General features: G+C 63.4%; 54 protein-coding genes and 1 other RNA gene (2 of these 55 only partly in view). 18 read left to right on the top strand and 37 right to left on the bottom strand.

What is annotated here, in order from left to right:
* The 16 genes from ftsZ to mraZ form a co-directional block, all read right to left on the bottom strand.
* On the bottom strand, positions 1-1202 hold the 5' portion of the coding sequence (gene ftsZ / locus ASD99_RS04680; RefSeq protein ID WP_056582921.1) for a cell division protein FtsZ. It extends 481 nt beyond the left edge of the window; only the first 1202 of its 1683 coding nucleotides appear in the window; it begins with the start codon at positions 1200-1202; the stop codon falls past the left edge of the window.
* Between the two features lie 67 nt (positions 1203-1269).
* A complete protein-coding gene (ftsA, locus tag ASD99_RS04675) occupies positions 1270-2577 on the bottom strand; it encodes a cell division protein FtsA (RefSeq protein ID WP_056582919.1) in 1308 nt (435 codons plus the stop codon).
* The gene (locus ASD99_RS04670) at positions 2574-3515 is read right to left on the bottom strand and encodes a cell division protein FtsQ/DivIB (RefSeq protein WP_056582917.1); all 942 of its coding nucleotides are present in this window, start codon (positions 3513-3515) and stop codon (positions 2574-2576) included. Before ASD99_RS04670 ends, ftsA begins: the two co-directional genes overlap by 4 nt.
* Positions 3503-4429 carry a D-alanine--D-alanine ligase gene (locus ASD99_RS04665; RefSeq protein WP_057142888.1) on the bottom strand — a complete coding sequence of 309 codons (927 nt, stop codon included), beginning with the start codon at positions 4427-4429 and terminating at the stop codon, positions 3503-3505. Before ASD99_RS04665 ends, ASD99_RS04670 begins: the two co-directional genes overlap by 13 nt.
* A gap of 301 nt (positions 4430-4730) precedes the next feature.
* Positions 4731-5696, bottom strand: coding sequence for a UDP-N-acetylmuramate dehydrogenase (gene murB, locus ASD99_RS04660; RefSeq protein ID WP_057142887.1), 966 nt, complete (start codon positions 5694-5696; stop codon positions 4731-4733).
* On the bottom strand, positions 5693-7099 hold the full coding sequence (murC, locus tag ASD99_RS04655; RefSeq protein WP_057142886.1) for a UDP-N-acetylmuramate--L-alanine ligase: 1407 nt from the start codon (positions 7097-7099) through the stop codon (positions 5693-5695). Before murC ends, murB begins: the two co-directional genes overlap by 4 nt.
* On the bottom strand, positions 7096-8223 hold the full coding sequence (gene murG / locus ASD99_RS04650; RefSeq protein WP_057142885.1) for an undecaprenyldiphospho-muramoylpentapeptide beta-N-acetylglucosaminyltransferase: 1128 nt from the start codon (positions 8221-8223) through the stop codon (positions 7096-7098). The genes murC and murG overlap by 4 nt, the downstream gene beginning before the upstream one ends.
* A gap of 1 nt (position 8224) precedes the next feature.
* Positions 8225-9376: a putative lipid II flippase FtsW gene (gene ftsW, locus ASD99_RS04645; RefSeq protein WP_027034940.1), complete on the bottom strand. Its 1152-nt coding sequence runs from the start codon at positions 9374-9376 to the stop codon at positions 8225-8227.
* The gene (gene murD / locus ASD99_RS04640; RefSeq protein WP_057142884.1) at positions 9376-10776 is read right to left on the bottom strand and encodes a UDP-N-acetylmuramoyl-L-alanine--D-glutamate ligase; all 1401 of its coding nucleotides are present in this window, start codon (positions 10774-10776) and stop codon (positions 9376-9378) included. Before murD ends, ftsW begins: the two co-directional genes overlap by 1 nt.
* 8 nt (positions 10777-10784) lie before the next feature.
* Positions 10785-11867, bottom strand: coding sequence for a phospho-N-acetylmuramoyl-pentapeptide-transferase (gene mraY, locus ASD99_RS04635; protein ID WP_056582906.1), 1083 nt, complete (start codon positions 11865-11867; stop codon positions 10785-10787).
* Positions 11868-11886: 19 nt separating this feature from the next.
* On the bottom strand, positions 11887-13344 hold the full coding sequence (locus ASD99_RS04630; protein WP_056582904.1) for a UDP-N-acetylmuramoylalanyl-D-glutamyl-2,6-diaminopimelate--D-alanyl-D-alanine ligase: 1458 nt from the start codon (positions 13342-13344) through the stop codon (positions 11887-11889).
* Positions 13341-14795: a UDP-N-acetylmuramoyl-L-alanyl-D-glutamate--2,6-diaminopimelate ligase gene (locus ASD99_RS04625; protein WP_057142883.1), complete on the bottom strand. Its 1455-nt coding sequence runs from the start codon at positions 14793-14795 to the stop codon at positions 13341-13343. Before ASD99_RS04625 ends, ASD99_RS04630 begins: the two co-directional genes overlap by 4 nt.
* Before the next feature lie 54 nt (positions 14796-14849).
* Positions 14850-16559 (bottom strand): peptidoglycan D,D-transpeptidase FtsI family protein, encoded by a 1710-nt coding sequence (locus ASD99_RS04620; protein ID WP_056582900.1) that lies wholly within the window; start codon positions 16557-16559, stop codon positions 14850-14852.
* A complete protein-coding gene (locus ASD99_RS04615; protein ID WP_056582898.1) occupies positions 16556-16954 on the bottom strand; it encodes a hypothetical protein in 399 nt (132 codons plus the stop codon). The genes ASD99_RS04620 and ASD99_RS04615 overlap by 4 nt, the downstream gene beginning before the upstream one ends.
* A gap of 3 nt (positions 16955-16957) precedes the next feature.
* Positions 16958-17992, bottom strand: a complete 1035-nt coding sequence (gene rsmH, locus ASD99_RS04610; protein WP_056582895.1) for a 16S rRNA (cytosine(1402)-N(4))-methyltransferase RsmH — start codon at positions 17990-17992, stop codon at positions 16958-16960.
* Complete coding sequence (gene mraZ, locus ASD99_RS04605) at positions 17989-18447, bottom strand: division/cell wall cluster transcriptional repressor MraZ (protein WP_056582893.1); 459 nt, start codon at positions 18445-18447, stop codon at positions 17989-17991. Before mraZ ends, rsmH begins: the two co-directional genes overlap by 4 nt.
* Positions 18448-18858: 411 nt before the next feature.
* Between mraZ and ASD99_RS04600 the strand changes: the two genes are divergently transcribed.
* Positions 18859-19974 carry a cystathionine gamma-lyase gene (locus ASD99_RS04600; RefSeq protein ID WP_057142882.1) on the top strand — a complete coding sequence of 372 codons (1116 nt, stop codon included), beginning with the start codon at positions 18859-18861 and terminating at the stop codon, positions 19972-19974.
* Positions 19975-19983: 9 nt separating this feature from the next.
* Here ASD99_RS04600 and ASD99_RS35090 read toward each other — a convergent pair whose 3' ends face one another.
* From ASD99_RS35090 to ASD99_RS04570, 8 genes are all read right to left on the bottom strand, one after another.
* Positions 19984-20118, bottom strand: coding sequence for a hypothetical protein (locus tag ASD99_RS35090; RefSeq protein ID WP_274533681.1), 135 nt, complete (start codon positions 20116-20118; stop codon positions 19984-19986).
* Positions 20054-20236 (bottom strand): type II toxin-antitoxin system RelE/ParE family toxin, encoded by a 183-nt coding sequence (locus ASD99_RS04595; RefSeq protein ID WP_244497621.1) that lies wholly within the window; start codon positions 20234-20236, stop codon positions 20054-20056. The genes ASD99_RS35090 and ASD99_RS04595 overlap by 65 nt, the downstream gene beginning before the upstream one ends.
* A complete protein-coding gene (locus ASD99_RS04590) occupies positions 20223-20543 on the bottom strand; it encodes a type II toxin-antitoxin system ParD family antitoxin (protein ID WP_056582887.1) in 321 nt (106 codons plus the stop codon). Before ASD99_RS04590 ends, ASD99_RS04595 begins: the two co-directional genes overlap by 14 nt.
* Before the next feature lie 169 nt (positions 20544-20712).
* Positions 20713-21122, bottom strand: an RNA gene (rnpB, locus tag ASD99_RS05845) — RNase P RNA component class A.
* Between the two features lie 50 nt (positions 21123-21172).
* Positions 21173-21898, bottom strand: coding sequence for a lytic transglycosylase domain-containing protein (locus ASD99_RS04585; protein WP_056582885.1), 726 nt, complete (start codon positions 21896-21898; stop codon positions 21173-21175).
* Positions 21899-22107: 209 nt separating this feature from the next.
* Complete coding sequence (locus tag ASD99_RS04580; RefSeq protein ID WP_056582883.1) at positions 22108-22863, bottom strand: N-acetylmuramoyl-L-alanine amidase; 756 nt, start codon at positions 22861-22863, stop codon at positions 22108-22110.
* A complete protein-coding gene (locus ASD99_RS04575) occupies positions 22860-23579 on the bottom strand; it encodes a J domain-containing protein (RefSeq protein WP_056582881.1) in 720 nt (239 codons plus the stop codon). Before ASD99_RS04575 ends, ASD99_RS04580 begins: the two co-directional genes overlap by 4 nt.
* Positions 23580-23743: 164 nt before the next feature.
* Positions 23744-23944 (bottom strand): hypothetical protein, encoded by a 201-nt coding sequence (locus tag ASD99_RS04570; protein ID WP_056582878.1) that lies wholly within the window; start codon positions 23942-23944, stop codon positions 23744-23746.
* A 178-nt stretch (positions 23945-24122) separates the two neighbouring features.
* Between ASD99_RS04570 and ASD99_RS04565 the strand changes: the two genes are divergently transcribed.
* The 5 genes from ASD99_RS04565 (at position 24123) to ASD99_RS04545 (ending at position 30692) form a co-directional block, all read left to right on the top strand.
* Entirely contained in the window at positions 24123-27959 is a 3837-nt protein-coding gene (locus ASD99_RS04565; RefSeq protein ID WP_057142881.1) for a hydantoinase B/oxoprolinase family protein, read from the top strand.
* A gap of 31 nt (positions 27960-27990) precedes the next feature.
* Positions 27991-29289: a DUF3419 family protein gene (locus ASD99_RS04560; protein ID WP_057142880.1), complete on the top strand. Its 1299-nt coding sequence runs from the start codon at positions 27991-27993 to the stop codon at positions 29287-29289.
* Positions 29286-29969 (top strand): class I SAM-dependent methyltransferase, encoded by a 684-nt coding sequence (locus ASD99_RS04555; protein ID WP_056582873.1) that lies wholly within the window; start codon positions 29286-29288, stop codon positions 29967-29969. Before ASD99_RS04560 ends, ASD99_RS04555 begins: the two co-directional genes overlap by 4 nt.
* Positions 29970-30077: 108 nt before the next feature.
* The gene (locus tag ASD99_RS04550; RefSeq protein ID WP_057142879.1) at positions 30078-30374 is read left to right on the top strand and encodes a type II toxin-antitoxin system RelE/ParE family toxin; all 297 of its coding nucleotides are present in this window, start codon (positions 30078-30080) and stop codon (positions 30372-30374) included.
* A 9-nt stretch (positions 30375-30383) separates the two neighbouring features.
* Entirely contained in the window at positions 30384-30692 is a 309-nt protein-coding gene (locus ASD99_RS04545) for a HigA family addiction module antitoxin (RefSeq protein WP_023813159.1), read from the top strand.
* 22 nt (positions 30693-30714) lie between these two features.
* On the opposite strand, the gene ASD99_RS04540 is transcribed toward ASD99_RS04545, so the two are convergent.
* On the bottom strand, positions 30715-32094 hold the full coding sequence (locus ASD99_RS04540) for a serine hydrolase domain-containing protein (protein ID WP_057142878.1): 1380 nt from the start codon (positions 32092-32094) through the stop codon (positions 30715-30717).
* A gap of 226 nt (positions 32095-32320) precedes the next feature.
* On the opposite strand from ASD99_RS04540, the gene ASD99_RS04535 reads away from it, so the two are divergent.
* Both ASD99_RS04535 and ASD99_RS04530 read left to right on the top strand, forming a co-directional pair.
* The gene (locus ASD99_RS04535) at positions 32321-33121 is read left to right on the top strand and encodes a GH25 family lysozyme (RefSeq protein ID WP_056582867.1); all 801 of its coding nucleotides are present in this window, start codon (positions 32321-32323) and stop codon (positions 33119-33121) included.
* Positions 33122-33357: 236 nt separating this feature from the next.
* Positions 33358-34536 (top strand): lytic murein transglycosylase, encoded by a 1179-nt coding sequence (locus tag ASD99_RS04530; protein WP_057142984.1) that lies wholly within the window; start codon positions 33358-33360, stop codon positions 34534-34536.
* A 58-nt stretch (positions 34537-34594) separates the two neighbouring features.
* On the opposite strand, the gene ASD99_RS04525 is transcribed toward ASD99_RS04530, so the two are convergent.
* Entirely contained in the window at positions 34595-35815 is a 1221-nt protein-coding gene (locus tag ASD99_RS04525) for an alanine racemase (RefSeq protein ID WP_057142877.1), read from the bottom strand.
* Between the two features lie 208 nt (positions 35816-36023).
* On the opposite strand from ASD99_RS04525, the gene ASD99_RS04520 reads away from it, so the two are divergent.
* A complete protein-coding gene (locus tag ASD99_RS04520; protein WP_057142876.1) occupies positions 36024-36941 on the top strand; it encodes a DMT family transporter in 918 nt (305 codons plus the stop codon).
* Positions 36942-37484: 543 nt separating this feature from the next.
* On the opposite strand, the gene metF is transcribed toward ASD99_RS04520, so the two are convergent.
* On the bottom strand, positions 37485-38402 hold the full coding sequence (gene metF / locus ASD99_RS04515; RefSeq protein ID WP_056582855.1) for a methylenetetrahydrofolate reductase [NAD(P)H]: 918 nt from the start codon (positions 38400-38402) through the stop codon (positions 37485-37487).
* Positions 38399-39421, bottom strand: a complete 1023-nt coding sequence (locus ASD99_RS04510) for an ArsR/SmtB family transcription factor (protein WP_056583090.1) — start codon at positions 39419-39421, stop codon at positions 38399-38401. The genes metF and ASD99_RS04510 overlap by 4 nt, the downstream gene beginning before the upstream one ends.
* Before the next feature lie 186 nt (positions 39422-39607).
* Between ASD99_RS04510 and tsaA the strand changes: the two genes are divergently transcribed.
* Positions 39608-40147 carry a tRNA (N6-threonylcarbamoyladenosine(37)-N6)-methyltransferase TrmO gene (gene tsaA / locus ASD99_RS04505; RefSeq protein WP_056583088.1) on the top strand — a complete coding sequence of 180 codons (540 nt, stop codon included), beginning with the start codon at positions 39608-39610 and terminating at the stop codon, positions 40145-40147.
* Complete coding sequence (locus ASD99_RS04500) at positions 40144-40458, top strand: DUF2293 domain-containing protein (protein ID WP_057142875.1); 315 nt, start codon at positions 40144-40146, stop codon at positions 40456-40458. Before tsaA ends, ASD99_RS04500 begins: the two co-directional genes overlap by 4 nt.
* 6 nt (positions 40459-40464) lie before the next feature.
* Here ASD99_RS04500 and ASD99_RS04495 read toward each other — a convergent pair whose 3' ends face one another.
* Positions 40465-40968 carry a hypothetical protein gene (locus tag ASD99_RS04495; protein WP_056582852.1) on the bottom strand — a complete coding sequence of 168 codons (504 nt, stop codon included), beginning with the start codon at positions 40966-40968 and terminating at the stop codon, positions 40465-40467.
* 158 nt (positions 40969-41126) lie between these two features.
* Between ASD99_RS04495 and ASD99_RS04490 the strand changes: the two genes are divergently transcribed.
* The gene (locus ASD99_RS04490) at positions 41127-42089 is read left to right on the top strand and encodes a D-amino acid aminotransferase (protein WP_057142874.1); all 963 of its coding nucleotides are present in this window, start codon (positions 41127-41129) and stop codon (positions 42087-42089) included.
* A 132-nt stretch (positions 42090-42221) separates the two neighbouring features.
* Positions 42222-43061: an SDR family oxidoreductase gene (locus tag ASD99_RS04485; RefSeq protein WP_057142873.1), complete on the top strand. Its 840-nt coding sequence runs from the start codon at positions 42222-42224 to the stop codon at positions 43059-43061.
* Between the two features lie 80 nt (positions 43062-43141).
* On the opposite strand, the gene ASD99_RS04480 is transcribed toward ASD99_RS04485, so the two are convergent.
* Positions 43142-43759: an MOSC domain-containing protein gene (locus ASD99_RS04480; protein ID WP_057142872.1), complete on the bottom strand. Its 618-nt coding sequence runs from the start codon at positions 43757-43759 to the stop codon at positions 43142-43144.
* Between the two features lie 163 nt (positions 43760-43922).
* On the opposite strand from ASD99_RS04480, the gene ASD99_RS04475 reads away from it, so the two are divergent.
* A complete protein-coding gene (locus tag ASD99_RS04475) occupies positions 43923-44522 on the top strand; it encodes a methyltransferase family protein (RefSeq protein WP_244482753.1) in 600 nt (199 codons plus the stop codon).
* A 10-nt stretch (positions 44523-44532) separates the two neighbouring features.
* Here the strand turns inward: ASD99_RS04475 and ASD99_RS04470 are convergent, their stop codons facing one another.
* From ASD99_RS04470 to ettA, 4 genes are all read right to left on the bottom strand, one after another.
* Complete coding sequence (locus ASD99_RS04470; RefSeq protein WP_056582844.1) at positions 44533-45654, bottom strand: beta-ketoacyl-ACP synthase III; 1122 nt, start codon at positions 45652-45654, stop codon at positions 44533-44535.
* Between the two features lie 109 nt (positions 45655-45763).
* The gene (locus tag ASD99_RS04465) at positions 45764-46099 is read right to left on the bottom strand and encodes a hypothetical protein (RefSeq protein ID WP_056582842.1); all 336 of its coding nucleotides are present in this window, start codon (positions 46097-46099) and stop codon (positions 45764-45766) included.
* A gap of 104 nt (positions 46100-46203) precedes the next feature.
* Complete coding sequence (gene tam, locus ASD99_RS04460) at positions 46204-46971, bottom strand: trans-aconitate 2-methyltransferase (RefSeq protein ID WP_057142871.1); 768 nt, start codon at positions 46969-46971, stop codon at positions 46204-46206.
* A 46-nt stretch (positions 46972-47017) separates the two neighbouring features.
* The gene (ettA, locus tag ASD99_RS04455) at positions 47018-48667 is read right to left on the bottom strand and encodes an energy-dependent translational throttle protein EttA (RefSeq protein WP_056582837.1); all 1650 of its coding nucleotides are present in this window, start codon (positions 48665-48667) and stop codon (positions 47018-47020) included.
* Positions 48668-48925: 258 nt separating this feature from the next.
* On the opposite strand from ettA, the gene ASD99_RS04450 reads away from it, so the two are divergent.
* Positions 48926-50212: a sensor domain-containing diguanylate cyclase gene (locus ASD99_RS04450; RefSeq protein WP_082583161.1), complete on the top strand. Its 1287-nt coding sequence runs from the start codon at positions 48926-48928 to the stop codon at positions 50210-50212.
* A gap of 89 nt (positions 50213-50301) precedes the next feature.
* On the opposite strand, the gene ASD99_RS04445 is transcribed toward ASD99_RS04450, so the two are convergent.
* Positions 50302-51309, bottom strand: coding sequence for a ribonuclease T2 family protein (locus tag ASD99_RS04445; protein WP_056583082.1), 1008 nt, complete (start codon positions 51307-51309; stop codon positions 50302-50304).
* A 188-nt stretch (positions 51310-51497) separates the two neighbouring features.
* Between ASD99_RS04445 and ASD99_RS04440 the strand changes: the two genes are divergently transcribed.
* The 3 genes from ASD99_RS04440 (at position 51498) to ASD99_RS04430 (ending at position 55352) form a co-directional block, all read left to right on the top strand.
* Positions 51498-52430 (top strand): alpha/beta fold hydrolase, encoded by a 933-nt coding sequence (locus tag ASD99_RS04440; protein ID WP_057142870.1) that lies wholly within the window; start codon positions 51498-51500, stop codon positions 52428-52430.
* A gap of 100 nt (positions 52431-52530) precedes the next feature.
* The gene (locus ASD99_RS04435; protein WP_057142869.1) at positions 52531-53706 is read left to right on the top strand and encodes a CaiB/BaiF CoA transferase family protein; all 1176 of its coding nucleotides are present in this window, start codon (positions 52531-52533) and stop codon (positions 53704-53706) included.
* Positions 53703-55352 carry a thiamine pyrophosphate-binding protein gene (locus ASD99_RS04430; RefSeq protein ID WP_057142868.1) on the top strand — a complete coding sequence of 550 codons (1650 nt, stop codon included), beginning with the start codon at positions 53703-53705 and terminating at the stop codon, positions 55350-55352. The genes ASD99_RS04435 and ASD99_RS04430 overlap by 4 nt, the downstream gene beginning before the upstream one ends.
* Before the next feature lie 49 nt (positions 55353-55401).
* Here the strand turns inward: ASD99_RS04430 and ASD99_RS04425 are convergent, their stop codons facing one another.
* Positions 55402-55845, bottom strand: coding sequence for a CHRD domain-containing protein (locus tag ASD99_RS04425; protein ID WP_057142867.1), 444 nt, complete (start codon positions 55843-55845; stop codon positions 55402-55404).
* 140 nt (positions 55846-55985) lie between these two features.
* Positions 55986-56533: the end of a cystathionine gamma-synthase family protein gene (locus tag ASD99_RS04420; RefSeq protein WP_057142866.1), read on the bottom strand. The gene runs 736 nt beyond the window's last position; 548 of the gene's 1284 nt are visible here — the last part of the coding sequence; its start codon lies off the right edge, out of view; it ends in the stop codon at positions 55986-55988.

Here is a 56533-nt window from a genome sequence, read left to right as displayed (position 1 = left end):
CTCTGCGGGCGGAAATCGTCCGCATGGGCAACGGGAGCCGGGCGCGCCTGTGCCATGGCCGCGGCATTGGCTTCGGCCAACTGGATGGCTTCGGCGACCGGATCGGCGGCGCGCGGTTCGTACGTGGTCTGCTGGACCGGCGCCGGGCGGCTTTCCACAGCGGCAACGGCCGGGCGGCTGACCGGCTTCGGCGGCGCCGTGCGGATCGAGATCGGCGCAGCGGCGATTTCAGCCGCCGACTTGTCGATGCCGGTGGCAACCACCGAGACGCGGATGACACCTTCGAGTTCCTCGTCGAAGGTGGCGCCCAGAATGATGTTGGCGTCCTGGTCGACTTCCTCGCGGATACGGGTTGCCGCCTCGTCGACTTCGAACAGCGTCAGGTCGCGGCCGCCGGTGATCGAGATCAGCAGGCCCTTGGCGCCCTTCATCGAGGTCTCGTCGAGCAGCGGATTGGCGATCGCTGCTTCGGCGGCGGCCATCGCGCGGCCCTCGCCGGAAGCCTCGCCGGTGCCCATCATCGCCTTGCCCATCTCGCGCATGACCGAGCGGACGTCGGCGAAATCGAGATTGATCAGGCCTTCCTTGACCATCAGGTCGGTGATGCAGGCAACGCCGGAATAGAGCACCTGGTCGGCCATGGCGAAAGCGTCGGCAAAGGTGGTCTTGTCATTGGCCAGCCGGAACAGATTCTGGTTGGGGATGACGATCAGCGTATCGACGCATTTCTGCAGTTCCTCGATACCGAAGTCCGCCGTCTTCATGCGGCGCTGACCTTCGAAATGGAACGGCTTGGTGACGACGCCGACGGTGAGGATGCCCTTCTCACGAGCCGCGCGGGCAACGACAGGAGCAGCGCCCGTACCGGTGCCGCCGCCCATGCCGGCGGTGACGAAGCACATATGGGTGTTGGTCAGGTGATCGAGGATCTCGTCGATGCACTCTTCCGCCGCCGCTCGGCCGACTTCCGGCTGCGAGCCGGCGCCCAGACCCTCGGTGACGTGCGCGCCAAGCTGGATCAGCCGTGAGGCCTTTGACATGGTCAGCGCCTGCGCGTCGGTGTTGGCCACCACGAACTCGACACCGCGCAAACCGGCGGTGATCATGTTGTTGACGGCATTGCCGCCGCCGCCGCCGACACCGAACACGGTGATGCGCGGCTTAAGCTCGGTGATGTCCGGCTTCTGCAGATTGATGGTCATTGTCTCCGTCCTTTGCCTTTCACGCCGCTTCGCCGCCGCGGCCGCCTATGGGGCTGTCCCCGTCAATTTAGAAACTGTCTCTCAACCACTGACTCATGCGATGCAGTTTTCCGCCCGTTCCGGTCATTCTCAGACCGGAAATTCCTTTCGCCGGATGGCTCTCGAAGCTCGCCATCTGCGGATAGATCAGAAGCCCCACCGCGGCCGAGAAGGCCGGCCCCTTCGCCGCTTCCGGCAGGCCAGCCACGCCGAGCGGACGGCCGATGCGCACATTGCGTCCCAGGATGCGGCGCGCCGCCTCCGGCAGGCCGGCAAGCTGGCTGGCACCGCCGGTGAGCACCACGCGCTTGCCCACCGCATTGCCGTAGCCGGACTTGTTGAGCCGGTCGCGCAGCAATTCGAGCGTCTCGTCGATGCGGGCGCGCACGATGCGCGTCATCACCGAGCGCGGGATCTGCAAAGGCACATCGCCATCGTCGCCGATCGGCTGGATCGAGACCAGGTCACGGTCGTCGGCGCTGCCCGGCAGTGCGGAGCCATGCATCACCTTCAGCCGTTCCGCTGCGTCGAGCGAGGTCGATAGCCCCTTGGCCATGTCCAGCGTGACATGGTTGCCGCCGATGGCGATGGCGTCGCCATGGACGAACTTGCCTTCAGAAAACACCGAGATCGTCGTCGTGCCGCCGCCCATGTCGATGCAGGCCGCGCCCATCTCCAGTTCGTCGTCGACCAGGGCCGCCAACCCGCTGGCATAGGGCGTCGCCACCATGCGCTCGACCGACAGGTGCGAACGGTTGATGGAAAGCTCCAGGTTGCGCATCGGAGCGGCGTCACCGGTCAACACATGCATGTCGACGCCGAGTGCGTCGCCGACCATGCCGCGCGGATCGCGCACGCCGCGTTCCGCATCCAGCGAAAAGCCGACGGGAAGCGAATGGATCACCTCGCGCTCGGCCTTCAGCGCCTGCTTGGCGCCGGCGCCGAGAACGCGCTTGATGTCGGCCTCGTCGGCCTCATGGCCGCCAAGGTTGATGGTGGCGGAGAAGGCTTCGCTCTTCAGCCGGCCGGCCGTCATGTTGACGATCAGCGAATCGACCGTCAGCCCGGCCATGCGTTCGGCCGCATCTACGGCGAGGCGGATGGCATGCTCGGCGCGGTCGAGATCGACGACGACGCCCGACTTCACGCCTTGCGATTTCTGATGACCAATGCCGATCACCTGGATCCGGTGCGAGCGGCCACGCAGCAGCTTGCCGTCATCGCACGGCTTCAGCTTGGCCACCATGCAGCAGACCTTGCTCGAACCGACATCCAGCACCGTCAGGGTGCCGGATCGGCGCGACGAGGCATCGCCATGACCGCCAAGCCAGCTCATATCTTCGTCTCCGGCTTGCGCTTCAGGCTCTTGGGTTTTTCGTTCAGTGCGGCTTCGCGCTGCGTTGCCGCCTCGGGCGTCAACTGCACAACCATCCTGTCGGTCAGACGCATGTCGACGGCGGCGATGTCGCGCGACAACAGCCCCTTGTCCTGATCCATCTTGACGAGTTCGGCGAGTGCCAGATCCTCGCCATCCTCGGGAAGCTTGACGGTGATGCCATTGTCCAGCTTCAGGTCCCAGCGCCGATCGCCGACGCGGATATAGCCTTTGATCCGGGTCGCGAGCTCAGGATATTTTTCGATCTTGGCGATAAAGTCGGGCGCGCTCGCCGGCGCGCCGGTGCCGATCAGCAGCGGCAGCAGCACCTGCTTGCCGCCCGAGAACGGCGCGATCACGGCGCCATCCTTCTCGATGACGGACAGCTCGTCGCCCTGCTGCCAGAGCGCAAAGGCCTGGCGCTCCTCAACGCGCACTTCCAGCGTGTGCGGATAGACCTTGCGCACCGCCGCAACCTCGATCCACGGCAGGCCGGAGATGCGCTCGCGCGCAGCCTCGGCGTCAAAGCCGATCAGCGACGTCCAGCCGTCGAGTTCGAGCCTGTCGAGAATATCGATCTCCGAGGTCTGGCGATTGCCGACCACCTTGACCTGATCGACGGCAAAGCCGGTGCGGGCGGTGATGCTCTGCACGATGCCGTCGACGTGGCCGCCGAGATAGGCGCCATAAGCACCGCTCGAAGCAATCAGCACGGCCGACATCATGGCCGCGGAAAAGCGCGGCGCCTGGAATTCCCCGACGCCGAGGCGCGCCAGAATGCGCACCGGGCGACGCAGCACCCGCGGCAGCACGAAATGGTCCAACGACAACGGCAGGCCGAACAGCGCCGGCCCGGCCGCGCCCCTCTCCTTACCTTGTCCCCATTTCAACGCAGACACGAAGCGTCCTCCACCATCCAACTCAACAAATCGCCAAAAGAGTGCCCGGCCTGGGCGGCGATTTCAGGCACCAAGGACGTCGGCGTCATACCCGGCTGGGTGTTGACCTCGAGCCAGACAACCTCGCCGTTTTCGGAATGCCGATCGTCATAACGGAAGTCCGACCGGGAAACGCCCCGACAGCCGATCGCTTGGTGAGCCTTGAGCGCCAGTGTTTGTATTTTTTGGTAAATATTCGGTGAAACTTTTGCGGGGCATTCGTGCTTTGATCCCCCGGCGACATATTTTGAATCATAGTCGTAGAAGGAATGGCCGGTCGGGATGATCTCGCAGACCCCCAGCGCCACATCGCCCATCACCGCGCAGGTCAGCTCGCGACCATGGATGTAACGCTCGACCATGACGATATCGCCATATCTCCATTCCGACGAGCCCAGAACCTGCGGCGGATGCGACTGGCCTTCATGCACGATGACGACGCCGAAGCTCGAACCCTCATTGACCGGCTTGACCACATAGGGCGGCTTCATCGGATGCTTGCTCTGGATGGCGAAGCGGCTGGCGACCTTCGATTCGGCGACCGGAACGCCGACCGCCTTGGCAACCCGCTTGGCCTGTTCCTTGTTCATGGCCAGAGCCGAGGCGAGCACACCGGAATGGGTGTAGGGAATGCCGAGATATTCGAGGATGCCCTGGATGGTACCATCCTCACCAAAGGGGCCATGCAGCGCGTTGAAGGCGACATCGGGCTTGAGCTCGGCAAGCACGGAGCCGACATCGCGCCCGACATCGACGCGCGTGACCTGGTAGCCTTCCTTCTCGAGCTCATCGGCACAAGCCTTCCCCGAGGACAGAGACACGGGCCGCTCGGACGAAAACCCACCCAGCAGGACGGCCACATGCTTGTTCTTCATTCCCCGGCATCCCCTCTCACGGCGGACCAAAAACCAAGATTTTCCGCAACATTGAGTCCGAGTCTCCCGGCAGGTTGCCCCCCAGACGGAAAACGCGGGTAACGCGTCGAACGACTCAAATCAGGAAACGCTTTTGAGCAGAGAATCAGAGAGTTGATTCACTGGCAAGTGCTTACGATTCCGAGAGATTCACTTTCTGAGAAAATGGATGCGAAAAGCGTGTCGTTGAGTCTTTGCAGCAACGGTTACGGGCCGTTTTGGTCCCGTTGAAGTTCATGCATCACATGAACTTCAACGCGCGCTAAAGGAGTTGCCCGAGAAACTCCTGAACCGCATGTCCCGGCCGGAAATTGCCGATGCGCTTGATTTCCCATTGCAGCCGGATGCCGGAATTCTCCAGCACCCGCGTACGCACCGTCTCGCCGAGATATTCAAGGTCGTAGCCGGTCGCGGTTCCCGTGTTGATCATGAAGTTGCAATGCATCGGCGACATCTGCGCGCCGCCTATCATCAGGCCGCGGCAACCCGCCTTGTCGATCTCCTTCCAGGCCGACGTGCCTTCCGGATTCTTGAAGGTCGAGCCGCCGGTCTTCTCGCGGATCGGCTGCACGGTCTCGCGATGGTTCTGCACGGCATCCATCGCCGCCTTGATCGCTGCCTTGTCCTCGGCAAAGCCTTCAAACACGGCCGAGGTGAAGATCAGCCCGGAGGGCGCAGCCGAATAGCGATAGGCGTAGCCCATATCGGCGTTGCTCAGCGTCTGCACATTGCCCTTGCGGTCAAGCGCACGCACCTCGACGACGCGCTCGCGCGTCTCGACGCCGTTGGCACCGGCATTCATCCGCAGCGCGCCGCCGATGGCGCCAGGGATGCCGTGATAGAAATGGAAGCCGCCAATGCCCGCATCGAGCGCCACCGCGGCGACGCGCTTGTCGGGCGTGGCGGCACCCGCCTTGATCCTCGTCGGCCCGACGATTTCGGCCTCGCCGAAGCCCTTGGCCGAAAGCCGGATGACAAAGCCCGGAATGCCACCGTCGCGAACCAGGAGGTTCGAGCCGACGCCGACGATGGTCAGCGGTATGTCCTCCGGAACGGCTTTCAGAAACGCCGCGAGGTCCTCTTCGTCGGCCGGCTGGAACAGCGCTTCAGCCAGGCCGCCGGCGCGGAACCAGGTGATCTTGTCCATCTCGGCATTCGGCGTGAGGCGGCCGCGCAGGCCGGCAAGCCTGTCGCCAAGTCTGTCGATCAGGGCCTGGCCATGCATCATGTGACGGTCCCGCCAAGCTCCTTGGGCAACGCATAGGCCCATTGGGTGATGTTGCCGGCGCCCAGGAAGACGACGAAATCGCCTGATTTGGCCAGATCGCGGATGATGGGCGCGATCGCCGCCGGACCCTCGATGTAGCGCGCGTCGCGATGGCCGCCGGCGCGGATGCGCGACACCAGCGCGTCCGAGCTGACGCCGTCGATCGGCTCTTCGCCGGCCGCGTAGACCGGCGCCACCATCACCGTGTCGGCGTCGTTGAAGCAGGTGGAAAACTCGTTGAACAGATCATGCAGCCGGGTGAAGCGGTGCGGCTGGGCAATGGCGATGACGCGGCCCTTGGTGGCACTGCGCGCCGCCTTCAGCACCGCCGAGATCTCGACCGGATGGTGGCCGTAATCGTCGAATATTTCGACGCCGTCCCACGAACCGGTGTGGGTGAAGCGGCGCTTGACGCCGGCGAAGGACGACAGGCCCTTCTTGATCGCCTCGGCCGACAGGCCGAGCTCATGCGCGACTGCGATCGCGGCCGTCGCGTTGGAGACGTTGTGACGGCCGGGCATCGGCAGGCGCAGGCCTGCTATCGTCGTCTGGCCGCCGGTCTTGCGGTCACGGATCACCACGTCGAATTCCGAAATGGCACCGACCATGCGATGATTGGTGAAGCGCACATCGGCCTGCGCGTTCTCGCCATAGGTGATGACGCGGCGATCCTCGATGCGGCTGACCAGCGCCTGCACCTCGGGATGATCGGTGCACATCACGCCAAAACCGTAGAACGGCACGTTCTCGACGAACTGGCGGAACGCCTCGCGCACCTTGTCGAAACTGCCATAGTGATCGAGATGCTCGGGATCGATGTTGGTGACGACCGCGATCTCGGCCGGCAGCTTGAGGAAGGTGCCGTCGCTCTCGTCGGCCTCGACCACCATCCATTCGCCGTCGCCCATGCGGGCGTTGGTGCCATAAGCATTGATGATGCCGCCATTGATGACGGTCGGATCGAGCCCGCCGGCATCGAGCAAGGTCGCCACCATTGAGGTCGTCGTCGTCTTGCCATGCGTGCCGCCGATCGCCACCGCCTGGCGAAAGCGCATCAGCTCGGCCAGCATTTCGGCACGACGTACGATCGGCAGCAGCTTTTCGCGCGCGGCCTTGAGCTCCGGATTGGATTTCTTGATCGCGGTCGAGACGACCACCACCTCGGCCTCGCCGAGATTTTCGGCCTTGTGGCCGACGAAGCATTCGATGCCCTTGTCGCGCAGCCGTTGCACATTGGCGCTTTCGGCCTGATCGGACCCTTGCACCTTGTAGCCGAGATTGTGCAGCACTTCGGCAATGCCGCTCATGCCGATGCCGCCAATGCCGATGAAATGCACAAGGCCGATCGTCTGCGGCATCTTCATGCGTGCGTCCCCTTCCTGAAATCCGAAACGGTTTTTTTCGACGCAATAGCCTCTGTGAGATCAGCGAGCAACCGTGCAGCGTCCGGCCTGCCGGCCGATTTCGCGCCCGCCGCCATCGCCGCCAGCCGCTCGGGGGCGTCCATGAGCCCGCCGATGAGCGCTGCGATGCGTTCGGGCGAAAGCGAGGATTGCGGGTGCACTTCGCCGCCGCCGGCGGCAGCAAGGGCCGCCGCGTTCGCCGCCTGGTCGTGATCGAGCGCATAGGGGTAAGGCACCAGCAGCGCCGGCCGGCCGATGACGGCGATCTCCGAAACGGTCGAGGCGCCGGAGCGCGAGATCACCAGATGCGCCGCCGCGATGCGCTGCGCCATGTCGGTGAAGAAGGGCGAGACCTCGACGGCGACGCCAAGGGCGGCATAGGCCGCCTTGACCCTCCCCACGTCATCCGCGCGAGCTTGTTGGGTAATGACCAGCCGCTTGCGCTGGGCATCGGAAAGCAGCGCGATAGCCCCCGGCACGGCATCGGAAAAGAACTGGGCGCCCTGGCTGCCGCCGAACACAAGCAGGCGGAACGGCTGTTCCCCGGTCGACGCCGCATAAGCCGTCTTGGCCGCTTCCAGCACCGCAGGCCTGACCGGATTGCCCGTCGTGACCGTCTTGATGCCGGCCGCACTGGTGTCCTGTGGCAGGAAGCCGCCGGCGATGGCGTCGACACGGCCGGCCAGCGCCCGGTTGGCGCGTCCCATCACCGCGTTCTGCTCGTGGATCAGCGTCGGCACCTTGCGCCGTGTCGCCGCGTAGAGCGGCGGCAAGGTCGGATAGCCGCCGAAGCCGACGACAGCATCCGGCTTGATTCTGCCAATGATGGCGGAAGCCTGGCGCACGCCGCGCCAGATTTCCCAGAAGGCGCCAAGCAGGGCAAAAGGATTTTTCGAGCCCATCGTCGCCGACTGGATCGGATGGATGGCGGCGGCCGGGAAATGGCCGGCGAAACGCTCGGCACGGTCGTCGGTCGCCAGATGCACCGACCAGCCGCGCTCGTTCAGCTCATGCGCCAGCGCCTCGGCCGGGAAAAGATGCCCACCGGTTCCGCCCGCCGCGAGAAGGATGACGCCTCTGGCCATATCACTCCGCCGGCACGGCACGTTGCGACAGGCCAAAGCCCATCTGCTTGCGCTTTTCCGGCCGCTTGCGTGTCAGCGCCAGCACCATACCCATCGAGATGGCAATGGCGATCTGCGAGGAGCCGCCATAGGAGATGAACGGCAGCGTCATGCCCTTGGCCGGCACCAGCTGCAGGTTGACGCACATGTTGATGACCGCCTGCAGGCCGAAGACGGTGACGAGGCCGCCGACCGCATAGCGGGTGAAATCGTCATGCTCCTTCAGCGCCGTGTTGAGACCGCGCAGCACGATGAAGGCGAAGATCGACATGATGAAAAAGCACATGATCAGCCCGAACTCCTCGCCGGCGACCGAGAAGACGAAGTCGGCGTGGCTGTCGGGGATGACCCGCTTGACGGTGCCCTCGCCCGGACCGACGCCGAACCAGCCGCCATTGATCAGCGCCTCGCGCCCCATGTCGACCTGGAACGTGTCGCCTTCGCCGGTGAGGAACTTGTCGATTCGCAAGGCAACGTGCGGGAACACCGTATAGGCGGCGAAAACGCCGCCGACGCCGGCCGCCCCCAGTGCGACGATCCATAGCCATGGCAGCCCAGCCATGAAGAACATGATGCCCCAGGTGCCGGTCGTCAGCATCGTCTGGCCGAGGTCCGGTTGCGCCACCAGCAGCGACACGACCAGCACCAGCAGCAGCATGGCGAACAGATTGCCCGGAATGTCGGGCTGGCGCTTGTGTTCGGCGAACAGCCAGGCGCACATGATGACGAAGGCCGGTTTCAGAAATTCAGAGGGCTGGATCGACAGGCCGGCAAGCGACACCCAGCGGCGCGCGCCCTTCACCTCGACGCCGATGTAGAGCACGGCCACCATCAGCACCAGCATCAGGCACAGCATGATCAGCGCCATGCGCCGGATCTGCCTGGAATCGAGGAAGGACACGGCCAGCATCACGCCAAGTGCGGGCACGGTGAAGATGATCTGCCTGGTGGCGAAGTGGAAACTGTCGAGACCGATGCGTTCGGCCACCGCCGGGCTGGCGGCGAAGGACAGCACGATGCCAAGCCCCATCAGCGACAGGAACGCCGCCAGGAACCAGCGATCGATCGTCCACCACCAGGTCGCAACCGGACTTTTGTCGAGACGGCTCTGCATTATCGTGCCCCTCCGATGGGTTTCACACCCTCGATAGCATTCGCAGCTTGCCTGAAGGCTTCGCCGCGGACTTCGAAATTCTTGAACTGGTCGAAACTGGCGCAGGCCGGCGACAACAGCACCACCGCCTCGCCGCTTTCGTCCTGGGCCGCATCATGCGCGGCGTGCTCGACCGCCGCGGCCAGCGTGCCTGAAATCTCGTAGGGCACGGCCTCGCCCAGTGTCGCCGAAAAAGCCGGCGCCGCCTCGCCGATCAGATAAGCCTTGGCGATGCGCGGGAAGAAGCCGCGCAACGGCTCTATACCGCCTTCCTTGGGCAAGCCACCGGCGATCCAGTAGATGCGCGCAAAGCTCGACAGTGCCGGGGCCGCCGCATCGGCGTTGGTCGCCTTGGAATCGTTGATGAACAGCACATGGTCCTTGCGGCCGACCTGCTCCATGCGGTGCGCGAGGCCGGGAAAGCTTTCCAGCCCCGACTGGATCTCGCCAAGTTCCAGCCCGACCTTGAGGCAAGCGGCAACCGCTGCCAGCGCATTCTGGGCATTGTGCTGGCCGCGCAGCGAGCCGATGCCCTCGAGGAAGGCGACACGGCTATAGCGGCCGTGCACCGCCTCCATCAGATCGCTGCCGTCGGCGAAATAGCCGTCGGTCAGCGGCAGCCGCTTGGAAATGCGGATGACATGCCGCCCGGCCCGCTCCAGCCGCTCGGCGATCTGCGCGCACCAGGAATCGTCGATGCCGACGATTGCCGTCTCGCTGCCGGCAACCAGCCGCTCCTTGATCGCGGCGTAGTGCTGCATGGTGCCGTGGCGGTCGAGATGATCGGGCGTCAGGTTGAGCAGGATGCCGGCTGTCGGGTTGATCGAGGGCGCAAGGTCGATCTGGTAGGACGAGCATTCGACCACATAGTGCCGATCGGACTCAGGCGGATCGAGCGTCATCACCGCGCGGCCGATATTGCCGCCCATCTGGGTGTCGCGTCCCGCAGCTTTAAGGATATGCGCCGTCAGCGCGGTCGTCGTCGACTTGCCGTTGGTGCCGGTGATGGCGATGAAGGGCGACGTTGGCGCGCTCAGCATCCGCTCGCGGCAGAAAAGCTCGATGTCGCCGATGATCTCGACGCCTGAACCGCGCGCGAGCTCCACCGTCCAATGCGGCTTGGGATGCGTCAGCGGCACGCCGGGCGACAGTACGAAGGCCGAGAATTTCGCCCAGTCGGCGCCACGTAGATCAGCGGTTGCGATGCCGGCAACGGCGGCCTTGGCCACACTTTCCGGATTGTCGTCCCAGGCCAGCACGTCCGCCCCGCCCTCGATCAGCGAGCGGGCCGTGGCGATCCCCGAGCCACCGAGCCCGAAGAGCGAAACGCGCTTGCCTGAAAAGGATGCGGCGGGGATCAAGGGGCTTCCTATCTCAGCTTGAGGGTCGACAGGCCGACCAGCGCCAGGATGACGGCGATGATCCAGAAGCGGATCACCACCTGGCTTTCGGTCCAGCCGAGCTTTTCGAAATGATGGTGGATCGGCGCCATCAGGAACACCCGCTTGCCGGTCATCTTGAAGTAGCCGACCTGGATGATGACCGACAGGATTTCCACGACAAACAATCCGCCGACGATGACCAGCACGATCTCGTGCTTGGTGGCGACGGCGACGGTTCCGATCAAGCCGCCCATGGCCAGCGATCCGGTGTCGCCCATGAAGATCGCCGCCGGTGGCGCGTTGAACCAGAGGAAGCCGAGGCCGGCGCCGATGACCGAGCCAAGCACGACCGCCAGTTCGCCGGTACCGGGCACGAAATGGATCTGCAGATATTCGGCAAACACGGCGTTGCCGGAGAGATAGGCGATGACGCCGAAGGACGCCGCCGCGATCATGATCGGCACGATCGCCAGCCCGTCCAGGCCATCGGTCAGGTTCACCGCGTTGCCGGCGCCGACGATGACGAAACAAGAGAACGGAATGAAGAACCAGCCGAGATTGATGATGAATTCCTTGGCAAAGGGGAATGTCAGCGACGACGAGAATGGCGCCTGGCCATTGTGCATGATCACCCAGGCGGCGATGCCGGCGATGATGAATTCAAGCGCTAGCCGCGCCTTGCCGGAAAAGCCGAGATGCGACTGCTTGGTCACTTTCAGGTAGTCGTCATAGAAGCCGATCGAGCCGAAGCCCAGCGTCACCAGCAGCACCACCCAGACATAGATGCTCGACAGGTTCGCCCACAAAAGCGACGAGCCGATAATGCCCGACAGGATCATCAGCCCGCCCATGGTCGGCGTGCCGGCCTTCTTGAAATGCGTCTGCGGCCCATCGGCGCGAATCGGCTGGCCCTTGCCTTGCCGCAGCCGCAGCGAATTGATGATGGTCGGCCCGAAGATGAAGACAATCAGCGCCGACGTGATCAGCGCCCCGCCAGTGCGGAAGGTGATGTAGCGGAAGACATTGAAGACCGAGACCTTGTCCGCAAAATCGACGAGCAGTGTAAACATGCGCTTTTCGTCCCCCGACCTAGGTCTGTTTTCTGGCTGTCGATTCAGCCGGGTATTTGCCCAGCAGCGCATCGACCAGTCTTGCAAAACCGATGCCCTTCGACGATTTGATCATCACCACATCGCCCGGCTTCAGCGCGGCAAGCAGCACCGGCTTCAGCTCCTCGACACCGGCGCGGTATTCCGTCTTGATCTCAGCCGGCAGCGTCTGCGCCAGCGCCCGCATCTCCGGGCCGCCGAGAAAGACGGTCTGCGTCCCGGTGCCGACGATGAGCTCGGCAAGGGCGGCATGCAGCTTCGCCGAGTGGTCGCCGAGTTCGAGCATGTCGCCGAGGACCGCGATGCGGCGGCCCTCGCCCGTCACTGGCGTCGCGTTGAGCAATGCCATGGCGGCAGCCATCGATGCCGGATTGGCGTTGTAGCTCTCGTCGATCAGCGTGATCGGCCCGCCGGGGTGGCTTGAAGTCGAGCCACCGGGGTGACGCAGCACATGGCGCTTGCCGCGCCCGCGTTCGGCCGAAAGATCGGCCAGTGCGAGTGCCACCTTGTCGAGATCGGCGCCGACCAGATGCGCCGCCCCCAGCACCGCCAGCACATTCTGCACCATATGGCGGCCGGGCGCGCCGACCCGCGCCGTCACCTCGTGGCCGCTGATCCTGGCGGCGATATCGGAATGATCCGCATGCAGTTCGCATTTGGTGAGCTTGAAGGTCGAGCGCGCATTCTCGCCGAAGCCGTAGACGTGCTCGACACCGGCGGCATGCGCCATCTTGTCGAGAAGCCTGAAGCGCGCATCGTCGCGGTTGAGGACGGCGGCCCCCTCAGGCTCCAGCCCTTCGAAAATCTCGGCCTTGGCCTTGGCGATCTCGTCCAGATTGCGGAAGAAGCCAAGGTGGGCGGCCGCGATCATGGTAACGATGGCGACATGCGGCCTCACCATCTTGACCAGCGGGCGGATCTCGTCGGGATGGTTCATGCCGATCTCGAACACGGCATAGTCGCAATCATCGGGCATGCGCGCCAAAGTCAGCGGCACGCCCCAGTGGTTGTTGAAGGACTGCGCCGAGGCATGCACCTTGCCGACGGCTTGCAGCACATGGCGCAGCGCTTCCTTGGTGGTCGTCTTGCCGGCCGAACCGGTCACCGCGATGATTTTGGCTTGGGAGCGTGCTCGGGAGGCCACTCCGAGCTTTTCCAGCGCGGCCAGCACATCTTCGACGACGATGATCGGCGCCGTCAGCCGGCCGAGCGACGGCAGCTTGCCTTCGGCCACCACCAGCACACCGGCGCCGGCCTTGATGGCAGCGGTTGCGAAGTCATGGCCGTCCATCGCCTCGCCCTTGATGGCGAAGAAGGCGTCGCCCGGCTGCAGGCTGCGGCTGTCGATCGAAATGCCTGAAATGCCTTCCGGCATCGGCCCGAGAGGCCGCCCGTCCATGGCGGCAACCAGCGCCTCGGATGTCCACAGCAAGCTCATGCGGCACGCTCCACGAGTGCTGCGCGGGCTTCCTCATGATCGGAGAAATGCAAGGTCTCGGAGCCGATCGTCTGGCCCTCCTCATGGCCTTTGCCAGCCACGATCAGCGTGTCGCCGGCATGCAGCATGGCGACCGCCTCATGGATCGCCTGGCGCCGGTCGCCGATCTCGATAGCGCCGGGGGCAGCGGCCAAAATGGCAGCACGGATCGTTTCCGGCACTTCCGAGCGCGGATTGTCGTCGGTGACGATGACGACATCGGCAAGCCGCGTCGCGATCTCGCCCATGATCGGCCTTTTTCCCCGGTCGCGGTCGCCGCCGCAGCCGAACACGACGATGACGCGGCCGGTGGTGAACGGGCGCACCGAAGCCAGCACGTTTTCCAGCGCGTCGGGCTTGTGGGCATAATCCACATAGACCGGCGCGCCATTGGCGGTGGTGCCGACGAGGTCGAGCCGGCCCGGTGCGCCCTTCAGTTTCTCCAACGCCATCAAGGCCTTGGCGACAGGTGTTCCCGTGGAAATGGCAAGCCCCGCCGAAACCAGCGCGTTCGAAATCTGGAAATCACCGGCCAGCGGCAGATCGATCTCGTAGAGCACGCCGTCGGTCTCGACTTCGGCGCGCTGGCGGTGGCGCTCGTGCTCGACCCGCTTCAGCCTGAGGAAATCACCATGACGGCCGACCGTCAGCACCTCGAGCCCGGCAGCCTGTGCGGCCTTGACCGTCGGCGCCGACCACGGATCGTCGGCGAAGATGACCGCCGGCGCGCCCTTCGGCAGCAGTGCGTCGAACAGGCGCAATTTGGCGCGGTGGTAGTCCTCGATGGTCGGATGATAGTCCATGTGGTCGCGGCCGAGATTGGTGAAGCCGCCAGCTGCCAGCTTCACGCCATCGAGGCGGCGCTGGTCGAGCCCATGGCTGGAGGCTTCCATCGAGGCGTGGGTGACGCCGGCATCGGCCAATTCCCGCAGCAATTGATGCAGGGCGACCGGATCGGGCGTCGTCAGCGAGCCATAATCGCTGCGGCCCGGCGCCACCACGCCGGTGGTGCCGATCGAAGCGGCGGCATAGCCGGCCTGCTCCCAGATCTGCCTGGTGAAGGCGGCGACCGACGTCTTGCCGCTGGTACCGGTCACCGCGACCATGGTCTGCGGCTGCTTGCCGAAATAGCGGGCCGCACTCAGCGCCAGCGCCAGGCGCGGATCGTCGACCGCCAATACCGGAACCGACAGCCCGGCTATGGTGCTGCCCTTGCCCGCTACGATCGCGGCCGCACCGCGCACGGCGGCGTCGGCGGCATAAACGGCACCATCGGCCTTGGTTCCGGCGAGCGCAAAAAAGACAACGCCCGGCTTTACCTGGCGGGAATCCGAAGAAATCCCTGTAACCTCCAGATCGACGGAAGCTATTCCCTCGACGGGCAGGATACCGGCTAGATCTCTGAGCTTCATCGAGTCCCGTTCACCGCAACAAAATAGCGCGCAGTTACCGGCGCGCCCTAAGAATCACTGATAGGAAACCAGCGTTGCACCATTTTCATGGCTGAAATCTGGCTTCACGCCAAGCATGGCAGCTGAACGCCTGATGATATTACCGGCCATAACCCCCGCATTCGCGGCCGCGACGTCTGTCATGCCAGGCTTTTCCGGGTGCGGGGCATCGGCAATCGTAAACACGAGGTATTGCGGATCGTCCATCGGAAAGGCGGCGACGAAGGTATTGAAATTCAAGTCTTTCGAGTAGCGGCCGTTGACGACCTTCTCGGCTGTTCCGGTCTTGCCGCCAACGCGGTAGCCGGGGACCCTGGCATTTCTGGCCGAGCCCTTCTCGGCATTGAGCGTATAGAGGTAGCGCATGCCCTCCACGGTCTTTTCGCTCACCACCTTCTTGGCGGTGGCCATTGCTTCCGCTTGCGTACGCATCAGGAAGGTGGGGTTCATCAGGAAGCCACCATTCATCAACGCCGCGCAGCCTACAGCCGCTTGCAGCGGTGTCGTCGACACGCCGTGACCAAAGGCGATAGTGAACGAATTGACCTGTTTCCAGACCTTCGGTTCGGTCGGGCGGGCGACTTCCGGCAGTTCGGTCTGCATCTTGTCCAGAATGCCAAGGCGATGCAGGAATTCGCGGTGCGCCTCGATGCCGACCATCTCGGCCTCCCTGGCCGACCCGATATTGGACGAATAGAGGAACACCTCCGGCAACGACAGCACTCGGTTCTTGCCGTGGAAATCGTGAATGGCCTGATGGCCGACCCGGATTGGATGCGAAGCATCGAAGCGGCTCGCCATCGTCGCCTTGCCCGAATCGAGCGCCATGGCTGAAGTGAAGCTCTTGAAGGTCGAGCCCATCTCGTAGAGTCCCGCTGACATCCGATTCAGCCGGTCCTTGTCCTGCGCATTGTAAGGATTGTTCGGATCAAAATCCGGCACCGAGGCCATTGCCACCACTTCGCCGGTCTTGACGTTGAGCACAACGGCGCCAGCGCCTATGGCGCGATAACGCTCCAGTCCGGCGGCGATCTCGTCGCGGACCACATGCTGGACGCGCAGATCGATCGAAAGCTTCACCGGCTTGAGATCCTTGGCGACCGCGAGGCCCGATGCCTGCAGGTCGCTCAGGCCCTGCTCGTCGACATACTTCTCCATTCCGGAGATGCCCTGGTTGTCGATGTTGGTGAGGCCGACGATGTAGGACGAGGTCTCGCCGCTCGGATAAAAGCGGCGCTTCTCGGTGCGGAAGCCGAAGCCGGGAATGCCGAGCTGCATGATGTCGGACTGTTGCTTGGGCGTCAGCTGCCGCTGCAGCCAGACGAACCCGGCGCCGCTCTTCAGCTTGTGGTAGGTCTGCTCATAGTCGATGTCCGGAAGCACCGTCGACAGCTTCTCTATCGCCTCGTCGGCGTCGACGATCCGGCGCGGTTCGGCAAACAGCGACGCCGTCTTGATGTCCGTCGCCAGCACTTCGCCGTTGCGGTCGACAATGTCGGGCCGCGATGCCGTCACCCGGCTCTGCGGACCGCCCGACATGTCGGGGGTCTGGAAGCCGAGATAGACCAGGCGGCCGGAAATGGTCGAGAAGATGCCAAAGAACACCGCCATCGTCATCACGATGCGCGTCCTGCCCTTGCCGCCGGTCGCCTTGCGGGCGCCCTCGACCACGATCGATCCGTCTTCACTCGTCCTGGCGCGACGCTTCAGCAGTTTGCCGATCATTGGGCGATGCCTCCGGTCACCACGGGATCCCTGCCGTCCGACGGCGCCTTGCCGTCCGAATTGTCCGCCATACCGCCCTGGCGTCCGTTCAGAATGTCCTGAATGTCCAGGGATTTGGCCGGCAGGTCGCCGATGCCGACGATCTGGCGGGCGCTGACCGGCTCGAGTTCGAGCTGCGACTTGTAGAGTTCGGTCAGCTTCTGCAGCCGCGACGGCTGGGTGAGCAGGCTCCAGTCGGCCTTGAGCAGGTCGATCGTGTCCTCCTCATAGCGGATCTGCGCATGGATCTTCTGCACCGAAGCCAATTGGTCCTCGGCCTCGCGCTTGGCCTTGTAGGTAAGGGCGGCGGCCGCAACCATGACGGCGATCAGGACGATGTCGCTGGTACGAAACACGTGCTACCTCTCCCCCGGCCGGTCGATGCCGGGAAGCTTTGGAAGGCCGAAAATCGAAAAATCGTTGCCGCGCGCCGGCGCCTCGGTGCGGATTGCCGCGCGCAACCTGGCCGAACGGGCGCGCGGATTGGCCGCCACCTCGGCGTCGCCGGCCGTCACGCCGCCACCCGCCTTGCGGAAGGTCGCGGTGCGCGCATGAGCCTCGGGCAGGTGACGCGAGCCGGTCGCGACGTCGGCCCGATCAGCGATGAAACGCTTGACGATGCGGTCTTCCAGCGAATGGAACGTCACCACGGCGAGCCGTCCGCCCGGCTTCAGTGCGCGTTCGGCGGCAAACAAGGCCTTGGCCAGCTCGCCAAGCTCGTCATTGACGAAGATGCGCAGCGCCTGGAAGACGCGCGTCGCCGGATGGATCTTGTCCTTGGGCGCGCGACCGACATGCGTCTCGATGGCGTCGGCCAGTTCCAGCGTGCGTTCGAACGGGCGCTTTTCGCGGCGAGCCTCGATCATGCGGGCGATGCGCCCGGCATGGCGCTCCTCGCCGAGGAAGCCGAAGATGCGGGCAAGGTCGCCCGGCTTGAAGCTGTTGACGACGTCGGCGGCGCTCAAACCAGCCTGCGCCATGCGCATGTCGAGCGGCCCGTCGGTGCGGAACGAAAAGCCGCGCTCTGCCTGGTCGAGCTGCATTGAGGACACACCGATGTCGAGCACGACGCCGTCGGCACTCTCGACATGCTCGTCCAGCGTCGAGAACGGCGCCTGCACCAGGCGCAGCCGGCCGCCCGACTGCTCTTCCAGATCGCGCCCGGCCGCAATGGCATCCGGATCGCGGTCGATAGCCACCACGGAGGCGCCCGTCGCCAGAATGGCCCTGGTGTAGCCGCCGGCGCCGAACGTGCCGTCGATGATGATATCGCCCTCCGCTGGCGCCAGTGCTTCGAGCACTTCGCCAAGGAGGACCGGAATGTGGCGGGCCGATCCGCCAACGGCGTGCCCATCTACGGCGTGAGGAAGGTCATCGCCGTGGCTCGCCGTCATTCCGGTCGCTCCCCAGGCTTCGTCCCCTGCCGAAGCTGCAAAAGTCGGGCCCTCGCCTGCGCCCCATAGGCGGCAAGCCGTCCCGGCTCCCAGATCTGAAAGAAATTGCCGCGTCCGACAAAGGCCACTTCCGCCGAAATGCCGGTGTGTTCGCGAATGAAATCGCTCATCGTGATGCGGCCGTCCTGGTCGAGTTTCAAGAAGGTTCCGTCGCCATGGCAGAAGAACGACATATCGTCCGCCGTCTGCAGGAAGGGATCTTCGAGCGCGATGCGCTGCTCGTAGCGATCGAGCAGGTCGAGCCCGCCGACATCCATCGCCGGCAGGTCCAGGCAGCGCAGCGCATAGAGTTCCGAATAGCCGCGCTTCTGCACGACGGCACGGAAATGCGCGGGAACGGACACCCGTCCCTTCGCGTCGATCCTGCTCACCGTGTTTGACAGAAACCGGTCCATTAAACGCTGCAGCCGCTTGCGCCGCCGCACCCCTCTCCATCTTTTCGCACGCGCCGCCACAGCGCGTTCCTTGCCCCGTATCAACCTCGTCCGCACGGGCAAAAACCAGCAAACGCGCAGCCGCCGCGGCTGCCCGATTGGCGTACGCTTTACCCTGACGCGGAACGAAGGCTTTGATGTCGAGATGGGATATCATGGGGCCCTATGGGCGTCAACGGGAATAGGCTTCACAAACACGCGCGCCGCGACCAATGAGAGCAGCCGTGACGGCACGTCTCGTCTTTATGGATCATTAAGCCTAACGAAGCGTTTAGAGCCGTCTGGCCCAACCGGACGCGCCTTGCCGCGAGCCGCTACCCAGCATAGCGTCTCGCCGCATCCGGTCGGTCACCAACAGGGTTAGAAATATCGATGTCTGAAACAACGAGCAGTCGCGCTGCAGCACTTCCCCATCTGCGCAATAGCGGGCTTGCCATGGGCGATTCCATTCCCCTGCCCCTGACCATGGCCGCTATTTTTCACGCGCCTGGCGACGCCACTGGCTTCAACCAGTACGGCCGCTTCAGCAACCCGACCTGGGATGCGGTCGAGCATATGCTGGCCCATCTTGAGGACGCGCCCTGCGTCGCCTTCCCTTCCGGAATGGCGGCGATCTCGGCGGCGTTTTTTGCCGTGCTCAAGGCCGGCGACCGTATCCTGCTGCCTTCGGACGGCTACCACACGACAGGGGCGCTGGCCGATCGCTTCCTCAAGCCGCTCGGCATCACCTACGATGTCAGGCCGACCTCGACCTTCCTCGATGGCAGCTTCGACGGATATCGCCTGGCGTTTGTCGAAACACCCGCCAATCCGGGGCTGGATATCTGCGATATTGCGGCCGTTGCCGACGCAGTTCACAAAGCCGGCGCGCTCCTTGTCGTAGACAACACGACGATGACGCCCTTCGGCCAGCGGCCGCTCGACCATGGCGCCGATATCGTCGTTGCCGCCGACACCAAAGCGCCCAATGGCCATTCCGATGTGCTGTTCGGCCACGTCGCCAGCCGCAATGCCGATATCATCGCCGCCGTGACCGGCTGGCGCGAGGTTTCCGGCAGCATTCCCGGCCCGTTCGAAGCCTGGCTGGTGCATCGCGGCCTCGAAACACTGGATGTGCGCTTCGACCGCATGTGCGCCTCGGCGGAGGTGATCGCGCGACGGCTGAAAGGCCACCGAGCGATCAGCGGCCTGCGTTTTCCCGGACTGGAAAGCGATCCGTCGCACAATCTTGCCCGCGCCCAGATGGAGCGCTTCGGCTTTCTCATCTCTTTCGAGCTCGCCTCGGAGGACAAGGCCGAGGATTTCATCAACAACTGCCAACTGATGCAGGCCGCGACATCCTTCGGCGGCGTTCATACCTCCGCCGAGCGGCGCTCGAAGCGGGGTGATGCGGTTTCCGCCGGTTTCGTTCGCCTCTCGGTCGGCTGCGAACCGGTGGAAGAGCTTTGGAAGGCGATCGAGGCGTCGCTGGACAAGATCAGCGGCTGATCGGACCGATCACGGGCCGAGATCATCGGCTTCGATGTTGCGACGGCCGTGCAGCACGCGGATGATCTCGATCGCGCCGTCACCACCGATACAAGGTGAGATAGTCGCCGACGAGCAGATGACGGATGCGGGGCACGATGTCATCGCGCGGCGCATCTGAGAAGGGATGCAAAGTCAGCAAATCCCACCGTCTTTCCAACGCATCCACGAGACGGATTGCCGCCCAGGGATCGTGGCCGGCAATGTAGTCAAGGTCGACCACTGCTTGGGGAAGCAGGCGATACTTCACTCGTGGAAGCCTTGGCCTCGGCCATTTTCATACATTTGGCGCGCAGACGTTCCATGATTGGCTGGCCGTCTTGCGCCGGCCCGCTGTCGATGCCCTCCTGCACCAGCTTGCGCAATTCCTCCAGCGTGTAGCCATGCAGATCGCGGCGGTCCTTCCATAGCCTGAGCGCATCGCGGATCACTTCCCTAGCCGACGCATATTCGCCGGCGGCGACCACGTCGTCCACCGCTTGCGCCAGTTCCGGCGACAGCGTGATGCTGCGTTTGTCGACCTGTCCCATGATGCGCTCCCGATGCTATCAGCCAATCCATGGTACGATTTAATTGTACCAATTTTAAGCAATGGCCGATTCCCGCGCGCGCCAATGGATCGCTGAACAAGCTTGAATCAACAGGCTCGCCCGAGGGCAACCTGCTGATCTCAAAATACTTCTCTTCGATATGGAGAGAATTGCCAGCTGGCCTGTAAGCCGGGTTCTGTATGGCCCTCGCCCCTTGCGGCGCGAGAACGTGGCGGCCATTCATCTTGGGCGCATGTTGCCATGCGCCTCATGCAACCTACCCGGACGGTGAGCCGGAAACAGCCCTCGAGGGTTTCCCCTCGCACCGCCCCTATTCGGTCTTGCTCCCGGTGGGGTTTACCGTGCCGCTCCTGTTGCCAGTCGCGCGGTGGGCTCTTACCCCACCCTTTCACCCTTGCCCCGAATCCGGCAAGCCGGATCGTGGCGGTTTGCTTTCTGTGGCACTTTCCCTGGGGTCGCCCCCGCCGGCCATTAACCGGCACCGTGTTTCCATGGAGCCCGGACTTTCCTCACCCGCGACCTTTCGGCGTTTGCGGGTGCGGCCGCCCAGCCAGCTGGCAAGGCGTATAAAGGGGTTCGCGCCCGAAAACGCAAACGAAAAAGCAGACTTATGCGGGCGATCCAAGCGCAGCCATCTGCACCTTGACCTTGCCGCAATAGGCGGCTGACACCGGGTTCATCCGCGTTGCGGCGTGTCCAGCATTGTATTTCAGAATCGTGCCGCAGGTCGTGCCGCCGCCGAGATTCCGCGCCATGGCAAGGTATTTCATGCCGTATTTGATGTTGGTGTCGGGATCGAACAGGCCCTTGGCGGAACCATTGTAGCCCATCATCCGCGCCGTCGCCGGCTTGATCTGCATCAGGCCGATCTCGCCGGCGCTGCCGACGATGTTAGGCCGGTAGTTGCTCTCGATCTTGATGACCGCCGTGGCGAGCGACACGGGCACGCCTTCGATCGCCGCATAGCGGGCCACGATTGCGGAATACTGGCCGGTGCTGGCCACTGCGGCCGTCGATGCCGCCGCGTTCCGGGCTCCAATCGACGCCGTTGCCATCATGTCGACGGTCCTGCGGCCACGCTTCGTCTGCCTTTTGGTGGATTTCTTCGGCTTGGACCAGCTTGCCTTTTCCGCTTTGGCGGAAGCCCGCTTCGTCGCCTTGGCGTCGTGGCCTGCCTTGCCGCTTTTTGCCAGTGCGGCCTTGCCGCTTTTTGCGGATGCCAAGACAAGCCCTTGGTCGGCCCGCGGGCTGAGTGGGGCGGCATGTGCGGCACTGAAGGCAAAAGTCATTGCGCCAGCAGCAAGAGCTGCCGTTAAAACGGTCAATTTCTGCATGTGATCCTGTTCTGTCTGAGCCGCATGAAGATGTTCACGCAGCAACGCCTAATCAATATCGGAATAGCTCCGGGGGCTGGGGGTCCGATATCTGCACGTCAGCCGTTTGACGCTCGAATTGGTGTCAAACAAGGCCAGGCAATTCACTTTGAATGACAGCTTGTAATTTAAGGACTGGAAGAGGTTGCTTGGTAGAGATCCTCCGGAAGTCAGGACCTGACGGAAGCAAGCAGCCTTTGCAGCGTCCGCAGCGTCGAGCCATCGGCAACGCCATCCACCTTGCGCGGCCGGAAATGCCGCTGGAAGGCCTCGACGACGATCTCCGTCTGCCGGTCGAAAATACCCGATATCTCGACGCCATAGCCGTAGAGCGCCAGCATCGACTGCAACGCCTCGACATCGCCGCCGGTGTCGCCAACTGTCAGCGTGGCTCCTCGCCGGACGGGCGCGGCCGCCACGAGATGGCCAACACCGGCATCGAACAGCGTCCGCCACGGGAACTTCTCGCCCGGATCGACTTTGCGCCCCGGCGCCACGTCGGAATGCGCCAGCACCCGCTCGGCGGCAATCGAATGCCGACCGGCGATCCCCTTGCACAGCCCGATCACCGCATCGATCTGCCGCCTGGGGAAACCGGGATAGCCCAGCGAATGTCCCGGATTGACGATCTCGATGCCGACCGAACAGGAATTAATGTCGGCGCGTCCGAACCACGAACTCTTGCCGGCGTGCCAGGCGCGGTCGCTTTCCCTGACCATCTGCACGATGTGGCCATTCTCATGGACGAGATAATGCGACGAGACCTCGCTGGCCGGATCGCACAGCCACGCTTCGGCCCCGACGCCGGTCGCCATGCCGGTGTAATGCAGCACGATCATATCAGGCTTGAGCGTCTCGCGCCGCGGACCGAAATTCGGCGATACCCTGACCTCGGCGCGTGGCTCGTCGGGCAGGAAGCCGCTCATGCGTGGCGCAGGCCCCGCTCGATCATCTCATAGGCGGCATTGATCGCCGCCACCCTGGTCGTCGCGATCTTGATGAATTCCTGCGGCAGGCCGCGCGCGATCAGCCGGTCCGGATGATTGTCGGAAACCAGCTTGCGATAGCGCTTCTTGACCTCTTCGAACGGCTTGCCGCGCTCGATGCCAAGCACGACATAGGGATCCCCGGCGCCCAGATTGACGTGCCGCGCCATGATGGCCTCGTAATGCGCCTCGTCGATGCGGAAAATCTCGGCGATCCGGTGCAGGAACAGGCCTTCGTGCTCATGCACTAGCCCGTCGGCCTTGGCGATGTGGAAGAGGCCGTCGAGTATGTCTTCCAGCATCACGCAGTTGGAATGCCCGGAACCGCACATCTGCGCCATTCGCTCGGCATAGGTCTCGAAACCGGCCACGTCGCGCTGAGCGAGATCGAACAGCCGCGCCACATTGCGCGTTTCCTTCGGCGGCACCTCGAAGATTTCCTGGAAGGCGCGCACCTCGTCCTGGGTGACGATGCCATCGGCCTTGGCCATCTTGGCCGACAGCGCGATCATCGCCACCGAGAAGGCGACACGCCGGCGCAGATCCGCATCGCCGGAGAAAACCGTGCGCACGGCCTCGACGACGTCGGCGACACCCGACGAGGCTGAAGATGAAACGCGGGTGATGAATTCGCCGAGGCGATCCCAAATCGACATGGCCTGCTTCTTAGTGCCACCGCCCCCCGCTATCAAGCCGGGACAGTGCCGCAGGCCTTACGACAAATCGGTCCGACGCTGACGACCGCGGCGCTCGGACAGTATGAAAAAGGCCGACGTGAGCCGGCCTTTCTCATTCATCAAACGAAGTACCGCTTACGCAACTACTGCGCAGGCGCAGGAGCCGGTGTTGCCGGAGCCGGTTCGGTAGGCTTCGGTGCATCAGGCGTGGCCGGCTTCATCGGCTGTTCGGCTGCCGGCGGGTTGGTGCTCTGGGTGGTGGTGTTATCCGTGCCGCTGTCGCTGCAGGCGGCAACGCCAAGCAAGGCCAACGCGGAAACGGACGCAAGAATGAGCTTTTTCATAACATCTCTCCTTTAACAGACGCTCACGTTACAGTGAACGCTCGAAGAGGAAATGCATCAGATAGCCATGAGTTTCGTAACGTTGCGTGTCCGCATGTAACATCGTGCGCATGGCCGTTGCCGGCCAAGCCATTGCGAACTAACAGATTGCATCGACCAAATGCCGGGAGCTTGCCGCATGACCACCAAGTGGGATTTCTGGATCGATCGTGGCGGCACGTTTACCGATGTCATCGGCCGCGACCCGCAAGGCGGGCTGCATCCCCGCAAGCTTCTCTCCGAAAATCCTGAAGCCTATACCGATGCCGCTATCCAGGGCATTCGCGACCTTCTCGGCTTGTCCGCCGGCGACGCGATCCCGCCTGGCCTGATCGGCGACATCAAGATGGGCACCACGGTCGCCACCAATGCGCTGCTGGAGCGCAAGGGTGACCGCGTGCTTTTGCTCATCACCAAGGGCTTTCGCGATGCGCTGAAGATCGCCTATCAGGCGCGCCCGGACATCTTCGCCAAGGAGATCATCCTTCCCGAGCAGCTCTACGAGCGCGTCATCGAAATCAACGAGCGCGTGCGCGCCGACGGCTACGTCGAACAATTGCTCGACATCGCCGCCTGCCGGCCGGCGATCGAACAGGCCAGGGCCGATGGCATCGACGCCGTGGCCATCGTCTTCATGCATGCCTGGAAATATCCCGACCACGAGAAAGCGGTGGCAAAAGTCTGCCGCAAACTTGGTTTCAGCCAGGTCTCGGTCAGCCATGAGGTCTCGCCGCTGATCAAACTGGTCGGCCGCGGCGACACCACGGTGGTCGACGCCTATCTGTCGCCGATCCTGTCGAGATATGTACAAAGGGTGGCGGGAGAGTTGGGCGCGGCGCCAATCTCCCCCCTTGTGGGGGGTGAGGAGCGATCGGCCGGAGGCCGAGAAAACGCCAACGATTTGGCTTTTTCAGCGACGAACGCCCGTAGCCATAGCGAAGGGCAGTCGGCAAAGCGGCCAGAGGGGGTCCTATCAGAAGGCTCCGCCGGGGCGTCGAACCCAGTCGATCCGACCCCACCCGGCGACTTTGGCGCCACCCTTCCCTCGAGGGGGAGGGAAAGCCCTCGCCTCATGTTCATGATGTCGTCGGGCGGCCTCACCGCCGCCGACATGTTCCAGGGCAAGGACGCGCTGCTGTCAGGGCCGGCCGGCGGCGTTGTCGGCATGGTCGAAACGGCCAAGCTCGCCGGTTTCGGCAAGGTCATCGGCTTCGACATGGGCGGCACCTCCACCGATGTCGCCCATTATGACGGCGAATACGAGCGTGCCTTCGACACCGAAGTCGCCGGCGTGCGCATCCGCGCGCCGATGATGCGCATCCACACCGTCGCCGCCGGCGGCGGCTCGATCCTGCATTACGAGGCCGGCCGCTTCCGGGCTGGACCGGATTCCGCAGGCGCCAATCCCGGCCCTGCCGCCTACCGACGCGGCGGCCCGCTCGCCGTCACCGACGCCAATGTCATGCTGGGCAAGCTTCAACCCGATTTCTTCCCGGCCATTTTCGGACCCGGCCAGGACCAGCCCCTCGATGTCGAGACGGTGCGGGCAAAATTTGCGGCACTTGCCGCCGAAATCGGCGATGGCCGCACGCCCGAGGCCGTCGCCGAAGGCTTCGTCACCATTGCCGTCGAGAACATGGCCAACGCCATCAAGAAGATCTCCGTCCAGCGCGGCTATGACGTCACGGAATATCTCCTGAACTGCTTCGGTGGCGCCGGCGGCCAGCACGCCTGCCTGGTCGCCGACGCGCTCGGCATGGAGGCGGTCCTGATCCATCCCTTCTCCGGCCTGCTGTCGGCCTATGGCATCGGCCTGTCCTCGGTCTTTGCCTCGCGCCAGCAGGCGCTGCTCAAGCCGCTTGACGAAGAGTCCAGAACGGAGATCGGCAACCTCATCGCCATCTTGAGAAAGGCCGTTGTGGCAGAACTCGCGGCGCAAGGCATCGCGGAGGATGCGGTCGCAGCAAAGCCGGTGCTGCACATTCGTTATGACGGCACCGACACGACACTGCCGGTGAATTTTGAGGCAGACTCGATTTTCCAGGCCAAGTGCGATTTCGAAATCGCTCACAAGGCGCAGTTCGGTTTCGTGTATGACGACAAGCCGATGATCGTCGAGACCATCGGCGTCGAAGGCACCGACACCGGCGGCAGCGGCCGCGACGAAAGTGAATCGCAAACCGAAGACCTTGCCGTAGGCCCTTCGCAGTCCCGCGAAATCTTCACTGAGGGAGAGTGGCGCGCTTCAGGCATCTTCCGCCGCGAGGCGCTGAAGCCGGGAAACAGGGTTGCGGGTCCTGCCTTGATTATCGAGCCGAACCAGACAATCGTCATCGAGCCGGGCTGGCAGGCCGAAATCACCGCCAGGAACCATGTGCTCCTGCGCCGCGTCGAGAAAAAGCGCAGGCAGGCAGCGCTCGGCACAGAGGCCGACCCGGTCATGCTGGAGGTCTTCAACAACCTGTTCATGTCGATCGCCGAACAGATGGGCGTGACGCTGCAGAACACCGCCTATTCCGTCAACATCAAGGAAAGACTGGATTTTTCCTGCGCCGTCTTCGATCGCACCGGCGCACTGGTCGCCAATGCGCCGCACATGCCGGTGCATCTAGGCTCGATGGACCGTTCGGTGGAAACCATCATTCGGCTGAATTCCAGCGACATCCACCCCGGCGACGTCTTTGCCCTCAACGCACCCTACAATGGCGGCACGCATCTGCCCGACATCACTGTCGTGACGCCGGTTTTCGACGATATCAAGCAGAACATCCTCTTCTGGGCCGCCTCGCGCGGCCATCATGCCGATATCGGCGGCACGGCACCCGGCTCGATGACGCCGCTCGCCACCACGGTCGACGAGGAAGGCGTGCTGTTCGACAATTTCCGCATCGTCGATCGTGGTCGCTTCCGCGAGAAGGAGCTGGAAACGCTGCTCACCGACCACCGCTACCCGGCCCGCAACCCGCACCAAAACATCGCCGACCTCAAGGCGCAGATCGCCGCCAACGAGAAGGGCGTCGCGGAACTGCGCAAAATGGTCACGCATTTCGGCCTCGATGTCGTCGAGGCCTATATGGGCCATGTCCAGGACAATGCCGCCGAAAGCGTGCGCCGCGTGCTGGAGCGGCTGCCCGACAGTTCGCAGTACGAATACCCGACCGACACCGGCCAGGTCATCAAGGTGAAGATCACGGTCGACCGGCAAATGCGCGAGGCAACGGTCGACTTCACCGGCACGTCGCCTGTCATGAAGAACAATTTCAATGCGCCGGAGCCGGTCGCCCGCGCGGCTGTCCTCTATGCGTTCCGGGTCATGGTCGAGGACATGATCCCAATGAATGCCGGCTGCCTCAGGCCGATCAACATCATCATCCCCGATGGCTGCATGCTCAAACCCACCTACCCCGCGGCCGTCGTTGCCGGCAATGTCGAGACCTCGCAGCACGTTACCAACGCGCTGTTCGGCGCCATGGGCGCGATGGCCAATGCGCAGGGAACGATGAACAACCTGACCTTCGGCAACAAGACATACCAATATTACGAGACGATCTGCTCCGGCTCCCCGGCCGGCCGCATGAATTCCGGCCGCGGCTTTGCCGGCACCTCCGGCGTCCACACCCACATGACCAATTCGCGCCTCACCGATCCCGAAGTGCTGGAGCTGCGCTTTCCCGTAATGCTCGAGGATTTCCACATCCGCGAAGGTTCCGGCGGCAAGGGCAAATGGTGCGCCGGCGACGGCACCAGGCGCACCATCCGCTTCCTCGAAAAGATGGAATGCGCGATCCTGTCCTCGCATCGCAACCGGCCGCCAAAAGGGCTGGACGGAGGCGGCGATGGCGAGGTCGGTTCGACCAAGGTCCGCCGCAAGGACGGCACGATCGAAATGCTGAAAGCCTGCGACCAGACCGTGCTGCAGGCCGGCGACGCCGTCATCCTGACGACGCCGACGCCGGGCGGATTTGGCAAGCTGTAAGGAGGCCTCAACAGGCTGTCACCGGCCTGTCATGACCCTGCGCTACCCGCTTGCGGCAAAGCAAATGGGGAATCACTTTGCCATGACGGATGTTTCCGCAGATCTGGTTTTTCGCCGCGGCAAGGAAGTCGGAAAGGCCGTCTACCAGAACCGCCCGCTGTCGAAAGCCGGCATTTCGGAGCGGCTGTTCGCCTTCCTGTTTTCCGGTCTCGTCTATCCGCAGATATGGGAAGACCCCGACGTCGACATGGAGGCGATGCAGCTTGGCCAGGGCCACCGCGTCGTCACCATCGCCTCGGGTGGCTGCAACATCCTGGCCTACCTCACCCGTTCGCCGGCACGAGTCGACGCAGTCGATCTCAACGCCGCGCACATCGCGCTGAACCGCATGAAACTGGAGGCAGTGCGCCATTTGCCTTCGCAGGGTGACCTGTTCCGCTTCTTCGGCGCCGCCGACACCAGCCACAATTCGGCAGCCTACGACCGTTTCATCGCGCCGCATCTCGACCCGGTCAGCCGTCACTACTGGGAGTGCCGCAGTTGGCGTGGCCGCCGTCGCATCGGTGTTTTCGATCGCAATTTCTACCAGACCGGCCTGCTTGGCCTGTTCATCGCCATGGGACACCGCACGGCAAAGTTCTTCGGCGTCGACCCTGCCGGAATCATGCAAGCCCGCAACATCGGCGAGCAGCGCCGCTTCTTCAACGAGGAGCTGGCGCCGGTCTTCGACAAACCGCTGCTGAAATGGGCGACATCGCGCAAGGCCTCGCTGTTCGGCCTGGGCATTCCACCGGCGCAGTACGACTCGCTGATCACCTCCGGTGACGGCACCATGGCCAGTGTGCTGAAAGCCCGGCTGGAAAAGCTCGCTTGCGATTTTCCGTTGGAGAACAATTATTTCGCCTGGCAGGCCTTCGCCCGGCGCTATCCGAACCCCGGCGAGGCCGCCCTGCCCGCCTATCTCGAGAAACAGAATTACAACACCATCCGCGGCAATATCGACCGCGTCGCCATCCACCATGCCAATCTGATAGAATTCCTTGCCGGCAAGGATGCAGGCTCCGTCGACCGCTTCATTCTGCTCGACGCACAGGACTGGATGACCGATGACCAGCTCAACGCGCTGTGGTCGGAAATCACCCGCACGGCATCGGCCGGCGCCCGCGTCATCTTCCGCACCGCCGCCGAGCCCAGCCTGTTGCCGGGCCGCGTCTCCAGCTCGCTGCTTGACCAGTGGGACTATCAGGACGAGGCTTCGCGGGAATTCTCGGCCCGCGACCGCTCGGCCATCTATGGCGGCTTCCACCTGTACGTGAAGCGCGCGGCATGAGCACCACCGAGCTGCCGGCCAGCCCCGAATTCAAGGCCAGCCATGCCGAACTGATGGACGGCGTCTACCGCTGGCAGCGCCACATCTACGACCTAACCCGCAAATACTACCTTCTTGGCCGCGACCGGCTGATCGACGGGCTCGACGTGCCGGCCGGCGGCACCGTGCTGGAACTCGGCTGCGGCACCGGCCGCAACATCATCCTGGCAGCGCGCCGCCATCCCGGTGCCCACTTGTACGGCCTTGATATCTCAGCCGAAATGCTGGAAACGGCCGGCGCAGCGATCGGCCGCGAGGGCCTATCCGGCCGCGTCATGCTGGCAAGGGGCGACGCCACGGATTTCGATGCCGGTGCACTCTTCGATGTCGAATGCTTCGATCGCGTCTTCGTGTCCTATTCGCTATCGATGATCCCCGACTGGGAAAAAACCGTGTCGGCGGCACTTGCCGCACTGTCACCGAACGGTTCGCTGCACATCGTCGATTTCGGCCAGCAGGAAGGCCTGCCGGGTTGGTTCCGGACCTTGCTGCGCGGCTGGCTGAAGAAATTCCACGTTTCGCCGCGTGAATCACTGCGCGAAGTGCTGGAATCGGAATCTCGGCGAACCGGCGCAAGCTTCCGTTTCCGCACACTTTATCGCGGTTATGCCTGGCTGGCGGTTATCAAGATCGCTTCCTGAATATTGCGTAGGAAAGGCATGTGAGGGCGAAGCAGCCACGATCAGTGAATCAACATTGCCATATGACCCCGAGAGCGGTACACTATCTCACATGCATGGAAGCATGTGATGATCACCGGCTTCAGGGATGAATGGCTGCGGGCCTTCTTCGTGGAAGACACACATTCTCGCAACATTCCGTCCGATCTCGAAAGCCGTTTGTTCCGCAAGCTCCAGATGATTGACGACGCGATGATCGATCAGGATTTGCGTGTGCCGCCCAGCAACCATCTCGAAAAGCTGCGCGGCAATCTCGATGGCTTCCATTCAATACGCGTCAACAAGCAATGGCGGCTGATCTTCCGCTGGGACGGCGGCCGCGGTGAGGCGTCGGACATCTATCTCGACGACCACAGCTATAAGTGAGGTGACAACATGTTGATGACCGCACGCAAGCCGGCAACGGTTGGCGAAATTCTCACGGAAGAATTCATGCAGCCGCTTGGCCTGACGCAGGCGGCTTTGGCCGAGGCGATGGGGGTCCAGCGCAAGCATGTGAACGAATTGTGCAACGACCGCCGCAACGTGACGGCGGCGACCGCGCTCATTCTGGCGCGGGTATTCGGCAACAGCCCGGACTTCTGGTTGAACGTCCAGCGCCGCAGCGATCTTTGGCAGGTCATGAACTCGCCCGACGAGCGGGCGCGGGTTGATCGCGCCAAGCCTTTGGCGACAGCTGCATAGACAAGAGTTGCTGCGCGCTAGTCTAATGCAGCGCCTTCACCAGCGCTCCCACCATCGTCTGCGGCCGGTAGCCGATTTTGGCCGGCGTTAGCCCGAGCCGCACCACCACCAGTTGCTCCGAGGGAATGATGGCGACCGTCTGCCCGTCATGTCCCTCCATCCAGTAGATGTCCTTGGGCAGGCCCGCGGCAACGCCGGCACCGGGGTTTTCCTCATCGCCCGGAGCCTCGATCCACAACTGGCCCTTGCCGTAGACTTTCGACGCGGATGCCGGCTCCCGCATCCAGTCGACGAAGCCGGCCGGCAGGATCTGGTTGCCGTTCCACACCCCGCCTTGCAGCAGGAACTGACCGAAGCGCGCCCAGTCATGCGCGGTTGCATAGAGATAGGACGAGCCGACAAAAGTGCCTTGCTCATCGGTCTCGAGCACCGCGCTGTGCATGCCAAGCGGCTCGAACAGGGCGGTGCGCGGCCACGTCAGCGCCTTGGCCTTGTCGCCGATCGCGTCCTGCCAGAGGCGCGACAGCATCACCGCCGTGCCGCTCGAATAGGAAAACACCTTGCCCACCTCGGTCGCCAGCGGCTTGGCTTCGGCAAAGTCCGCCATGTCTGGCTCGAGGTAGAGCATGCGCGTAACGTCGGCGACATCGCCATAATCCTCGTTGAACTCCAGCCCGCTCGACATCGCCAGCATGTCGGCAAGGCTGATCGCGGCGCGGCCATCCGCCTTCCACGGCGCGAACAGCCCCTTGTCGGTGATGGCCATCTTGCCGTCCTTGACCAGCGTGCCGACGATGGCGGCGTTCACCGTCTTGGTCATCGACCAGCCGAGCAGCGGCGTCTTGGCTGAAAAGCCGTCGCCATAGCGCTCGGCGACGACGCGGCCATTCTTGACCACCACCACCGCGCGCATGCCGGTGCCGTTTAGCGCCACATCGTCCAGCAGCTTGGCAATCACGGGGTCCTGCGACGCCTCGACCCGCTCGCCTTCCGGCCACAGCGCGTCCTGGCTGACCGCCGAAGGCTCGGCATGGATAGCCGTGCGCCGTACCTTGCCGACATCGCCGTCCGGAACCGACGCGCAGCCAAGCCCGTCACGGGCGACGGCGACACTCTTGCCGAGGAAGCCAAGCAGGCCGGCTGAGACCGTTCCCCTGTTCTTGTCCACCGAGACCCGCATCAGCTGCAGCAGTGGGTGCCCGGGCGCCTGCACGTCGACGGCGAGCACCTCATTGGCGTCGCGGCCGGCGATGAAGACGTTCGAACAGACGATCTTGGCCGAGTAGCCCGAGCCGACGCGGATCAATTCCGGGGGCGCGACGTAAAGCCAGGCAAAAAGCGCGGCGACCGCCAGTGCGATCAGGCCAAGCAGCCATTTGACGATCCTGACGACAAACCGCATTTTTCACCCTCGTTCGAGCGGAGTTCCGCCCGATGCCATCGATTTGCCGCCATTGCTTCAGCAAATCGCTGTGCTTGTCGAGCGCCATCAACCTGATATCAACCATGATCGGCGATCACAGGATATACGGGCGATGCTGTGGGGCGATCGCTCGATAAGGCCATTCGAGGGGGCCACCCGCAACAGAACCCATCAGCGGCCGGCTGATTCCGGCCCAGGAGAAGCGATGCGCCGGTTCGCGGGCCTCATCATGCTGACGCTGCTTGGCGCCTGCTCGACCGTCGACGATCTGTCGCCGCTGTCGCCGTCCGCTTCCAGCAGCCCGACGGTCGCCGTGCGTGCGCCGCGCTTCGAGGACTCCAAGCCGCATGAATGGGACAGCGGCGCGCCCTGGAACTATGCCGTTCACGGCACCGATGTCTCCAAATACCAGACCTCGGTCGACTGGCCGGCAGCCAGGGCCAGCGGCATCTCCTTCGCCTTCATCAAGGCGACCGAGGGCGGCGACCGTTTCGACGAGTATTTCAATGAGCATTGGGCGCGCACGAAGGCCAACGGAATTCCGCGAGCCGCCTACCATTTCTACTATTTCTGCACCCCCGCTGCCGTGCAGGCGCGCTGGTTCATTCGCAACGTCCCTGTCGATCGCTCGGCGATGCCGCCGGTTCTCGACATGGAATGGAACCCGCAATCGCCGACCTGCAAGCTGCGTCCCGACGCAGCCACGGTGCGCGCGGAGATGAGCACCTTCCTCGAAATCGTTGAACGGCACTACGGCAAGAAGCCGATCATCTACACCTCGGTCGACTTCTTCGACGACAACGAGTTGTCGAGCTTCCGCGGCTATCCCTATTGGCTGCGCTCCGTCGCCGGCCATCCGCGCGAGAAATACGGCAGCCACCCCTTCACCTTCTGGCAGTACACCGGAACCGGCATCATTCCCGGCATGCCGGGCAAGGCCGACATCAACGTTTTCAATGGCAGTGAAGCCGCCTGGAACAAATGGCTGCGGCAGAACACCCGTTGATGTCAGGTTCAACGGCAGCACCACCTTGGATCAAATCACTCCGGCAGAATTCCCGTTCAACGGCACCGAAGTCGGCTGCAACGAGAGGCTAAGACAGAAGAACCGTTGACACCGGGCCTGCCGCCTGCTTTTCGACACAGCCAGCGGTAAAGTCTGCAATCGCCGGTACTCCAGAGTTCTGCGCCCCGATGGACGCGCAAGGACGCCCTGGAAATCTGAATGTCGAAAGGAAGCTGATGCGACTGCGTTCTCAAGCCCTCGCGGCGCTGTTCCTGTGCGTCACAGCTTGGCCGGCGATGGCGCAGGAATGCGGCGGCGACTTCGAAACCTGGAAGCAAGGCGTGGCCGTGGAAGCCAAGGCGGCTGGCGTCGGCCCCGTCGGTCTCGACGCGCTGGAGGATGCCACCATAGACGACAAGGTTCTGGCGCGTGACCGCGCCCAGGGCGTCTTCACCCAGACATTCATCGAATTCTCCAACCGCATGATCTCGGCCTATCGGCTGAAGCAAGGTGCGACAAACCTGAAGAAATACGCCGACGTCTTCGCCCGTGCCGACCAGCAGTTCGGCGTCCAGGCGCCGATCATCGCCGCCTTCTGGGCGCTGGAGACCGATTTCGGCGCCGTGCAGGGCGATTTCCACACACTGAGCGCGCTGGTGACGCTGTCACATGATTGCCGCCGCCCCCAACTGTTCCGGCCTCAGTTGATACCGCTTCTGCAATTGATCGATCGCGGCGTCGTGCCGGCCGACGTCAGGGGTGCCTGGGCCGGCGAGATCGGCCAGACGCAGATCCTGCCTTCCGACTACGTGGCGCGCGGCGTCGACGGCGACGGCGACGGCAAGGTCGACCTGCGCGGCAGCGTGCCGGACGTGATCATGACCACCGCCAACAAGGTGCTGTCGCGCGGCTGGAAACGCGATGAGCCCTGGATCCAGGAAGTACGCGTCCCCGAAGACATGCCGTGGGACCAGACCGGCCGCACCAACAAGCTGCCGCTGTCGCAGTGGGCACAATGGGGCGTCACCAACCCCGACGGCACGCCGCTGATCGACAACGGCCTCAAGGCCGGCCTGGCGCTGCCCATGGGCCGCAAGGGCCCCGCCTTCCTCGCCTATGACAATTTCGACGTCTATCTCGAGTGGAACCAGTCCTTCACCTATGCGCTGACCGCTGCAAACCTTGCCGCCCGGCTGGCGGGCGCAAAACAGTTCGACCCGCGCAATCCCGAGACCGGTCTCAACAACGAGCAGATGAAGGCGCTGCAGACCAAGCTCGAAGCCCGGGGCTACGATGTCGGCACGGTCGACGGCATCCTCGGCACCAACACACGCGAAGCCATCCGCAAGGAACAGATGCGGCTCGGCATGGCCGTGGACGGCTGGCCGACACCGGAGCTTTTGGGGAAATTGTAGGGCGTAGGGCAGTTGGAAAAACCAGCCCGAAGCAGTGACTGCCGCCACTCTATTCCCCTCAATCCGCCATCGTCTCCAAACTCGCAAACCCTTGCGGCGCATCGCCTTCGTCGAACGGCGTCGTCACCTCGACGAAGGTGTCGGGGTAAAAGCCGTTGAAGCGGGTCCTCAGCGACAGCGAATAGGCGCCGATATGGCCGATTTCGATCCAGTCGCCGGTGTCGACCGTCTCCGGCAACCAGAACGGCCGCGACAGGATGTCGACGGAATCGCAGGTCGCGCCGCAGACCTTGAACGGCACGATGTTCTTCTCCTCGCCATTGCGCGAGCGGATCGCCGGATCGGGAATGAAACGCGCCGGCAGCGTGATCTTGCCGGTCCATGAATCCGACAGCGACGCCCAGATGCCGTCATTGATGTAGAGCCGCTTGCCCTTGCGCAGCAGCACCCGCACGATCAGCGACAGGCAGCGCGCCACGATCACCCTGCCCGGCTCGGCCACCAGCGGCATCTCGTCGAACTGATATTCTTTCAGATCGCCCGACAGCCGCGACATGATCTGACCGAGCGACGGCATTTCGATCTGCTTGCGATTGGGGTCGTGGCCATATTCGGCGGGGAAACCGCCGCCGACATCGAGCCCGGCAATATCGAAGGTCAGCCGGTTGCGCACCCAGTCGGCGGAAGCCAGCGCCCGCTCATAGGTGTCGGGGTCCTCGATCTGGCTGCCGACATGGAAACACAGGCCAACCTTGTAGCCGGTGCGGTTCAGCCGCTCGGCGAGCTCGACGGCATAGGCCGGCCCCGCGCCGAATTTCTTCGACAGTTCGTAGGCGGCCGATCCTTTCGTCTGGATGCGCACGAACACGCTGATCGAGCCCGGATCAATGTCGAGAGCCCGCACCACCCGCGTCAGCTTGGTGATCTCGTCCTCATGGTCGAGCGAAATGACGCGGATGCCATATTTCTCCAGCGCCAGCTTGATATCCGACTGCGCCTTGACCGGATGCATGTAGAGCATCTCGGCATCGGCGGAGACCGCGCGCACGGCGGCGAACTCGCCCGGCGAAGCGACGTCGAAAGCGTTGACGCCGGCCTCGACCAGGGTCTTCAGCACGATCTGCTCGCCATTGGTCTTGACCGCATAGGCGGTCTTGCCGGGGAACATGCCCATGAACTGTCTGGCATCCGCCATCAGCACCTGCGGGCGGAAGCAATAGACGGGGTCGTCCGGGCGAAGCGCCAGTGCCGCCTCGCGGGCATTCTCGAATCGCTGCATGGACGAATCCTCACCTCGGCTGCGCACAATTAATCCAAGCTAGCGGCTAATGAAAACAATTCTGTGTCTCGTACGGCTGACGCAGCGGCGCTAGGCCTTTGCCAGCAACGTTTGCCATCAATCACGTTTCGGGTGGCCCTTGTCTATGGACCCGATATGGCTTCTGCCTGACTGACTGGCATTCAGGCCGTCTGGGAGGGCGACTCACATGGCAATAGCCGCGACATCAGCATCACGCGGGCCGATGGTGCTCAAGGACTGGGGGCAGCTCCTGCTGCTCGGTGCGATCTGGGGCGGCTCGTTCTTCTTTGCCCGCATCGCGGTGGCCGAGCTTCATCCGCTGGTGCTGGTGCTGTTTCGCGTCGCCATCGCCGCGATCGCGCTGCAGATCTATCTCGGCCTGCGTGGCCCGTCTTTCCGCCTTGCGCTTCCGCATGCAGGCCTGTTCTTCCTGCTCGCGCTCACCAACAACGTCGTACCCTTTTCGCTGATCTTTGCCGGCCAGACAGAGCTTGGCGCCGGTGTCGCCTCGGTGCTCAATGCAACGACGCCGTTCTGGACGCTGATCCTCGCCAATGTGCTGACATCAGACGAAAAGCTCTCCTGGAACAAGCTGGCCGGCATTGCGCTCGGCATCGCCGGCACGGCGGTGATGATCGGCCCCGGCCTGCTTGCCGGGCTCGGCGGCCCGGTCTGGGCAAAATTCGCGCTGATCGGCGCTTCGCTGTCCTATGGAGTTGCCCTGATGGTCGCCCGCCGTTTCAAGGGCGTGCCCTCGCCGGTCATCGCCACCGGACAATTGACGGCTTCGACCATCATCATGATCCCGATCGTGCTTTTCACCTACGGTCCATCGGGCCTGTTCTCGGCCTCGCCGCCGGTCTGGGCGGCGGTGCTGGCGCTGGCGCTTCTGTCCACCGCCTTCGCCTACATCCTCTATTTCAACCTCGTCGCCTCGGCCGGCGCCACAAACGCCTCGCTGGTCACGCTCATCGTGCCGGCCAGCGCCATGCTGCTCGGTTTCCTGTTCCTTGGCGAGCGGCTGGAGCTGTTCGAAATCGGCGGCGTGGTGCTGATCGCGCTCGGCCTTGTCACCATCGACGGGCGTCTGCTTGGCCGACGCTAAAGCGCCGCGCGTCCACTGGACGCGCAAAGGACGCTCCAGCCACTTAATTGCCCCCGCATCGCGAAAGTCGAATTCAACTTTCGCAGCGGTAGCGCTGCCATGACACGCCAGCGACACACCACCGCCATATTTTATTCACAGGTCTGAAGCCGGATTTTGCCTAGGAGTTTCAACGCTTAACGGCAAGAGGCAGGTCGCAAATCTAGCAATTGCGTCGCAATGCAGCACATTTTCTGCTTGCCTGTGGCACAAATGAACCTAGACTCTCAGGCATAGCTCTTTAAGAGGAGGCTATGTCATGGGACTTACGAGGCCTATCAACGCATTGATGATCTGTGCTGCGTTCGCCTTCATCGGAGCCCTTATTATGGGCTTTCTTCCCTGACCCGCCAAGACGGGGAAGAACCAGCACCACATAGTCCAAACCATTGAAAAGGCCGGGTTTTTACCCGGCCTTTTTGCATTTCGAACGTTTCTTCGAGGCTCTCATGGTTTGAGCATGATCTTTTCCGAAAACCGGATTCCACTTTTCGGGATCATGCTCTAAGCCGCGGCCGAGCCAGCCGCCTCTGCTTCGTGCGAGCGGATGCCGATCATGTGACAAATGGCGAAGACCAGATCGGCCCGATTCATGGTGTAGAAGTGGAAATCGCCGACCCCGCGCTCGACCAGATCCATGACCTGTTCGGCCGCCACCGCCGACGCCACCAGCGCATGCGTCTGCGGGTCCCGATCAAGGCCCTCGAACCGCTCCGCCAGCCAGCCAGGCACATGCGCCCCCGCCCTCGCGGAAAAGTTCGCGACCTGCCTGAAACTGTGAACCGGCTGGATACCCGGCACGATGGGGATGTAGATGCCGGCGCGGCGGACGCGCTCGACATAGCGCTCGTAGAGATCATTGTCGAAGAAGAACTGGGTAATCGCCCGCGTCGCACCATTGTCGACCTTGCGTTTCAGCATCTCGATGTCGGTGGCGAAATCGGGGCTTTGCGGATGCTTTTCCGGATAAGCCGCAACGGAGATGTCGAAATTCGCGATTGCCTTAAGTCCGGCGACCAGTTCCGCGCCATTCTCGTAGCCACCGGGATGCGGCCGATAGGATTCGCCGACGCCGGAAGCCGGGTCGCCGCGCAGCGCCACGAATCGGTTGATGCCGATCGACTTGTAATCCTGGATGACCGCGTCGACCTCGTCGCGCGTTGCACCGACACAGGTCAGATGCGCCGCGGCAGGAATGGCGGTTTCCGTCAGGATGCGCTTTACGGTGCGGGCGGTGCGCTCACGCGTCGATCCGCCGGCGCCGTAGGTTACCGAGACGAATTTCGGCTTCAGCGGCTCCAGCCTTGTGACCGTCTCCCACAGCCTTGCTTCCATCTCGTCGGTCTTCGGAGGGAAGAATTCAAAAGAAACCCGGACCTTGTCACCAATGTCGGGGCGGCGGGAAAAGCGGAACTGGTTCATGCGATTTCCCCTATCGAATTCGCTTTGGCCTGCCTTGTGTCACTGGAGGGATCGGCGATCAGCAGGCGCCGATCGCGGCCAAGCCAGAGTTTCACGGTGAGCCTGGCCTCGTTGCCGCCGCGCGGCTCGAACTCCTGGGCCTCTTCGAGATCGAGGCCGGCTTCTGAAAACCAGTCGGCGATCTGCCGGTCGGAAAAGCCGAGCCGCATATGCGCGTGCTCGTCGCGCAGGAATTCCAGCGCATGCGGCGCGAAATCGACGATGACCAGCCGCCCGGCCGGACGCAAAAGCCGCGCCGCCTCATGGATGGCGCGGGCGGGATCGTCGAGATAGTGCAGCACCTGATGGATGGTGACGAGATCGAAGGCATCGCGCTCGACCGGCGGCGCGAAAATGTCGCCCTGCCGCACCTGCGCATTTGAAACGCCGGCCTTGTCGAGATTGGCGCGCGCCACGGTCAGCATCTCGCGCGACATGTCGATGCCGACGCCGCGCCGATAGAGCGGCGAGAAGATTTCGAGCAGCCGCCCGGTGCCAGTGCCGAGATCGAGCATCGACTGGAACGGCCGCTTGCCGACCAGCTTCAACATCGCGGCTTCGACGGCGCGGTCCGGCACATGCAGCGAGCGGATATGGTCCCAGCTCGCCGCATTCACGGAAAAATACTCGACCGCCCGGTCCTGCCGCTTGCGCTTGACCGAGGCCAGGCGCTCAAGATCGCGCTCGACCTGCGGATCGGCGCCGCGAATGCCGGAAACCAGCCCGATGACGAAGTCACGCGCGGAATCCGCATCCGACAGGCGGAAGAAGGCCCACGACCCTTCCTGGTAGCGCCCGATCAACCCGGCCTCCAGCAAGAGCTTCAGGTGCCGCGAAACGCGCGGCTGCGACTGGCCGAGAATTTCGGTAAGATCGGAAACGGTGAGGTCGCCGCGAGACAACAGTGCCAGTATGCGCAGCCGGCTGGATTCGGCCGCCGCCTTCAACGTATCCACCATGGTGTCGAGCGAGACATGCATCAGCGTATTCTCTTTGAAAGGATATAAACATATGTTTATGTCGGTTTTCAAAACCTTGCAAGCGCTATGTCGCTTCCGGACAAGAAAATGCCGCATGCGTCGACTTCTCGATGCATGCGGTCCAGACGTGGACCGCGGTTTTGGGACAACGACAGCATGAACAAGAAGATGCGAGATGAGAGCAGGATGACCGAAACGCGTGAGCTGTTCGAGACGCGAGAAGGCGAGCAGAGGCTGGAAGACGATCCGGCACTGATGTCGCCGGATGGCGGGATCGTCTTCATCGGCCGCATCGCCTCGCCATGGACGACGCGCCAAACATGCCCGAAGAACATGCGCAGCGCGCGCGAGGCCGGACAGCCGGCAGTGCTGACAATAGATGCGCCCTATCGCCGTGGCCTGCAGGGGCTGGAGCGCGCCAGCCACGTCATCATCCTGTCCTGGCTGCATCACGCGCCCAGGACTTTGATTGTGCAGAAACCGCGCCATGCGGCTGAAGCGAAAGGTGTATTTTCTCTGCGCTCCCCTGCCCGCCCGAACCCGATCGGTCTGCATGTGGCCAGGCTCGTCGCGCTCGACATCGGCACCGGCCGCATCGATCTCGACGGCATCGACGTGCTCGACGGCACACCGGTCATCGACCTGAAACCCTATTTCGCCTCGACCGACGCCATACCGGAGGCGACCATCGAAGGGCGCGACGAGCCCGATCGGATTGGGCAATGACGGCACCGGCCGGCCGCCGCCGCGCCATCGCTAAGGCGCTCACTGTACTTCTGCCGCTAGCGCCCTTTGCCGACATGGAGAAGATTCGGGCCGACGCCGGCGCGGTTCACATGAAGACCTTGCCGCCGGGCATCGCCGTATGGCTGGCGACCATTGCCCATATCCGCCACGTGCACACCGACTACGAAAAACTGCTGAGCGAAGGCTATGACCGCGACTCGGCGCGCTTCTTCGTCATCGATCAGACCAACATCGTGCTCACCCGCTGGCGCGCGACACGCCTGCTCGATGCGGATGACGAGGAGGATTGACCACGGTCACTTCCGCGTCAGCACGGCGACGGCATTGTAGGGCTGGCCGTCGGCCTGGCCGACCCAGGTCCAGGACAGATCTCCCTTGAAAAACCGGACGGTGATGTTGCCGCCGTCGATGCACTTGTCCTGACCGTAGGTGATGCTCTCGTGGTATTCCGCTGACGAGTCGTCCCTGGATGTCTGCGACAGCGATCCGCCGCAGCCGAGCGACGGATAGTCGATCGACGCACCGCCATCGTTGATCGTCATGGCGATCGGCCAGTCGGCCCCGGCGTCACCCGCCGGGCTCTGGTGGCCATTGCCGACCCAGGTGCCGCTCAGCGACGGCACATTCACCGCGCAAGGCAGGTTCTGGAAGATCGGTGTCAATTCGCTGCCGGTTTTCTCGCAGCGATAAGTCTGGCCGCCCTGGCACAAGTCCTCGCCTTCGCGCGCGCACTGGGCGCTGGCTTCGCCCGCGGCAGCGAACATCATCATGGCTGCTGTGACGGCCCCAAGCCTGCCCATCTTCCCCTCCCGTTCAGAGCTCGCGATTGTAAGGCAATTCCAATCCATGTATCGGCGAGATCGCCATGGAGGCCGAACAGCACCGGGCGGGTGGCTCTATGTCTTCTGCCCAACGCGGATAGCCTGCTGACCTCGCCTTGTGCGACAGGAGGCTTCCGATGAGCCAAACGATGGCGACACAGGACGAGAGGCAACCGCCCGTGGTTGGCGACCGCCATGTCGACCCGCACTTCTACCCCGAGGGGATCGCTTTCCTCGACGGTCAGTACCTGCCGATGTCGCAGGCCAAGATCTCAGTGCTGGATTGGGGTTTTCTGCATTCCGACGCCACTTACGACACCGTGCATGTCTGGAATGGCCGCTTCTTCCGCCTCGATTTGCATCTCGATCGCTTCTTCGGCGGGTTGGAAAAGCTGCGCATGAAGATCCCCTTCGACCGCGACGGCGTGACCGAAATCCTGCACAATTGCGTGGCGCTGTCGGGTCATCGCGCCGCCTATGTGGAAATGCTGTGCACGCGCGGCGCCTCCCCGACCTTCAGCCGCGACCCGCGCCAGGCGGTCAACCGCTTCATGGCGTTCGCCGTGCCGTTCGGCTCGGTCGCCAATGCCGAGCAGTTGCAGCGCGGTCTGCATGTCGCCATCAGCGACAAGGTACGCATTCCGCCGGCCTCGATCGACCCGGCGATCAAGAACTACCACTGGCTCGATCTGGTGCGCGGCCTCTACGATGCCTATGACCGCGGCGCCGAGACCGCGTTAATTCTCGACTTCAACGGCAACGTCGCCGAAGGTCCAGGCTTCAATGTCTTCTGCGTCAAGGACGGCAAACTGTCGACGCCTTCCATCGGCGTGCTGCCCGGCATCACAAGGCGCACCGTCTTCGACCTGTGCGCCGAGACAGGTCTTGCCGCCACGGCTACCGATGTCAGCATCGCCGCATTGCGCGAGGCAGTCGAGGTTTTCATCACCTCGACCGCGGGCGGCATCATGCCGGTCACGGTCATCGATGGCGCCCCGGTCGCCGACGGCAAGGTCGGGCCGATCACCAGCCGCCTGAAGGCGCTCTATTGGCAAAAGCACGACGACCCGGCATGGTCGTCTCAGGTGAATTACCCCTGATCAAGGGGCGTCTTGTTCAAAAAGATTTCCCCTGGCCTCTGGAAAATAACGGGTTAAGCCGTATATGCCAAAAAACGGAGAAGCCTCCGCTTTCACCCGAAATCACGCCCGCAGGGGCAAGGACTCCACATCATGACAAACAAGGTTTGGTTCATCACCGGATCGTCGAAGGGCTTTGGCCGCGTCTGGGCCGAGGCCGCATTGGCGCGTGGCGACCGCGTCGCGGCGACCGCCCGCGACGCCGGCACGCTCGCCGATCTCGTCGAGAAATATGGCGATAACGTCGCCACGATAAAGCTCGACGTTACCGACAAGAGGGCAGTCGATGCCGCGGTCGCCGAAGCGCACAAGCGCTTTGGCCGGCTCGACGTCGTCATCAACAATGCCGGCTACGGCCATTTCGGCGCGATCGAAGAGGTCAGCGAACGGGAAGCCCGCGACCAGATCGAAACCAACGTCTTCGGCGCGCTGTGGGTCACCCAGGCCGCCCTGCCGATCATGCGGGCGCAGCGGTCCGGCCACATCATCCAGATCTCGTCGATCGGCGGCGTCAACGCCTTTGCCTCGCTCGGCCTCTACCACGCCTCGAAATGGGCGCTGGAAGCCTTCAGCCAGTCGCTTAGTATCGAGGTCGCCGAATTCGGCATCCATGTGACGCTGGTCGAACCCGGTGGCTTCTCCACCGACTGGGCCGGCCCGTCGGCCAAGGTCTCCCAACCGATCGAGGCCTATGCGCCTGCCCGCGCCAAGATGGCCGAGCGCCGCGCCAATTCGGTCGCCGGCGATCCCGAGGCCACCGGTCCTGCGATGCTGGCCATTGTCGATGCCGCCGAACCGCCGCTCCGGGTGTTCTTCGGCGACGGCGGCCTGCCAATGATCAAACAGGAATACGCCAACCGCATCGCCACCTGGGAAAAATGGGATCACGTTTCCATCTTGGCGCAGGGCGCCAAGAAAAACCGCAAGGGCTAACGCTTGGCGGCTTTGCCACGCCGCCTCAAAAGGCGGCTTGGCCCCGCCTTTGGTGTACTGAACGGTGCGAACCCGCGCGGCTATGCCGTGTAAATCCACTGCTCCGGGACCCGCACCGACATCTCCTCGCCGGCCTTGATCGCTCCCGGTTTCTCGACCCAGGCCACGACGCCACGCAGCCGCTTCGCCATTTTGGGGAACAACAGCGCGCCGGCTTCTACGTCGGCCATTCCGGCATTCTCGGCGATCGACCGGCCGGCGATGCGGCAAGGTCCGTTCTGCGCGTCGATCTTGATGGTGACGCCGCCCTTGAAGAACAGCAGCGTCCCAGCCGGCAGCATAGAGAGGTTCGGCACGCCTTCGATCACCACATTGGCGCCGATCCATTCCGGCTTGATCTCGGTGAGACCCATGCGTTCGGCGACAACCGCCAGCTCGTCCGCCGCCACGATCGACAGTTGCCGTTCGTTGCGCATTTCGGTGCCGCGCGGATACCAGGGCTCGCGCCCACCCGACCGCCGTGTCGGTCCGGCATGGAAATCGCCTGATATGCCGTCGAAACCCAGCCGCAATTCGTCCACCGGGCGCGTCTGAAAATGATCCGCCGGCGCCACGTAAAGCGCTGCAGCTTTGGCGGCAAGCTTTCGCGCGGGGATGATTTCGGCCGGCTTTTCAGCCTCGGGGAATAGATCCAGCATGGCGTTCTTTCCATTCGTCATCCAGCGAGTTAGCCGGGCGGGCTTCGCGGCGTCCAGTCGAAAGTGCTGATCGTCCGATCAACACCACCGATAGGATCGCGATCACGCTTTTCTTACCTGTCATCGATTTCGCGCCGCATTGTCGCCGCGCGGTGCCGGTTTCATGGTGGCGTCCAGACAGTTTGCGGAGCTGATCGTGCGACCCGTGACGGCAATCACGTTGCTTTGGTTGATCTGGGCGGCGAGCTGGGCCGCAGCCGCCCTATGGTCCGACCCTGCCCGGAAGCGCGCCGGATTCAGGGCGGAGGCCCGCTATCGCGTTCTCTGGCTGGTCGGCGCGGTGCTGCTGTTCATTCCTGCGCGTGGCTATGAAGGCCGACTTAGGCTGTGGATGCCCAACCTCCCCGAAGCCTGGATTTGTGTCGCCCTGATTGCCATCGGCATCGCCTTTGCCTGGTGGGCGCGCCTGCATCTCGGCAGACTGTGGTCGGGCACCATCACCGCCAAGGCCGGGCACCGTGTCGTCGACACCGGCCCGTACGGGCTCGTCCGCCATCCGATCTACACCGGATTGCTGTTGGCAATCCTCGCCACCATGTCGGCAAAGGGCACGATCTGGGGTTTAGCGGGGACAGCGCTGCTGATCATCGGCATCGTCGTCAAAGCGAGGCTCGAGGAAAGCTTCCTGCGCGTCGAACTCGGCCCTGCCTATGATGATTATGCCGCTCGCGTGCCCATGCTGGTGCCATTCGCGCCAGCCTGACACGGCAAGCTCAAAGCATCCGCAACAGCGCGCCGCCTATCGAATACCCCGCGCCAAAGGCGCAGATCAGGCCGAAATCGCCGGGTTTCATGTCGGCGTGGTTTTCCGACAGCGCGACGATGGCGCCGGCGCCCGCCGTGTTGCCCAGCCGCTCCAGCACCATCGGCGCGCGATCGTGGTCGACCTCGTGGCCGAACGACAGTTTCAGGATCATCGCATTCATGCGCGCATTGGCCTGATGCAGCCAGAAGCGCCTGATCGCCTGCGGCGTCAGCCCGTGCTCGGCCAGGAATTCGACGATGAATTTTTGCCCGGCGACTGTGACTTCCTTGAACACCTTGTTGCCAACCTGCTTGATCAGATTGCCTTCCAGATTGATCATATAGGGATCATCCTGGGCGGTGCGGGTATGGTAGCCCAGATTGGTGCGGATGTTGTTCGACATCTGCGTCCAGACGCGCGTGTCGAGCACCTCGAAGCGCCCCGGCCGCTTGTCGCCTTTGGCCAGGCCTTCGACCACCATCGACACCGAGGCGTCGCCGAAGATGAAATGCGTTTGCCGGTCGCGGAAATTGAGATGGCCGGTGATGATCTCCGGCGTCGTCACCAGAATGCGTTTGTGCGCGCCCGACCGCACTAAGTTGACGGCGATGTGCAGGGCTGCCGCCGCCGAAGAACAGCCGAGCCCCATGTCGAAGCCGGCGCCCTTTGTCCCCAGAGCCTCCTGCATTTCGATGGCGATTGCTGGATAGGGCCGCTGGTGATGCGAAGCCGAACAGATCACCAGGTCGATATCGGACGGCTTCAGCCCGGCATGGTCGAGAGCCTTTTTGGCCGAGGCGATGCCGAACTCGGCTTCGAGCGACAGCGCATCGTCAGGCCGTGCCGGAATGCGCGGCGCCATCCGGGTCGGATCGAGAATGCCCTCGCGTTCGATCACATGGCGGGTGCGCACGCCCGAGGCGTGGACGATGAAGTCGCTATCCGATTTCGACAACGGCGGCTCGTCGGTGCCCAGGCGGCGCGCATTCTCCGTGTCGACCCAGGCATTGAAGCTGGCGACCAGCTCTTCATTGGTGATCTTGGCTTCAGGGATTTCAACGCCGAGGCCGCTGATGATGACGCGATGCATATATCCAGTCCGTCCCATCCGCAGGCGTTGCGGGCTTCATGTGGGCGCCGGAACGCTCCGGCGCAACACTTTTCTCACCGCGGCGGTTTACGCCGACTTAAGCCTGATTTCACCAGGCGCAGAGCTTGGTGTTGGTCTGCGGGTTGTTCCAGCAGGCGCCGTCGTCGCGGCTGCGCACGAACTGCCCCGGCAGCGGCACATTGCGGCGGCCGAGATTAACATACCCATAGGCAAAGCCCGGCCCGTCGATCTCCAGCACATAGGTCGGATAGCCCGGCGCCGAGATGCGGAAGCTGCCCGCATCATCGATCGCCCTGTAGCTGCATGCAAAATAGCCGTCGTCGCTGGTGAAGCAGCGCGCTCGCTTGGCCTCAGCCGAGATCGAGAACGCCAGAAGTGCCGCCGCACAAACGCTACTGCCGAAAAGCATCTTTTTCAGTGCCATTATCCACCCCTGCCACGCGGGCATTGTGATCCCATCGAGATGAAATGCGCATGGCGGCGAAACCCGGTCAAGCGGCCGCAACGGGCGTCGTGCAACGTGGCTAATCAGGCCCGTTTGGCGACAATGAAGATGCGCGGAAAGCGCAAAAGCACCTTGCCGCCCGCCGTCTTCGGATAAGCCCTGGCGATCTTGGCCGTGTAGCTGTCGAGGAACAGTGTCTTCTCGTTCGCATCGAGCGGGTCGACAAAAGGCTTCAGGCCCGTCGACTTCACCCATTCGACGATCGCCTGCGCGTCGGCAAGCGGATGGTTGTAGACGGCGTGCCAGATGTCCAGCCGATCGCTGAGCGGCGACAGGAGGTCATAGTAGAGCGACACTGGCGGCAACGGCCCGCGCGCCGCGCCCTTGAGCTTTTCGGCAAATGGCATTTCGGCGGCGGTTTCCCGCATCAGGCGGTGGGAGTCCTCGCCCATATTGTCGGGCATCTGGACGGCCAGCGCGCCTCCTGGGGCGAGGAAGCCCATCAGCCGCTGGAAGACCGCGGGATGTTCGGGCAGCCACTGGAACACCGCATTGGCGAAGATCACGTCGACCGGCTCCGCCGGCTGCCATTTGGAGGCATCGGCCAGGTCAAAGTTGACGTCGGGCAGACGCGCCCTCGCCTTCTCGATCATGTCGGGTGAGGTGTCGAAGCCCCTCACCTCAGCATCCGGCCAGCGCTCGACAAGCAGCTCGGTCGAGTTGCCCGGCCCGCAGCCGATGTCGACGACCCGGCGCGGGAAGTCGACGGGGACCTGCGCCACCAGGTCCCGCGCGGGTCGCGTGCGCTCATCCTCGAATTTCAGATATTGGGCGGCGGACCAATCAGCCATATGAGCTCCTCATGTCTTCTTGAGAATTCGCCGCCCGGAAAACCCCTTACCGCGTCAGCCTCTTGTAGGTCATGCGGTGCGGGTTGACGGCATCGGGTCCGAGCCGGCGGATCTTGTCCTGCTCGTAATCCTCGAAATTGCCCTCGAACCATTCGACATGGCTGTCGCCCTCGAAGGCGAGGATGTGCGTCGCCAGACGGTCGAGAAACATGCGATCGTGCGAGATGATGACGGCGCAACCGCCGAAGTTTTCCAATGCGTCTTCGAGTGCGGCCAGCGTTTCCGTATCGAGATCGTTGGTCGGTTCGTCGAGGAGCAGCACATTGCCGCCGGTCTTCAACATCTTGGCCAGATGCACTCGGTTGCGCTGGCCGCCGGAGAGGTTGCCGACCTTCTGCTGCTGGTCGCCGCCACGGAAGTTGAACGACGCGCAATAGGCGCGCGTATTGGCCTCGAACTTGCCGAGCTTGACCACTTCGGCGCCGCCGGAAATCTCTTCCCAAACCGTCTTTGACGGATCGAGCGTATCGCGGCTCTGGTCGACATAGCCGAGTTTCACGGTTTCGCCGACGCGGACCGTGCCTGCATCGGGTTTTTCCTGGCCGGTGATCATACGAAACAGCGTCGTCTTGCCGGCGCCGTTCGGGCCGATCACGCCGACGATGCCGCCGGGCGGCAGCTTGAACGACAGATTGTCGATCAGCAGCGTGTCTCCAAAGCCTTTCGACAGGCCTTCGGCCTCGATCACCACGTTCCCGAGCCGCTCGCCATGCGGAATGACGATCTGGGTATCGCTCGGACGCCGCTTGTCGGCTGCGTCCAAAAGGTCCTGGAACGCCTGGATACGCGCCTTGGATTTGGTCTGGCGAGCCTTGGGGCTCGACTGGATCCATTCGCGCTCGCGGCCGATGGCACGCTGGCGGGCATCGTCCTCGCGGCCTTCCTGCTTCAGGCGCTTGGCCTTGGCTTCGAGGTACTTGGTGTAGTTGCCCTCGTAGGGAATGCCGCGACCGCGATCGAGTTCGAGGATCCAGCCGGTGACATTGTCGAGGAAGTAGCGATCGTGGGTGATGATCATCACGGCGCCCGGATAGGCACGCAGATGCTTTTCCAGCCACGCCGTGGTCTCGGCGTCGAGATGGTTGGTCGGTTCGTCTAGCAGCAAAAGGTCGGGTTGGCGCAGCAAGAGCTGGCAAAGCGCGACGCGACGACGCTCGCCGCCCGAAAGTTTGGTTACTTCCGAATCCTTGGGCGGGCAGCCCAGCGCTTCCATCGCCATCTCGACCTGCTGTTCGAGATCCCACAGGTTCAGCCTGTCCATCTCGTCCTGGAGCTTGGACGACTCGTCGGCCGTCTCGTCGGAGTAGTTCATCATCAGTTCGTTGTAGCGTTCGATGATGGCGGTCTTGGCGGCAACGCCTTCCATGATGTTTTCGAACACGGTCTTGTTCGGATCGAGCGCCGGCTCCTGCGCCAGGTAGCCGACTGTGGCGCCTTCGGCGAGCCACGCCTCGCCGTTCCACTCCTTGTCGAGCCCGGCCATGATCTTGAGGATCGTCGACTTGCCCGAGCCGTTGGGGCCGAGGATGCCGATCTTGGCGTCCGGATAGAAGGACAGATGAATGTTCTCGAGCACCTTCTTGGTGCCATAGGCCTTGTTGAGGCCGGCCATGTGATAGATGAACTGGCGTGCCACGCGCGCTTTCCCTGAAAAAACTGACTGGATTTTGTCGAATTGAATGGAGGTTGGCCGCTATGTAGGCGATGCGGCGGCGAACGGCAATCGCTTTTGCCGCATCTGGCCGCTCACACGCGGAAGTGTCCGCCAAGCGCTGAGGTTTTCCATGCTTACCGGGCGCGCTGAAAGCTCCGGTTAACCCTTCCGCGTCAAAACAGGTTCGAGGTGGAATCGCTGATTTGTCGCGATTTCAGGAGAAAGATCGGATCGACGGCATTGCTGAACAGTTTCCTGCTCCTTGCCGAAGCGGTCGTCTACTTCAGCGTCATGGTGACGCTTTTCCGCTTCAGGAAGCGCATTGGCCTCGGCGTCTTCGTCTGCGCGCTCGGCGTCATGCACTTTCTCGAAACCTATCTCGCCAGCGTCTTTTACGTCGCCTTGCCGTTCGGCATGGTCTCGCCGGGCTCGGCGGTGCTGTTTTCCGGTAAGCTGGTCATGCTGTTGTTGCTCTATATGAAGGAGGACGCCGCCACCGTGCGTCAGCCGATCTACGGCCTGCTGCTCGGCAATGCGCTGATGATCGGGCTGGTGCTGGTGCTGCGACTGCACGTCATCGCGGCACTTCCCGACGGCAGGCTCCCCGACATCGGCTTCATCGACCAGATGGGCTGGCTGATGGTGTGGGGCACGACGCTACTATTCGTCGACGCCATTCTGATCATTTTGCTCTACGAAAAGCTCGGGCGTTACCTGCGCAAGGCACAGTTCGCGCGCATCCTGATCTCGGTCGCTTGCGTGCTGACCTTCGACCAGGCCGGTTTCTTCACCGCGCTGCATTTCGTTGCCGGCGCGCCGATAGCGGTCTTTTTCGGCGGCTGGGTCGCCAAGATGGCGGCGGCGCTGACCTTCAGCACCATGCTCGTGGCCTATCTCAAATGGTTCGAGGAGCGCCAGATCGCGGCGCCGCGCGGGCTGACCGATATCTTCGATACGCTGACCTATCGCGAACGCTACGAAGCGCTGGTCGAACATGTCGGCCGCGACGGCCTGACCGGCCTGCTGCACCGGGGTCGCTTCGACAGCGACGGTGAAGCCGCCGTCCAGGTCAGCCTGCGCACCGCCAAGCCGCTCAGCCTGCTGATCATCGATGTCGACCATTTCAAGTCGATCAACGACCGTTTCGGCCATGCCGAGGGCGACAAGGTGCTGAAAGCGGTTGCGGCCCTGCTTGGCGAAGCGGCACGCGCCGAGGACCAGGTGTTCCGCATCGGCGGCGAGGAATTCGCCATCCTCAGTTCGCGTCCGCACCCGGTCGCCAGGCTGTTTGGCGAGAGCATCCGCTCCGCGGTCAAGGGCTCGGCCGCCACCAGCCGGTTCGAGCTGACCGTCAGCGCCGGCGTTTCCAGCGTCAGCGAAACGACGCGCTGCCTTGCCGACCTGTTCGCGCTTGCCGACCAGCGCCTCTACAAGGCGAAATCGACCGGGCGCGATCGCGTCGTCGGCGAGCCGGGCGGCCACGAAGCCGACGCAGCCGTTGTGTGGACCAAGCCCGCGCGGATTTAAGTCTGTTCTAGGATTTCTTCTGCCGACGAACGCCTGTCGGCGCGACAGTCCAGTTGTCTGCGTCCCGCCTGCGCTTACCTACCCTGTACTTACTGGAAGCCTATCGCATCGACGGTGCCGGTCGGGCAGCCGGCCTTGTTGGTCGGCACCGAAGCCAGCAACAGATCCTTGAGCGAGCTGTTGGGGCCGATCGGGCCGGCAAGGCCGAGCGTCAGTTCGCCGATCAGCCGCCTGCCGCTCGACGGATCGATGACGCAGGAAACGCGCACGCGGTCGCCTGCGCCCGCCCCGAAGGCAGTGTCGAAGGCGCCGCGAATCTGGTCCGCCGTCAGCTTGCCGCCGATGTTCTTGGCAAAGAGATCGCGCACCGGCGAGCTGTTCACCGCGCGCATCAGGTTGAGCGCATCGGAGAAATAGTCCTGCTGGCTCTTGCCATAGCAGGTGCCGTGCTTGATCCATTCATGCCGTTCGAGCTTGGAAGCTGTCCCCGGCATCACCTGATCGAGTTCCGTGCGGGTGTTGGCGTCCAGGTTGATCGGCGGCAGGTCCTTCCAGTGGGCCGGATTGTCGTTGGCCTTGTCGCTCGCCGTCGCTTGGCAATAGAAATTGCCGCTTGGCTGCGGCCAGAGGCCGTGCAAGGTGAAATGCGTGGCGTCGAAATCACCAGCACTCTGCGCCTTGCATTCCGTCTTGCTCGACTTGGTCTCGCAGAAGGCCGGCTGCCAGCTCAGCGCGAAGACATATTCGGGTTTTCCCGATGCCGCCGGCTTGCCTTGCCCGCCCGGTGCGACCGGCACCGTCGCCGCGCTGCTGCCAGAAACATGGCCGCAGGTGACCTTCACCCAGCGGCGCTCCGGATCGGCGCCCGGCACCAGGATGAGGTAGTGCGTCGGCGCATCCTTGTTGCCGGCAAGCAGCTGGTAGCCCTGCCCGGCATCGGTCGAGACATTGCCGGGGTTCTTGCCGTTCTTGATGGCTTGCGTCGCCGGACAGGCAGCGTCGGCAACGAAAGTGCCGCTCATCTTGACGTCGGCACGCGCCGCACCAGCCAGCGACGCCGCCAACATGGCCAATCCGAAAACGACACCAATGCGCATGGAAGATCCCCGGTTGAAGAAGTGGGCGACAGACTGAAGCTGTCTCCATGTCAGAATTGCGATATTTTGCTGGCCAAACGCAAGAAACATCGTCTGCGAAAAGCAGGCAGGCGGATTGACGCAAAACCGGCGCCGGCGCAAACAAGGCCGGCGCCACGGCGGCGGCCAGAGCCTGGAGACCGAGCGGCATGTCATTCAGCCAGCAGCGCGTGGTTGCCTCGCCGACCGGTGCCGATCTCAATCTTTTCATCAGGCAAGCCGATGGCCGGCCACGTGCCGTTGTCCAGATCAATCACGGCCTGGCTGAGCACGCCGCGCGCTATGCCCGCTTCGCCGATTTTCTTGGCTCACGCGGCTTCCACGTCTATGTCCACGATCATCGCGGCCATGGCGCGACCAAGGCCCCCGACGCGCCGCTCGGCAGGTTCGCCGACAGGGACGGCTCCGCCAAGGTGATCGACGATGTCGACGCCATCCACGGTCTGATCGCCAGCGAACAGCCGAACCTGCCCGTCATCCTTTTTGGCCATTCGATGGGTGCTTCCGTGGCGCTGAACTACCTGTTGCGCCACTCGCCGCGCGTTCATGCCGCCGCGATCTGGAACGGCAATTTCTCCCAAGGCCTGCTCGGACAGCTGGCGCTGGGCATCCTTGCCTGGGAACGGATGCGGCTCGGCTCCGACGTGCCATCGCACCTGCTGCCGAAGCTCACCTTCCAGGCCTGGGGCAAGGCGGTGCCCAACCACCGCACACTATTCGACTGGCTGTCACGCGACGAGGCGGAAGTGGCGAAATACATCGCCGATCCGCTCTGCGGCTGGGATGCTTCGGTATCGATGTGGCGCGACGTCGTCGGCATGGCGCTCAACGGCGGCAAAGATGCCGGCTTTGCCGCCATCCGGCGCGACCTCCCCGTCAGCATCGTTGGCGGCGAAAGGGATCCGGCTTCCGACTATGGCAAAGGCATCACCCATCTTGCCAATCGCATGCGCAAGATGGGCTTTTCGAATCTGGTTTCAAAGGTTTACGCAGACACCCGCCACGAAAGCCTGAACGAGGTGAATCGCGACATCATCATGGGCGATTTCGCGGCTTGGGCCGACGGCGTGCTGAAAGGTTGAAGGGATTGGCCCATCGCAAGAGCCGTGACAGCCGTTGCAGGGCTTGATAGAGGCTCTGCTTTCGCAGCAATCAAGGTGATTGCGGCAACCACGGTGATCTATGGCTGAGCCCCCGCTGAAAGGCGTCCGCGTCGTCGAACTCGCCCGCATCCTTGCCGGACCATGGGCCGGGCAGTTGCTTGCCGATCTCGGCGCCGATGTCATCAAGGTCGAGAGCCCCGATGGCGGCGACGACACCCGCAAATGGGGCCCGCCCTTCGTCATGGGCCAGGACGGCGAGAACCTGTCGGCCGCCTATTACCATTCCTGCAATCGTGGCAAGCGCTCCATCGCCATCGATTTCTCGACACCGGAAGGCGCCGAGACAGTGCGCCGGCTGGTCGCGACTTCGGACGTGCTGATCGAGAACTTCAAGCTCGGCGGCCTGAAGAAATACGGCCTCGACTATGACAGCCTGCGCAAGATCAACCCGCGCCTCGTCTATTGCTCGATCACCGGCTTTGGTCAGGACGGCCCCTACGCGCCACGCGCCGGCTACGACTTCATCATCCAGGCCATGGCCGGCATGATGTCGATCACCGGCGAGGTCGGTCGTGAGCCGCAAAAGGCCGGCGTTGCCATCTCCGACATCTTCACCGGCCTCTATTCGGTCATCGCCATCCAGGCCGCACTGCGCCACGCCGAACAGACCGGCGACGGCCAGCACATCGACATGGCGCTTTTCGACACCCAGATCTCGGCCCTCGGCAACCAGAACCTCAACTATCTCGTCTCCGGCAAATCGCCGGTGCAGATGGGCAATGCGCATATGAACATCGCCCCTTACGAGGTGGTGCCAGTCCGGGATGGCCACATCATCCTGGCTGTCGGCAATGACGGCCAGTTCGCCAAATTCTGCGCTGCCGTCGGGCTGGATGAACTGTCGACCAACCCCGACTTTGCCACCAATCCGGCCCGGGTCGCCAACCGGGTCAAGCTGCGCGAGCACATGATCGAGGCGCTGAAGGTTTTTGATCGCGACCCGTTGCTGGCGAAGCTGGAAGCGGCCGGCGTGCCGGCGAGCCCGATCAACACCATCGGCCAGATGTTCGCTGACCCGCAGACCATCGCGCGCGGCATGCGGCTCGATCTCGACGACGGCCATGGCAATCTTCTGCCTTCGGTGCGTGCGCCGATGGTCATGTCCGGCACGCCGCTGGTCTATGAGCGCCCCTCGCCGCGCCTGGGCGAGCACACGCAAGAAATCCTTGCCGAACTGGAGAAGTCTGGACAATGAAGACCGGCGGACAACTGATCGTCGACGCGCTCGAAGCCAACGGCACCGACCGCATCTATTGCGTGCCCGGTGAATCCTATCTGGCGGTGCTCGACGCGCTGCACGATTCAGCGATCCGCACCATCGTCTGCCGCCAGGAAGGCGGTGCCGCCATGATGGCCGACTGCCACGGCCGCCTGACCGGCAAGCCCGGCATCTGCTTCGTCACCCGCGGCCCCGGCGCCACCAACGCCTCGGCCGGTATCCACATCGCCATGCAGGATTCGATACCCGTCATCCTGTTCATCGGCCAGGTCGCCAGCCACGCCAAGGAGCGTGAGGCTTTCCAGGAAGTGGACTACAAAAGGTTCTTCGGTGACATCGCCAAATGGGTGGTCGAGATCGACGATGCCTCGCGCATCCCGGAATTCGTCACCCGCGCCTTCGCGGTGGCGACATCGGGCCGCCCCGGCCCGGTGGTCATCTCGCTGCCGGAAGACATGCTGACCAGTGTCGTCGAAGCGCCCATCGCCTTGCCGCACACACCGGTCGAAACCCGGCCGGGCGAAACCGAGCTTAATGCGCTGGAAAAGCTGCTGGCCAAGGCCAAGCGGCCGTTCGTCATCCTTGGCGGCACGCGCTGGGACGCCGAGGCGGTGGCGCGGATGCGCACGATCGCCGAGGCGTGGTCGCTGCCGGTCGGCTGCTCCTTCCGCCGCCAGATGCTGTTCGATCATCTGCATCCGAACTATGCCGGCGATGTCGGCATCGGCATCAACCCGAAGCTGGCGATAGCGATCAAGCAGGCCGATCTCGTGCTGCTGGTCGGCGGCCGCATGGGCGAAATGCCCTCCTCGGACTACACGCTGCTGAAAAGCCCCTATCCCGACCAGACGCTGGTGCATGTCCATGCCGACGCCGGCGAACTCGGCCGCGTCTACCGGCCGGCATTGGCGATCAACGCCTCGCCGTCTGCCTTTGTCGAAGCTTTCGCCAGGCGCAAGCCAGCCTCGGCGCCGACTTGGGCAGCCGAGACGCCAAAGCTGCATGCCGCCTATCTCGACTGGTCGACACCGCCGGAAAGCGGCCCCGGCTCGGTCCAGATGGGGCCGATCATGAACTACCTGGAAAAAATGCTGCCCGACGACACCATCCTCACCAACGGCGCCGGCAATTACGCCACCTGGGTGCATCGCTTCCACCGCTTCCGCCGCTTCGCCACGCAGGCAGCGCCGACGTCAGGCTCGATGGGCTATGGCACGCCTGCGGCAGTCGCCGCCAAAGAGCTGTTTCCGGATCGCACCGTGGTTGCCTTCGCCGGCGACGGCTGCTTCCTGATGAACGGGCAGGAATTCGCCACTGCCGTGCAATATGACCTGCCGATCGTGGTCGTTGTCGTCAACAATGGGATCTACGGCACCATCCGCATGCATCAGGAGCGCGAATATCCCGGTCGCGTCGTCGCCACCGATCTCAGGAACCCCGATTTCGCGGCCCTCGCCCGCGCCTATGGCGGCCATGGCGAAACGGTCGAGAAGACAGCGGATTTCGCTGCGGCCTTCGAACGCGCCCGCGCCAGCGGCAAGCCGGCGATCGTCGAAATCCGGCTCGACCCCGAAGCGATCACGCCGAGCAAGACGATGACCCAGATACGCGACAAGGCGTAGTTACAAAAAAGGGGCAGTCGCCCGCCCCTTTCTGTCAACGCGGCTTGCGCTATTTCGCCGCCTCGATCTGGCCACGGATTTCGCCGTCCTTGTTGGCCGCCGTATGCACGTTGACATAGTCCTTGCCGGCCATCAGGTCGGCGGCCTGCGCGTCGGTCAGGACAGCCGAACCCTTGATCGGGCTCTTGAGCTTGCCCTTGAACGGGATCGCCACCCCGGCGTTCTCACCAATCGCGGCTGGGCCGTGAATGTGTCCTGCTGTGGCCGGCCCGCTCAGCCCGGAATATTTGACGTTCCAGCTGAGCTTCTTCTTGACCGTGTCGAAGGTGAGAGCGGCCGTCCCCTTGCCTTTCGTGGTCACCGGCGGGTTCTGCTGACCGCCGTCGAGCGTTGCCGTCAGCTTCACCGTCTCGGCCAGGGCCGATGAAGCCATGACGAAGGACGCCGAGATGGCAAGTGCCAAAAGCATTGGTGCCAAGGATTGGATACGCATGAGAATCTCCGTTTGACGAGCAACATCCTCCGCGGCTCCCCGGCGCGCGGATGCACCGACACAACGGTTGTGAGAGCAGAAGGCTCCGCCCGGTAACGCTTATGTGCAAACCGCGGAGCCGCGGACGACCCGGAGACGGTTCAGACCGTCGCCAGCGCCTGCGTCAGGTCGGCGATCAGATCGTCCGGGTGCTCGACGCCGATGGACAGCCTGACCGTGGTCTCCAGCACGCCGATGCGCTGGCGCACCTCGAAGGGAATGCCCGAATGGGTCATGGCTGCGGGGTGGCTGGCCAAGGATTCCGTTCCGCCCAGGCTCACCGCCAGCTTGAATATCTGCAGGTTGTTGAGAAAGGCGAAAGCTGCCTTCTCCCCGCCCTTGATATCAAAGGAGAAGGTCGAGCCGGCACCGGTGCATTGCGCTCTGTAGGCGCGGCCCGCCGGCGTGTCCTCGCCCAGGAACGGCAGGTAATGCACCTTCTCGACCTTGGCATGATCGCGCAGGAATTCGGCGACCAGGCGCGCATTATCGTTGGCGCGCTCCATGCGGATCGACAGCGTCTCCAGCGAGCGCCCAAGCATCCAGCAGGAATGCGGGTCGAGCTGCGTGCCAATCGCGCCGCGCAGCGCCTTGATCGGCTTGGTAACCGCCTTGCTGCCCATGGCGGCGCCCGCAATCAGGTCGGAAT

Origin of the sequence: Mesorhizobium sp. Root695 (assembly GCF_001428185.1) — a bacterium.
Classification (GTDB): domain Bacteria; phylum Pseudomonadota; class Alphaproteobacteria; order Rhizobiales; family Rhizobiaceae; genus Mesorhizobium.
Note: the sequence above shows the minus strand (reverse complement) of the source record. Positions and strands in the feature narration are given on the sequence as shown.

Bases quoted from the DNA above. Each gene is read 5' to 3' on its own strand.
- mraY (WP_056582906.1), bottom strand. From the start codon at position 11,867: ATGTTTACACTGCTCGTCGATTTTGCGGACAAGGTCTCGGTCTTCAAT.
- ASD99_RS04510 (WP_056583090.1), bottom strand. From the start codon at position 39,421: ATGCATGTCTCGCTCGACACCATGGTGGATACGTTGAAGGCGGCGGCC.
- ASD99_RS04630 (WP_056582904.1), bottom strand. From the start codon at position 13,344: ATGAGCTTGCTGTGGACATCCGAGGCGCTGGTTGCCGCCATGGACGGG.
- ASD99_RS04470 (WP_056582844.1), bottom strand. From the start codon at position 45,654: ATGCATCGCGTCATCATCAGCGGCCTCGGCGTTGAAATCCCTGAAGCC.
- metF (WP_056582855.1), bottom strand. From the start codon at position 38,402: ATGAACCAGTTCCGCTTTTCCCGCCGCCCCGACATTGGTGACAAGGTC.
- ASD99_RS04435 (WP_057142869.1), top strand. From the start codon at position 52,531: ATGGCTGAGCCCCCGCTGAAAGGCGTCCGCGTCGTCGAACTCGCCCGC.
- ASD99_RS04475 (WP_244482753.1), top strand. From the start codon at position 43,923: ATGGTGGCGTCCAGACAGTTTGCGGAGCTGATCGTGCGACCCGTGACG.
- ASD99_RS04570 (WP_056582878.1), bottom strand. From the start codon at position 23,944: ATGAAAAAGCTCATTCTTGCGTCCGTTTCCGCGTTGGCCTTGCTTGGC.
- ftsA (WP_056582919.1), bottom strand. From the start codon at position 2,577: ATGAGCTGGCTTGGCGGTCATGGCGATGCCTCGTCGCGCCGATCCGGC.
- ASD99_RS04590 (WP_056582887.1), bottom strand. From the start codon at position 20,543: ATGGGACAGGTCGACAAACGCAGCATCACGCTGTCGCCGGAACTGGCG.
- ASD99_RS04580 (WP_056582883.1), bottom strand. From the start codon at position 22,863: ATGAGCGGCTTCCTGCCCGACGAGCCACGCGCCGAGGTCAGGGTATCG.
- ASD99_RS04525 (WP_057142877.1), bottom strand. From the start codon at position 35,815: ATGCAGCGATTCGAGAATGCCCGCGAGGCGGCACTGGCGCTTCGCCCG.
- ASD99_RS04550 (WP_057142879.1), top strand. From the start codon at position 30,078: ATGATCACCGGCTTCAGGGATGAATGGCTGCGGGCCTTCTTCGTGGAA.
- ASD99_RS04535 (WP_056582867.1), top strand. From the start codon at position 32,321: ATGCGCCGGTTCGCGGGCCTCATCATGCTGACGCTGCTTGGCGCCTGC.
- ASD99_RS04575 (WP_056582881.1), bottom strand. From the start codon at position 23,579: ATGTCGATTTGGGATCGCCTCGGCGAATTCATCACCCGCGTTTCATCT.
- ASD99_RS04445 (WP_056583082.1), bottom strand. From the start codon at position 51,309: ATGCGCATTGGTGTCGTTTTCGGATTGGCCATGTTGGCGGCGTCGCTG.
- ASD99_RS04495 (WP_056582852.1), bottom strand. From the start codon at position 40,968: ATGGGCAGGCTTGGGGCCGTCACAGCAGCCATGATGATGTTCGCTGCC.
- ASD99_RS04665 (WP_057142888.1), bottom strand. From the start codon at position 4,429: ATGAAGAACAAGCATGTGGCCGTCCTGCTGGGTGGGTTTTCGTCCGAG.
- ASD99_RS04565 (WP_057142881.1), top strand. From the start codon at position 24,123: ATGACCACCAAGTGGGATTTCTGGATCGATCGTGGCGGCACGTTTACC.
- ASD99_RS04485 (WP_057142873.1), top strand. From the start codon at position 42,222: ATGACAAACAAGGTTTGGTTCATCACCGGATCGTCGAAGGGCTTTGGC.
- ASD99_RS04465 (WP_056582842.1), bottom strand. From the start codon at position 46,099: ATGGCACTGAAAAAGATGCTTTTCGGCAGTAGCGTTTGTGCGGCGGCA.
- ASD99_RS04490 (WP_057142874.1), top strand. From the start codon at position 41,127: ATGAGCCAAACGATGGCGACACAGGACGAGAGGCAACCGCCCGTGGTT.
- ASD99_RS04520 (WP_057142876.1), top strand. From the start codon at position 36,024: ATGGCAATAGCCGCGACATCAGCATCACGCGGGCCGATGGTGCTCAAG.
- ASD99_RS04560 (WP_057142880.1), top strand. From the start codon at position 27,991: ATGACCCTGCGCTACCCGCTTGCGGCAAAGCAAATGGGGAATCACTTT.
- tsaA (WP_056583088.1), top strand. From the start codon at position 39,608: ATGACCGAAACGCGTGAGCTGTTCGAGACGCGAGAAGGCGAGCAGAGG.
- ASD99_RS04480 (WP_057142872.1), bottom strand. From the start codon at position 43,759: ATGCTGGATCTATTCCCCGAGGCTGAAAAGCCGGCCGAAATCATCCCC.
- ASD99_RS04555 (WP_056582873.1), top strand. From the start codon at position 29,286: ATGAGCACCACCGAGCTGCCGGCCAGCCCCGAATTCAAGGCCAGCCAT.
- murG (WP_057142885.1), bottom strand. From the start codon at position 8,223: ATGGCCAGAGGCGTCATCCTTCTCGCGGCGGGCGGAACCGGTGGGCAT.
- ASD99_RS35090 (WP_274533681.1), bottom strand. From the start codon at position 20,118: ATGACATCGTGCCCCGCATCCGTCATCTGCTCGTCGGCGACTATCTCA.
- tam (WP_057142871.1), bottom strand. From the start codon at position 46,971: ATGGCTGATTGGTCCGCCGCCCAATATCTGAAATTCGAGGATGAGCGC.
- ASD99_RS04530 (WP_057142984.1), top strand. From the start codon at position 33,358: ATGCGACTGCGTTCTCAAGCCCTCGCGGCGCTGTTCCTGTGCGTCACA.
- rsmH (WP_056582895.1), bottom strand. From the start codon at position 17,992: ATGACGGCGAGCCACGGCGATGACCTTCCTCACGCCGTAGATGGGCAC.
- ASD99_RS04600 (WP_057142882.1), top strand. From the start codon at position 18,859: ATGTCTGAAACAACGAGCAGTCGCGCTGCAGCACTTCCCCATCTGCGC.
- ASD99_RS04620 (WP_056582900.1), bottom strand. From the start codon at position 16,559: ATGATCGGCAAACTGCTGAAGCGTCGCGCCAGGACGAGTGAAGACGGA.
- ASD99_RS04540 (WP_057142878.1), bottom strand. From the start codon at position 32,094: ATGCGGTTTGTCGTCAGGATCGTCAAATGGCTGCTTGGCCTGATCGCA.
- ASD99_RS04625 (WP_057142883.1), bottom strand. From the start codon at position 14,795: ATGAAGCTCAGAGATCTAGCCGGTATCCTGCCCGTCGAGGGAATAGCT.
- mraZ (WP_056582893.1), bottom strand. From the start codon at position 18,447: ATGGACCGGTTTCTGTCAAACACGGTGAGCAGGATCGACGCGAAGGGA.
- ASD99_RS04425 (WP_057142867.1), bottom strand. From the start codon at position 55,845: ATGCGTATCCAATCCTTGGCACCAATGCTTTTGGCACTTGCCATCTCG.
- ASD99_RS04430 (WP_057142868.1), top strand. From the start codon at position 53,703: ATGAAGACCGGCGGACAACTGATCGTCGACGCGCTCGAAGCCAACGGC.
- murB (WP_057142887.1), bottom strand. From the start codon at position 5,696: ATGATGCATGGCCAGGCCCTGATCGACAGACTTGGCGACAGGCTTGCC.
- ftsW (WP_027034940.1), bottom strand. From the start codon at position 9,376: ATGCAGAGCCGTCTCGACAAAAGTCCGGTTGCGACCTGGTGGTGGACG.
- ASD99_RS04440 (WP_057142870.1), top strand. From the start codon at position 51,498: ATGTCATTCAGCCAGCAGCGCGTGGTTGCCTCGCCGACCGGTGCCGAT.
- ASD99_RS04585 (WP_056582885.1), bottom strand. From the start codon at position 21,898: ATGCAGAAATTGACCGTTTTAACGGCAGCTCTTGCTGCTGGCGCAATG.
- ASD99_RS04545 (WP_023813159.1), top strand. From the start codon at position 30,384: ATGTTGATGACCGCACGCAAGCCGGCAACGGTTGGCGAAATTCTCACG.
- murC (WP_057142886.1), bottom strand. From the start codon at position 7,099: ATGAAGATGCCGCAGACGATCGGCCTTGTGCATTTCATCGGCATTGGC.
- ASD99_RS04500 (WP_057142875.1), top strand. From the start codon at position 40,144: ATGACGGCACCGGCCGGCCGCCGCCGCGCCATCGCTAAGGCGCTCACT.